We start from the raw sequence: 57,671 nt of genomic DNA on the forward strand, positions 1-57,671 counted from the left end.
TCGCCGCCACATTTGCCTTCACCGCACTTACCTTCTGCCGCATCAAGCTGGTATCCGCTTACTAGCTGTTGAAATTCAAATGGGTTTGCTTGTGCATCTGCAGAGGCAAAACTTGCAGAGCCAACAACTACTGCACCTAAGGTTAACGCGATTGAGTTTTTCTTTACTGTATTCATTGTATGACTCTCTTATATAAGTGTGTATTAAGATAACGCAAACTAATTATTGTCAATTATGCGTTGCTTGTATAATTAAATAGACCCGCTATCAAATAAAAACTTTCATTTATTTTCATTTTTTTTACTTTTAAATTTATACAAACAAATATGGGCAGTAATTTAAGTTTTATCAAACCATACTTTGCAGGTACACTACGCACCCGTTTTTTCAATAAAAATACTCTATGAAACTTGTTTTAGCGCCTATGGAAGGTGTTGTTGATTTTAAAATGCGCCAACTTCTTACCAATATTGGTGGCTTTGACCTATGCGTAACAGAATTTGTTAGAGTAATTGATAAATGTTTACCGGCTAAAGTGTTTCATCGCTATTGCCCTGAGCTCAATAATAACGGTTTAACCAAAGCCGGTACTCCTGTGCGCGTACAGTTATTAGGGCAAGTGGCCGACGTATTAGCAGAAAATGCGGTTAGAGCTATCGAATTAGGCTCCCACGGTATAGATCTTAATTTTGGCTGCCCTGCAAAAACGGTAAATAAAAGCCGCGGGGGCGCTGTACTGCTAAAAGACCCTGATCATATGTATAACATAATCAAAGCGGTAAGGGATGCGGTCGATAGTAAACATCAAGTAAGCGCTAAAATACGCTTGGGCTTTGATGATGATAGCAATAGCCAAGAAATTGTAGATGCAGTTGTAAGCGCAGGTGCAGATAGTATTGCAATACATGCCCGTACTAAGCGTGATGGTTATAACCCACCTGCATACTGGGAAAAAATCCCCCCGCTAATAAAAGGTAAAAACATAGCCGTGGTTGCCAACGGTGAAATTTGGCAAGTGGAAGATGCCCTACTTTGCCAATCCCGAAGCCAGTGTAGCGATTTAATGCTAGGGCGCGGTGCGCTTTCTCACCCTGATTTAGCGAAAAAAATTAAAGCTCATGTTAATAATGAACAATATAATGGCCTAGAGTGGGAACATATAATTTATCATTTGATTCACTCTGCTATTCATCAAGACCCCACACAAGATGAAAAATATTTTGCCTCTCGTACTAAACAATGGCTGGGTTATCTAAAACGCCAATACCCACAAGCTAATGCACTTTTTGATGAAATAAGACGTCTTAAAGTAAAAGGTGATGTAGCACAGGTTTTAAAAAAATACGCTAAGTCTCCGCAACTTGATTCAAATCATAGCGTATAAGCAGCGCAGCTCAGATAATACCGGTATAACGAAACGCTAAATGAAGGTTATACCAATATGCTTTATCAGCAACAGCTGCACAGTGAAATAGCACACGTTAAATCAGTAATATTAGCGATGCTGAGCCAATCTGCACACCCTGCCCATCTTAAGCTACGTGACGTTATATTAACTAGCCAGCATAACGAATGGCTTGACACTGCCACCTACCACTTAGGTCCTGAATATCAAACTTTAGTTAATAGGCTGACAGAATTAGAAGCGGCAATAAGCCAAATTGATATTGGTCAATACGGCTATTGCTGCGATTGTGAAGAAGCAATTTCTGAGCAGTTACTTAAACAAGACCCTGCAACACAACGTTGTGAAATGTGCGCTAAGCGCACATAAGCGCTTAAAGTGTTAATAGTTGCTCGGCAAAACTAAAAGCGTGGCCAGGGTAAAGCACACTATCTTCAACTAAATACTGCGCATCGCGCTGTGAAATAGCTAATCGTTTTACTAAGTTCACTTTTGCCTGAGATAAAGTCCATGCATGGTAATGTATGCCCACATCGGTTTCCATTAGCGCAAGCATTAGCCTTTTATCTTCTGGGCTTAGCTGGCTATTTTTAGCCATAGCGGGCAACAGCATGTAATCAGTTTGCCAATCAATCCCTTTTACTTTTGGCGCCTTGCTTAAGTATTGGCTAATAAACGAAGTACTATGATGCTCGTTATAGCTCAAATTAGGCGCAGTATGCGAGTCAATTTGAAGATGCTGATTAATAGTATCAACCCATTGCAAAGGCGACTTAACTGCCCCACTGAAGTAATTTAGTTTACTTTGATACCATTCACTGCCATTAGCAAGTCCACGTAAGCCAATGCTTCCCCTTGGTTTGTATTGGGCCAAGTAATCATTAAACTCTGCAATCTGGGCTTTTAAATCGTTTACGCTAGATTGTTTTAATAATGACGTTTGTAAGTAACCCTGCAGGAGGTTTAATTCAACCTTGTTTAATCTCAAATTGCTTTGCAGCGCACTATCTAATTGATCTTGAGTGTACTTAAGCCACTCAATTACCTCGTTAGCCATAGTACTTTGCATTTGCGCTGATAAAAAGTTATCTAACACATTGACCTGTGCAGGCCAGCTGAAAAAGCGCTCAGGAAAACGCTCAGCAATAATTAAGTAATTTAGCTGCTGTGTTTGCGCGTTTGAAAGAGTCATTGTTTGTAGGCGCTGATACATCTGATGACGAAGCGATAAATACGCTGAGGAAAAAGGCAGTACTTGTTCAGTGGATACACTTGCAGTGCCCACAGGCTTTAGCGCCGTATTTAAACTTTTAATACTCTGCTGCGCAGCATCATAAGATTCAAAAGGCGGTGGTTGTTTTGAACAAGCAACCAAAAACAGACTAAATAGGACAGACAAAAGATGCGTTTTATTCATTATAAATTCCAATAAAAAAAGCCCCAAAGGGGCTTTTTATATAATTGCTAAAACAAATTAAAGTTAAATTTTAACACCGTTGCGAGCGGCTTTATCTTTAATAAATGTAGACCAACCTTTAGCAAACTTACGTGTGCGTGGGTCGTCCATTGCTTTAGTAATAGCAGCATAAGCTTGCTTGTATTTAGCTTGGTAGTAGTACGCTTCAGCTAAGTCTGAATAAATGGTGCCTTTTTTGTCAGAGCCAAGCTCTAACGCTTTGTTCAAACGAACAACAGCAGCACTAAAGTTCTCAGATTGTAAAAGTAACGATCCTGCTTTGCGGTAAAGCTCTGCATCGTCGTCAAATTTAGCAGCTTCTTCGTAGTACTTAGCAGCTTTTTCGATGTCTTTAGAACGGTGGTAGTTACTAGCAATTGCGTTAACATTTTGCTTAGTACGCTTAACTTTGTCTTCTTTAATCGCATTTTCAAGGGTTTTAGCCGCTTTAAATGGAATTTCGTTTAAAGAATAAAAGTTAGAAAGTACTTTGTAATCTACTTCCGCTTCAAAATAGCCATTTTTGAATGCTACTTCCATGGTCGCTAGACCTTTAGAGTAGTCTTCGGTTTGTAGGTAGTATTTACCTAAACTAACCCAGGCTTTTTTGTCATCTGGCCAAACTCGTACAATCTCTTCACCAATTTTCACCATGTTGGCGTAATCTTTAAGTTCAAAGTAAGAACCTAATTTTAATTGGTAAGGGGCCTTGTTAGGCTCCTTTTGTAAAGAGATTGCCTTGTCGGCAGGTTTAAAAACATCACGAAACTGACCTAACTGATAGTTAGCTTGCGCAATACGAGTATAAACTTTAGGGTCTTCTTCGCCGGTGAAGTCCATCCAAGCTGTATAAGCTTTTTTGGCTTCTTGGAACTTTTCAGTACCTGCGTATAAATCACCTAATAGCTTTAAAGTTTGCTCGTGATCTGCGAAGTTTAAAATATCAGGGGCAACAGCTTGTCTAGAGTATTTAATCGCTTCATCGTACTTCTCTTTTTGCGCGTACATGCTACCTAAGTAACGATTTACAGTCGCTTTATCGAAGTCGTTAGATGCGTCAATCTCTTTTAACAAAGCAATTGCTTCATCAATTTTGTCTTCATTGTACAAGTCAAACGCTTTAATTACCTTTTTACCAGTACGCTCGCCCATGATTTTAGTCTTGGCTTTTTTACGCTCTTCAATTTTAGCGTAATCCGGCGCTGCTAATACAGGTGCAGTTATAGCTGCACCTGACACAGACATAAGAATTGCAAGAGCAGTTACTTTAGATAAATTTCTCATTACTCGCCTCCTTAGCCTTGGTTAAGTTTAAAGTCTAGTTGAACTTGTAAACCAACTTGTTTTTGTGGTTTACCGTCAATAATTTTAGGACGGTATTTCCACTTGCGTAAGGCACGTTTAGCTTCACGGTCAAAGATACGTTTTGGTTCTGCGTCAATAACTTGAACGTCAGTCACGCCACCTAACTCATCAATTGTGAACGAAAGTTGTACCCAACCTTCTTTACCATCACGCGCTGCTTGCGTTGGATATTTTGGTTCAATACGAACGATAGGTGTCGCATCACCATCTCGTCCAAATGCACCTGGACCACTTAGTCCACCAGCCGAACTTCCTACATCAATGCTACCCATGTTAAATGACATAGCACCAGGATTAGGATTGTTATTCTCCGGCTGTGGCGGCTGCGGTTTAGGCGGCTGCTTTGGCGGTGGCGGAGGCGGAGGCGGAACACGCTTCCTCTCCTGCACCTTAGATTCAGGCGGATTCGTCATTATTTCGACTATGATCTGCTCTTTTTGTTCAGTATTACGGTCAGCCCCACCAGAGATGAGGTAAGCCATGAAGTAGAACAAGCCGAAAGTAACTGCCCCACCTGCAATCAGTGAAAACAGAAAACGAATCATTACTGATCTCCAGCTATTGAAATTCTCAGGTTGTCACCTGTCGCTTTGATCTGGTCCATAACTTTAACCACTACGCCGTGCTTTGCTTCTTTATCAGCTTGCAAAATCACAACATCAGTAGGTTGTTCTGCTAATAAACTTTCGATTTTTGCTGAAACACGTTCAACATCAACTTGCTGTTTATCAATCCAGATAGCACCATCACTGCGAATAGCAACAAAAATGTTAGCATTTTTTTGCTTCGTAGCTTGGGCCGCTTTAGGTTTATTGACCTCGATACCAGCCTCTTTAACGAACGATGTAGTTACGATAAAGAAAATAAGCATGATAAATACGATGTCAAGCATTGGCGTCATATCTACCGCTGCTTCTTCTTCTTCACGAAAACGTTGTTTACGTGCCATATTTAATTCTCTCTCTAGTGATGAGGCATGCTATCTACAAGTTTGGCTTTCACCATTCTCGCTCTTGCCTCAAGGCGTGAGCTAAAGAAAACTCCAGATAGTGCCGCAACCATTCCAGCCATTGTTGGGATTGTTGCCATTGAAATACCTGATGCCATTAAACGTGCATTACCAGTACCTTGGGTTGCCATGGTTTCGAAAACCGCGATCATACCCGTTACAGTTCCAAGTAAGCCTATTAAAGGACAAACAGCTACTAATGTTTTAATCAACAACATACGCTGATCTAATTTTTCAGACGCTTCAGAAATCCATGCTTCACGGATTCTGTGTGCGTACCAAGACGTAGTGTCTTGGCGGGCATCCCACTTCGCTACAATATCCTTCGTTAAACGAGGAAATTCAGCAAGTAGGAACCAATAGCGCTCAATCATTAAAACCCACATAAGAAAGAGTGCTATCGCGACCACGTATAATACCTGGCCGCCTGTGCCAACAAAATCCCTGATAGATTCCCATATCTCCATCAGGACTAGCATTAGGCTTTCTCCTTCTCCGCGTGAGTAGCAACGATACCTGCGCTTTGCTCATCAAGGATATGTAATACTGACTTACTACGACCTGCAACAATTGAATGAAGTAGGATAAGTGGTAGTGCAGCAATTAGACCTAGCGCTGTAGTTACAAGAGCTAGAGAGATGTTACCAGCCATGATCTTCGGATCGCCCGTACCGAACAATGTGATTGTTTGGAACGTTAAGATCATACCGATTACTGTACCTAGTAGACCAAGTAACGGTGCGATTGCAGCAAGAATCTTGATGATGTTAATACCAGCTTCAACACGTGGCGTTTCACGTAAGATAGCTTCATCAAGTTTAAGCTCAAGGTTTTCAACGTCTTGGCTCTTGTTGTCATGGTACACTTTAAGAATACGACCCAGTGGGTTGTTTGTATTCGGTGTAGACAAGTTTTTAAGCTGAGACTTGATCTTAGAAGTAGTAAGCGCTAAGTCAACGAAACGTACTAAGAAGATTAGTAGACCAACAGCTAATAAAACTGTGATGATGTAACCAACTTCAGCACCTTGCTCGTAGTATTCCATAAGCGTTTTCTTCTGCGTGTTGATACGTAAGATTGCACCACGAGTCGGGTCAATGTATACGCCAGCGTAGTTGTCAGAAGAAGTACCTTCAAGAGCAGAGATACCATCTAAAATGTAGCTATCAGGTTGTTTACCTAAAGGCTGAATAGATTTTGTCTCTGGCGAGTAGATTAAGTAACCTTCGTCAGTAACTAAGTTAAAGTTACCAATACGTGTTACTTGCTTAACTGTAGAGTTGCCGTCAAGACCTGACACTTCAGTTTCAAAAGTAGAAACTTTTGCTGACTCAGTCATTTCTGTTTGAAGTGCAATCCAAAGTTCTTCAAGTTCACGAACTGTTGGAAGCTCTTTAGCAGCTGCTAATGAACGAAGTACTTCTGCACGGCCTGGCTTTTCAGCACTTACTAGTGAAGCTTCGATAGAACCGATAGCGTCTTGCGCTGCACGACGTACAACACCAAACATTTCACCAAGAGTACCTTGTGCGTTTTGAAGCGCTTGCTCTTTTTCAGCTAATGTATTTTCGTTTTGTGCATATTGCTTAGCTAAGCTGTCACCGCGTGCTTTTTCAGACGCTAATTGGCTTTTTGCTTTGTTAAGTAATGCTTGCTTGTCAGCACGTTCTGATAAGAACTCTTGCTCACGTTGCTTATTGATTTTACCTTCAGAGATACGTTCTTGCTTTACTTGCTCAAGAATTTTATCTAAAGCATCAGTATTTGCATGTGCATTAAGCGCGGTACCTGCAGAAACAGATAGTACTGCTGCAACAGCAAAACCTTTAAATAGTTTCTTCATTATTCGATTACTCCGCGCCAAAGATTGGTAGTTTAACAAGTTCTAGTGTCGCTTGCTTACGCGCCATACGAATCACTTCTTTAACTGGTTTTAGGTATTCTTCACCTAATTCTTTCCACTCTTTAGTGTTGTTGTCCCACACCCAAGCGTGTTTTAAGTCAAAAGATTGTGCTACGTAAGTGATACGACCTAAACGACCGATATCAACGTTAATGTTTTTACCATCAACTTCTAAAGTACCTTGAGAAGCAGTTACAGCCGAGCTGTAAGCAGTTTCAACTGTGTATGCTTCAAGAACTTGGCGGAATTTCTCAGACGTCGTTACAGACGCAGAAGCCATGATTTCACGAAGTCTTTCTACACGAGCAAGACGAGAATCAAGATTGAACGGAACGTCCGCTTTGATGAATTGCTCAAGCGTATCGATCATGCGATACATCAAAGGCACAACGTTTTGTTTAGTGTTGTCGATAGTAGCGATTTGACGGTCAAACGATTCGATTGACGCATTTTGGTCAGCGACCAAACGTGCTACGTGATCGTTGTACACTTTCATAAGTTCAGTCTCATCAACAATACTACGGTACTCAGCGATTAGCTCTTGAGTTTGACCGTATACGTTGTCAATTTTAGTTTGAGACTTAACAGCAGCCTTTTGAATTTGCTGACCTGCTTTTTGCACGTCATTCAAAGGATCTGCAATCACATTGCTGCTTGCAAATGCAAAAGCGCCAACCAACGCAGATGCTACAAGACTCTTTCTGATTTTAACAGACATAGTTCCCAACCAATTAAGTAATGTTACTTTTATAATTTAATTATCAACCTTATTAAGGATGACAACCCTGATATCTTTTAATAGATATCAACCCTCCAATAATGCTAAATGCAATACGCCCTGTCAACTTGATGTTAGCTATTCTAAGTAAATAAATACCTTGAAAAAGCTAAAACTAAAGTATTACAAAAAATACTGTTAACATAAATGCAACCAGCATTAAGCCATTTTAGCATTATATAGCCCCTTTAAAATTAAACACTAGTTAAAAATTAGACACTTACATGAAACAAAAATGCAACATCTAAACAAAACTGAATTACACCTTAAAAAAAAACAAAAATAATAAAAATGTGACAATTTGATGAACTAGATTTGGTTAAATTAGGCTAAAAACACATCTTAACTTACAAATCCTGCGCTTCATCGTATAAAAATACAACAATTCGAAAGTGGTTTTGAGATGATGTATAAATATTACTGCATTTAAGTTAATGGCTTTAACTTTGCTAAGGCCAAGTTAAGCCTTATTAATGCCAGTAAAACACTCAGTTAATTACACGGTTTTTTAATACACACTATGCGTGTGGTAAATGTATTGTTTAACCTTGGTGAAAGTATGCAGATTATGAGCTGTTAGTGTATTGAAGCGGCGTTGCTATTAAATAGGGTTTTTAACTATTTAAATGGCAAATATGTTAAACGTGTTTGAAGCTATAGCGAGAAGTAAATTTTAACGTTTGACTGTATTAGAGAGTGAACAAGCAATATTAGAGAGTATAAAAACAATGAGGAAGATTTTGAGGAATTATGGTGAAACAGAAAACTGCTTCACCAAGATGAACTAAGGTTCACATAATTAAAATTATGCTACTTCTACGTTCTCAGCTTCAGGGCCTTTTTGACCTTGTTTGATGCTGAAAGTCACTGCTTGACCTTCGCTAAGAGTGCGAAAACCAGAACCAGTGATTGCGCTGAAATGTACAAACACGTCAGGACCATTTTCTTGTTCAATGAAACCAAAGCCTTTAGCTTCGTTGAAAAATTTTACTTTACCAGTAACCGACATACTAAATTTTCCTGTAAGTCAATAATTAAAATTCAGCCATATTATTATGGCTATATCCTCCCTGAGTCAGTGCCCAAAATTCTGGAGGTATAGTACAGGAACAAGTTTTAACCTAACCGGTAACCTTAAACGCAGCACAATATCCGTAAATTCAATACGCAAAAACTCAAAGCAAGTTAAGGTTAACACATTAATTTTTTTTTGGCTCTATTAATTAAGATTTATTTACTCAGAACAAAAATAAATAAAGCATTATATGTAAGCGGTTATTTTTAAAGCTAAAATTGAACAAAAAACGGCAACTTTGTTGCTCCTAATTGTAACAAATCATGTATAACGGCTTAGCTTTACAAATAAAGCCCCTCGTAAAGAGCGTTAAATCTCAGGTAAAGATTGAATTTCAAGCGAATAAAAAGCCGTACAGCAAGCTATACGGCTTTAATACAATGCTAATTTAATGCACTTTACTTAACCTGCCAGTCAATAGTAGCTTCTGCTTTAATAGGCACAACTTGTGAGTCACCAAGTGTGTAACTTGCGGGAACTTGCCAAGGGCTTTTCTCTAGGGTAATTGTATCGGTGTTACGGGCAAGTCCGTAAAAGTCAGGCCCAAAATGGCTTGCAAAGCCCTCTAGTTTGTCCAGTGCGCCTGCTTCTTCAAAGGCTTCGGCGTAAAGTTCAATCGCAGCATGTGCTGTATAGGCGCCAGCACAACCGCATGCCGCTTCCTTTTTATCTTTATAATGTGGTGCTGAGTCAGTCCCTAAAAAGAACTTTTTATTTCCACTTATAGCTGCCGCCATTAATGCTTGTTGGTGAATATTGCGCTTTAAAATAGGTAAACAGTAATAATGCGGGCGTATGCCACCAGCTAACATGTGGTTACGGTTGTACAATAAGTGATGCGCGGTAATGGTTGCCGCCACATTTTGCGGTGCGGCTGTCACAAAATCAACAGCGTCTTTTGTCGTAATGTGTTCAAGCACTATTTTCAGATTTGGAAAATCAGCGACAACATCGCCTAAAATCGTCTCTAAAAATACTTTTTCACGGTCAAAAATATCTATTGACGAATCAGTCACCTCACCATGCACTAATAACAGCATGCCCACGTCTTGCATCGCTTCAAATACAGGGTAAATATTCTTTACTGATGTAACCCCTGAATCTGAGTTAGTGGTTGCCCCTGCTGGGTACAACTTGGCAGCAACAATTTTACCCGTTGCTTTGGCTTTTTTAATTTCTTCAGGTGTGGTTTTATCGGTTAGGTAAAGCACCATTAAGGGTTCAAAGTTGCCCTGCGGCCCCGCTGCCATAATTCGCTCTCGATAAGCTAGCGCTAAATCAGTGCTCGTTGCTGGCGGTACAAGGTTTGGCATTATGATGGCGCGGCCCATGTAGCGGCTAATATCGCGTACTGTATCTTTAAGTTGCTCACCATCACGTAAATGGACATGCCAATCATCAGGACGAGTTATGGTTAATGTGTTTTTTGAATCGGTATTAATGCTCATTACTTTTTTCCACGGCTGAATTTATCCGATCATAGGCATATGGAAAGACCTAGTAAAGTGTTATCTAAACTATTCCCCTCTATGAGTGCTGCAAAATACTATTGGGTTTAAGTTTAACGACGATTACACTCGTTTAAGCGTTTTATTTTGAACATGCTTTAAATTTGGGTTAACTTATCAGTGCTAATACAAATAAAAAGAATAAAATTACCCTATGTCGAATCATATCGATACCTATAAAGCGCTCGAAGTTAAAACTGAACAACTGAGCATAATAAATCAGTTTTCCTCAAGCTTATTACAGCTCGATACCCTAGAAGAGTTATTTGAGTATGTAACCACTCAAGTAGTAAACCGCCTTGGGTTTGTTGATTGTGTTATTTACCTAGCTGATGAAACACGTTTACAGCTAAATCAAGTCGCTTCTATGGGCATAACCCACGCCAGAGACGAATACCAAGCAGAGCGTAAAATTATTGGCTTTAACGAAGGTATAACCGGTTATGTCGCCCGTACAGGCACAGCTATTATTATTGGCGATGTTACGCAAGACCCTCGCTACATTGCTGATGAACGCCCTGCTCAATCAGAGTTATGTGTGCCACTTATATACAAGGATCATGTTTTAGGGGTTATTGATTGTGAACATCCAATAAAAAACTACTTCACAAACGCCCATCTAGAAATATTAACCACGGTTGCGCATTTATTAAGTGCTAAGCTAAACCAAGTAAACACGGTCAATAGCTTAACGCACACAGTAAAACAGTTAAATGATGCGCAAAAGCTTGAAAACAGCTTACTGCAAATCGCTAATTTAACGTATAAAGCCAGTAACCTAGATACCTTTTTTGAAGCTCTTCACAGCATAATAAATAGCTTACTTCCTGCAGATAACTTTTTTATTGCCCTTTACGATAAGCAAGTAGACATACTCGATTTGGTTTACATCGTTGAAGAAGGCATTCAAACGCACGCACACAAAAAAATATCAAAAGAGCAATTAAAAGATACAGCTTCGTATTACTTACTAAAATCAGACCGTGTACTGCTATTAAATCAAAACGATTATCAGCAACATATAAATAACGGCGACTTTAAACTTGTTGGCCGTCTTTCTGAATCCTGGCTAGGTGTGCCTTTTAAAGCAAATGATAGAATAAGCGGTGTAATTGTTGTTCAAAGTTACGATAAAAAGCTGCATTACAACGAACACGACAGCGCCCTTTTAACCTACGTAAGTAGGCAAATTAGTATGGCCATAGATAGGCAGCTTGCAAGGCAAGAGCTTGAACACAAAGCATTGCATGATGAGCTAACAGGCCTCGCTAATCGCTCGTTACTTATTGAGCGTATTAAACATGCAATTTTGCGTTTATCGCGTGTTAAAAAAGGCACGAGCCATGCCTTGCTTTATTTAGATTTTGATCGATTTAAAAGTATCAATGATTCGCTTGGCCATGAGGTTGGCGATCACTTTTTAATTAAAATTTGTGAGCTAATAAAAGGCACCGTCAGAAACACCGATACGTTTGCACGCCTGGGTGGCGACGAATTTGCTATTTTTATGGAAAACATCACGCACAGAAACCAGGTTAGCGAAGCGTTAAAACGAATAAACACAGCCCTTGCTAAGCCACTTAATGTGGATAGTCATTTATTGCAAGCATCAACCAGCATTGGCATCGCCTTTAGTGAAAGCAGCGACGATAAAGCCTATTTGCTATTACAGCAAGCCGATGCCGCTATGTACGAAGCTAAATCAAGCGGGCGTGGCCAAGTTAAGTTTTTTAATAACACCATGCGTAAAAAGCTCAAAACACATGCCGATATAGAAAACGACTTACAACACGGCATTGAACACAACGAATTTGAGCTTTATTTTCAACCTATTTTTACTATAGCGACAAGCGAAGTTGTCGGCTTTGAGGCATTAGTGAGATGGCACCATCCTAAAAAAGGGTTTGTGCCACCAAATGAGTTTATTCCGATAGCCGAAACCACCGGGCAAATTATTAACCTCGATTTGCACTTGCTTGACCTCGCTGCACAACATATTGCGCACTGGCACACATTAGGGCATCGCTTTTTAAAAGTAACGGTCAATGTGTCATCGCGTCATTTTGCCAGCCTCGACTTTGTTGCCCAAGTTCACGCATTATATAATAAATACCAACTGCCTTTAGGGTCGTTGTGTTTAGAAATCACTGAATCAGGGCTTATTGCTAACCTTGATTTAGCAACTCAAATAATAGAAGGGCTTGCCCCACTTAAAGTGAAGTTATGCTTGGATGACTTTGGTACTGGATACTCAGCACTTGGTTACTTACACCAATTACCTATTCATATTTTAAAAATAGATAAAAGCTTTATCGATCACCTCAACAAAACCAATAACCCGTTAGTAGAGGCCATTCTCTCATTAGCGCAATCACTAAACTTTGAAGTTGTGGCTGAGGGAATCGAAACGCAAGAGCAACTAAATATTTTACAAGCCACTCAATGTAATTACGGGCAAGGCTTTTTAAAGTCAAAACCGGTTACAGCACAACACGCCATTAAGCTTATCCACAAACCCCTGTAGTAGCTGTTATCCAAAGGCTTACTTTTTCACAACCAAAAAGGTGTAAAAAGTAAGCCCCGTAATACCCATTCGTTTATTTAAGCGCTCAGTTTTAAAGCAATAAAAACATATTATTACTGTTTAAGCTTTAGCCCATTAAAAACAGACCTGTTATTACGCGTTGTGATAATTCCTTATCCCTCTTAAAAACCAGTGCCATTTATTAAGCTGCCCTGCCCATAACGCTGCTTTAAACAGCCGCTGTATAACCCAACAAAACAACTTGAGCTAAACTCATGCCAAACTCATCAAACCAGTAGCAACCAAAGTACCCACATTAGTTAATTTAACTTTAAGGGATTATTTTAGTAATTAATAGATTATTTTAGCCATCTAGACGTTGAAACGTTTTTTGTAAAGGCGTAGTATGTAGTCAATCTGAGCCAAACTCACTTTTCCCTTGAGAATTATTAAAGATGATTGATATAAAACACCTTAAAACTATTGCGACATTAAAAGACACCGGATCGTTAGTTAATACAGCCCGCGAATTATTTTTAACGCAATCAGCTTTATCTCATCAAATTAAAGACTTAGAAAACAAATTAGACTGCCAATTATTTGAAAGAAAAACGCAGCCTGTGCGCTTTACGCCACAAGGAATGCTATTACTCGAACTTGCCAACGAAGTTTTACCTAAAGTAGAAGCCACTAAGTGCCGTTTAAAAGAAAGCCTTAATCAACCTATTTCTCAACTGCGCTTAAGTGTTGAATGCCATGCGTGTTTTCATTGGCTGCTGCCTACTATTAAAGAATTTAATAATTTTTGGCCAGACATTAAAATTGACTACGAACGCGGCTTTAGCTACGACGCTATACCAGATTTACTCAACGATGAGCTCGACTTAGTATTGACCTCAGATATACGCGATCCTGATAAACTTGAATACGCTCACTTATTTGATTTTAAATTAAAGCTTATCGTCGCCCCTGATCACGACCTAGCTAAAAAAGCATATGTAACGGCGCTTGATTTAAAAAACGAAACCATTATTTCGTATCCTATTCCGCGCGAGCGACAAGATATATTTAAACACTTTATTCAAAATGCCCGCTTTGACGGCACCTTAAAAAATGTAGACCAAGGCTTATTAATTTTTCAGCTAGTGAGTGCAGGAATGGGTGTAGCAGCGCTGCCTGACTGGTTGGTAACACCTTACGAAAGCCAAGGTTTAATTAAATCTATCCCGCTTGGGGCACTAGGCCTAACCCGCCCTATGTACCTAGCAATGAAAAAAGACATGAAAGACAACCCCGTTTATCGCCATTTTTTAAATACCTGTAAGCAAAATAACGGTCGATAAATCACAAACGAATAAGTAACATAAGGCCTATTGTGTTTTATGTTGCTTGTTATGTTTGAATTAAAAAAATTATTAGGTGGCTTAATTATGCCGCTACCGCTATTTGGTTTACTTGCGTTTGTAATGCTAGTTTTGGCATTTCGTGCACGTAAGTCTGCTTTAGTGATCGCAAGCTTGAGTCTATTGGCGCTTTTAGTGTTAAGTACGCCATTTGCTGTGCATCAACTGATTAAAAACAATGAGCCCGCATCATTGGCATTTAATGCACTAACACACCCAACCCTTGATAAAATTGTTGTACTGGGTTGCGACATAAACCCTAACCCCGCTTTAAGCGCTAACAATCAGCTAGGAAACTGTGCGCTTACTCGCTTGGTAGAAGGGGTTAAGCTTGCAAAAAAATACCCTAATGCAACGCTTATCGTATCTGGCGGCGGCTATGGCAAAGTAACCAATAGCGCGTTAATGAGCCAAACAGCAATAAATTTAGGGGTGAGTAAAAACCGCATAAAACAAAACCCACAGGCAATGGATACAGCCGCAGAAGCCAAACTCCTCGCGCCTAAGCTCGTTGATTTTAAGGTTGCACTGGTTACGTCTGTGCTACACATGCCGCGCTCAATAAACTTGTTTAATGCCCAAGGCATTGAGGTAATTCCTGCCGCTACGGATTATCACAATTTTGCGGCTTTACCTTTGTATAAACAATTTATACCAAATGCTGAGGCATTACGTGTAGTAACGCAATATGCCCATGAAGTGATTGGGAATGCGTGGGTAAGTATGCGCCGCTGGATAAACCCAGAGGCGCTGTAGAGTATATATAAATTTATACTGGGTTATCTATATCTATAAAGCTCACATCAAAACCATGTTCTTTGGCAAGTAGCTCACCAAGGGCTTTAATTCCGTAACGCTCGGTTGCATGATGCCCTGCTGCAAAAAAGTCTATATTTTGCTCTCGCGAGCTGTGAATAGTTTGCTCTGAGGCTTCACCCGTTAGGTATGCATCAATCCCCTGCTCTGCTGCTAAATCGATATAACCTTGCCCGCCTCCTGTACACAGGGCAATGGTGTTAATTTTTTCATCGCGTACAACACTACTTAAAGGTTCGCGGTTTAAAACTTTGGCTATTTTATTTGCAAACTCGCTACCTGTAAGTGGAGTTTTTAACCGTCCTTTCATAGCAACGCTATTAGTAACGGGTTCAAGCCCTGTCTCTATTTCAATATCAAGCAAATTAGCAAGCTGGGCGTTGTTACCTATAACAGGGTGAATATCAAGCGGTAAATGATAGGCAAATAAATTAATATCGTGCGCTAACAAAGCCCCAATACGGCGTTTTTTCATGCCTGTAATAGGTTGCGATTCACCTTTCCAAAAATAACCATGGTGAACCAAAACAACATCGGCTTTTTTTTCTATCGCTGCATCAATGAGTGCTTGGCTTGCAGTCACCCCCGTAACAATCGTTCTGATTTCATTTTTACCTTCGACTTGCAGCCCATTAGGACAAAAATCTTTAATTGTGTGAGGCTTTAAAATGTCGTTTAACAGTTGGTTAAATTCTCTACGTTGCATACTTATTACCTTACTCAGCACTGAATTTTGTGCAAATTTTGGCGTTTATGGGGCTAAAATGGAAGGAAAATCGCAAAAAATTGAAAAACAGTTGGAAAATAGGTATAAATACGGCTTCTTTATCTGTGTTCACAACGTATAGGGTCTCTGATGAGCAAACTAGACAAAACAGAAGTTTTATCTGCCTTTGAAGCTGCATATGAAGCTGCCAATGGTAAAAAACCTGAAATTACTACAAAACCTGGCTGGTACAGCATCGATGGTGGCAAAAACTTACGCCTAGCTGATGTAGCAGAGCTAACGAAAGAATTAAGCTCTGGCAAATCGCCTGCACAAGCTGAGCAAAAAGCGCCTGCGAAAAAAACTAAAACTAAAGCTGCTGCGCCTGTTAAAGCACAAAAAACAGCGCCGTTTACTGTTGTAACACAAAGCGAAGACGGCTACACAGCTGAAGAGCTTTGGATTGTTGAGCTTGCAAGTAAAGATCACGACTGTCGCTTACCGCGCGGTGTTGTTTAAACAACATGTGATTAATAAAAAAGCCGCGTTAAGCGGTTTTTTTGTGCCTGTTTATCACCTTCTATCAATTCGCTTTATTAAATAATTTATTTTTAGCTAAAAAAAAGCGGCTAATAGCCGCTTTTTAAACGTGTATTACAATTATAGCTTTTCAAAATAAAGTGGTTTTCGCTGCTTTTTACCCACTTCGTTCATTGTGCTTGCATCAAATAAGCGCCCATTGATCATGGTGTAATCGACTTTATCTGAATCGCGAATATTTTTCAGCGGATCGCCATCAATAACAATTAAATCGGCAAGCTTACCTACTTCTAGCGAGCCTATATTTTTATCAAGCCCCAAGTATTTAGCAGGGTCAAGCGTAGAGGCTCTAATTGCTTCAAGTGAACTCATACCGCCTTGAGCAAACATCCACATTTCCCAATGTGCACCTAAGCCCTCGCGTTGTCCGTGAGCACCTAAATTTACCAGTACACCTAAATCTTGCAGCTCTTTAGCAACACGGGCGTTATTAAAGTGGTTATAGTGATGATCGGGCGCTTTTACTCGGCGCATAGCACGTGGCAACAGCTGATTTTTAGGCACAAACTTACTTAAACGCGGGTGATTCCACACGTCCGTTTTATCGTACCAGTAGTTTTCTCCCCAAATTCCGCCATAGGCGACAACAAGCGTTGGGGTATAACCAACATCACTTTGCGACCATAATTGCTTTATATCATCGTAAATATGCTCAACCGGAATTGAGTGTTCAATGCCCGTATGCCCATCAACAACCATACTTAAGTTATGTTGTAGCAGTGAGCCGCCCTCTGGCACAACCATCATCTCAAGCTCACGCCCTGCTTCAATAACTTGTTGGCGCTGCTCACGGCGTGGCTGGTTATACGATTTAACACTAAACGCCCCAACCTTTTTAAGACGCTCTAAATGAAATTTAGCATCATCTAGCGAATCAATATGCGAGGTGTAACCAGGCATATTTGCTCCATATAAAATGGTGCCGGTAGAAAAAATACGTGGCCCGACAATCATGCCGGCTTTTTGCATTTCACTGGCGGTAAATATTTCAGAGGTATCGTTTGATGGATCATGAATTGTTGTGACACCTAACGCTAAACCAGCATAGTTTTTCCAGTTTTGCTGAGGAATAATTTCATCGCTGGCTTGTGAGCCATGGGCATGCGCATCAACAATCCCAGGCATAATTGTTTTACCTGCTACATCGATAATTTCAGCCCCTTTGGGGATCGTTACCTCATCAGCACTACCAATCGCTTTTATGCGTTTACCGTCTGTGATGATGACACCATTTTCAATGACTTGCTCACCCTTCATGGTAATAATGTTGGCGCCCTTTAGCGCAATCATGCCCCTTGGTGCGGCCATTTTTTTACTAAAGCTAATATTCTCACCGCTTTTTACTTTAAAGTCGGCATCATCGGCTTTATCAATAGCAAACATACCATCAAGGCTTGCATGGTATAGCTCGGGCCCTAAGCTCCAGTAGAGAGTGTTACTTTGAGCACTCCAACTTATATTTTCACCCGCACGCACAGACAACTGCTCAATAGGAAACTGGTTATCTTTAGGGCTTATTGTGATAGGTGCGCCGCTTTCTACCAGCGGGGTAACAAATACTTTAAAGCGCTCAGCAAACGCTAAGTATTTACCATCTGGTGAGACTCGAAATTCAGTCGCATGCTCTGATTCGTAAAGTTTACGAACGTTTTTAGTTTCAAGCTCCACAACACTTAAGGTAGGCTTAGGCCAAGGGCTCATGATAAATACACGGTCATTGGCGCTACCAAACTGAGGTTGATAACCACTTTTTGAAATAAGCTCGCTCTCTCCCCCTTTTGCGCTTACTTTATAAATACCTGGGTTAAGTGACCACTTAGGATTTAAAATACTTCCGCCGGTGGCTTTACGATAAACGATTGTTTTGCCGTCAGGACTAAAAGTAGGCTCAACGTATTTACCCGGCTCACGGGTTATCGCCTCGCCGCGCCCGCTTCGAGCAGAGACAACGCGCACAGTACCTTGCTTAGTATCACTCCACGTGGTGTAAACAATCTTTTTACCATCGCGGGAGTACTGCGGGAACAGCTCATAATGATCAGTTTGTTTGGTTAAGCGCTTAATTTTACCAGAGTCTAAATCGCGTTTATAAATATAACCTAATGCTTCAAAAATCGCAGTTTCACCATCGGGGCTAACCTGCACGTTGCGCAACATTTTTACATCAAACTCATCGGTATCTAAATTTTGAGTAAAGCGTACCGCGGTTTGTATTTTTTTACTGGTGTTTACTTTAAAGGGAACACGCGCAACAGCTTTATCATCAACAGCAATTTTATGTATTGAACCGGAAGCCCAAAACACCAGTTCTTCGTTATCTGGGGTCCACGCAATTGTCGGATACACACCATGAATAGCCCAGGTTTCTTGCATATCGCGTTCAAGCTTGTCATAAAGCTTGGTGTGCTCGCCACTGGTTAGGTCGTATAAGTACAAGCTTGTTTGAAAGTCATCACGTCTTATATAGGCAAGCTTTTTACCATCAGGTGAAGGTGTGGGTCTTATTGCACCGCCCATGCCTTGTATTATGGTTTCTATTTCGCCTGTTTCTCTATCGTAGCGCTTAATTTTATAAATACCGGCAACAGAATCTTTAGAATAGTGAAAGGTTTTACCTGGTGTCGCGTCATGAGAAAAATAAACATAGCGGCCATCTGGTGAGAACATTGGCTCACCTAAGTCTTTTTGGTCGTTCTCACGTTTAGTAAGCTGAACACCTTTACCACCCGCTTTGTGGTAAAGCCATACTTCTCCAGCCCCTAGTGAGCGACTAGCGGTAAAGTGTTTGCGTGCGACAAGGTAATCGCCATCAGGGCTCCATGCGGGGCTGTTTAAAAGTCTAAAGGTCTCGTCAGTCACAGCGTGTTGATTGCTACCATCAACATCCATAACCCAAATATTATCACCACCGCCTTGATCTGAGGTAAACGCAATGTGTTTACCATCGGGGCTAAAGCGAGGCTGCATTTGCCAAGCAATATCTGAGGTGAGTTTAGTTGCTTCACCTCCGCTTATAGGCATAGTGTAAATGTCGCCAAGTAAGTCAAACACCAGCGTGTTGCCATCAGGACTAACATCAATGTTCATCCATGTGCCTTGCTCTGTGCTAATGGTGGCATCTATAAACTCACCTTTTGGTGAGTCTACCTGCCACTTTTCTTGCTCTTCGTTTGCGTGCGGCTGACCTATTGCAAGGGCGACTGATAAAGCCAGTGCAGTGTGAAGCATTTTTTTCATGCATTTCTCGCTTGTTATTATTGCAGTTAAACTCTCTAACACGATTGCAACAAAAACAGCGCTAACTTGCCAGCGTTATCAGACCAAGTACCAAAAATTAATGCCAGACTATGGGGTCAAATTGGTAGTAATCCACCAGCATTCTATAAATTTCAGGGTCATATTGCCTAAGCTGCGCCGGCTTTTCTAAAAAGGTCTCTGTGAGTACTGCAAAAAACTCAGCCTCATTGGTTGCCCCATAACTATGAATAACGTGAGGCATGTTATAAGCAACATGACTTTTTAACTGCACAAAGGCACGGCTAAACACTCGAGCCCATTCTTTATAAGCATTGGGGGTTTTTAATAATGGAGTGCCAGTGGTTTTTCCGGTTTCTTGGTCTAACTGATGGGCAAATTCATGAAACACTAAATTATGGCCATCGCTTGGTAAACGGTTGCCTTCAAGTACATCGTGCCAACTTAGCACTAACGTGCCACCAGGCCACGACTCACCTAAGCGTACCGCGTTGTGGTAACTAACCAGCCCAGCACTATCTCGTGTAGATTGCGGCGCATAATACGCACTGGGGTAGAGTAAAATTTCTTTCACGTTTTTATAAAGTGGCCACGGTTTATTAAGCACTAACACACAGGCATCGGCAGCAACTATCAGCTTCATGGCGGGGGTTAGCTTTAGTCCGTCTCGGCCTAAAAAGCGCTTTTCATTTAAAAACCATATTATGTGGCGCTCAAGCTTGGCTCTGTCGTTATCCGTCATCTTTTTATAGATAGGCATGCAACGAAGGAGTATTTCTTTTTGTTGAGAGTTTAAAACCGCGTTTTTATATTTTTTATTCCAAAGCCAGTTTTGTAGTGCCTGCCAGCGCCAATAAATTACAACAAAAATAGCCAAAGCAAAAATGAGTAGCCCGTTTATCATGGGGACATCCAAAATAAGTTAGTCTCTTATTAATATGTGCGCATGCACTCATTTTCAATCAGATAATTTCTGTGCAATTTCGTCCGCTATTTTTAGCTTTGTATAATGCTTGATCTGCCCGCGATAAAAGACGGTCGTAATCACCGACGTTGGTTGAGTCAGACAAGCCAAAACTGGCTGTTACACTTAACCCCTCACCAATGGCCGAAAAGTCATGCTGTGCAATGCTCTCGCGCAGCGCTTCGCATATGATTTTTGCTTCGCCGGCGGTTTTATCTGCAAAAACAATTGTAAACTCTTCACCGCCCCACCGTGCTATATGCTGGTTTTCTTGGCAGCCATTTTTAAGCAGCTCTGCAATAGTACAAATCACTTTGTCACCAATAATATGCGACCAGTTATCGTTAATCCGCTTAAAGTGATCAATATCCAGTATAGCTATGGCTAGCGGCCGGTTTTGCTGTTTGTAAGTGGCAAAGTTATGGGCAAGCCAGCTATCAAAAGCACGCCTGTTAGGCATGTCGGTAAGTTGGTCGTGCGTTGCTTGGTACGCAAACGCATTGGCTTGCGTCTGTAGGTCTTGGGTTTGTTTTTCTACGCGATTAGTCAGCTCTATTTCTATTTTTTTGTAGTGGTATAAACGGTATTTGTATATAGCAAAAATAACCATTAAAAATAATACAAATACTGCAAACTTAAATTGCGGTTTTTGCCAAAAAAATGACTGAATTACAATATTTACAGCTTGCTGATTATCTTGCCACTGTGCGTTAGGGTAACTTGCTCGTACCATAAAGGTATATTCCCCAGGCGGTAAGTTAGTGTACTCAGCACCGGTCATATGTTGGCGATTAACCCATTTATCGTTAAAGCCCTTTAATTGGGTTTGAAAGTTTAATCGCTGCGGCATAATAAAGCTCAGCCCTGCATAATGAAACGATAAACGCGATACCCCCGGTGGCAAAAATACCGACTCTCCTTCAAGCGGAAGCGCAATAGGCTTACCATCTACAAAAATATTTTCAATAATGGTCGGCAGCGCAATTTGCGTTGATGCTTGTAAGCGCGCTGGTTTTACGGTACTCACCCCCTTTGCGGTTGCAAACCAAATACTCCCATCGTTATGCGTTACAGCCGAAGGGGTTGAGCCTCCGTTGGCCTGCGCACTTAACATACCATCGCCTTCATCATACAGTTGATAGTTAAGCACGGGTGCTTTAGCGCTCGCGGGAGCGTCGAGGATTTGCTGTATATGATTTTTATCTATTTGAATAATCCCGCGGTTGCTCGAGAGCCAAAATGAGCCATTGTGCGGCACCACTTGAAATAGTTTATCGATAGGTAAACCTTGTTCTAAGCCAAGCATTGCCATTTTTCCGCTTGTTAGCTCATAGCGCACTAAGCCTCTATCTGTGGCCATCCAGGTATAGGTATCATCAATATAAAACCCAAACGCATATTGCGCAGAAAACTCACGAGGGAATTCAACCGTTGTAAATTGCTCACTAACAATATCAAATACCACCACCCCATTGCCGGTGCCTACCCAAATATTACCTGCGTTATCTTCACTAAGTGCAAGTACAAACCCACTTGGTAAGTCTTTTTTATTTGTAAATTGATCTAAGCTGCCATCTTCATTGATGCGCGTCAGCCCCATAGCAGAGCCTATCCACAAACGGTTTTTAGAATCAAATAATAAAGCCCTTACTTCGTTACTTCCAAGTCCAGTGCTACGATTAATAAACGGCGTAAAGGTATTATTAACTATTTTTAAAACACCTGAGGTATACGTACCTGCCCACACACTACCATCGGGTGCTTCGTGTAAACTGAGCACAGAATAAGGACTGCTTTGTTTAGAGCCTGAAACCAAGGTAGCGCGATTATTTTTTATTATATTTAAGCCAGAGCTTCCCCCCACCCATAAACTGCCATCGGAGTGAGAAAGCACTGTGCGGGTATAATCCCCCGCTAAACCTCTTTTTTGGGTCCACGATGAAAACGGCGACTCACGCAGACGAAACAACCCGGCGTTAGTGCCAATCCAAATACTGTTTTCTCTATCTTGTAACAAAGATAAAATACGGTTGGCGGGTAATCCGTTATTGGCATCTAACTGCTCTACGCCATCAGGAGATAACCTAAACACCCCTTTATTAATTGTGCCAAACCATAAATCTCCATGGTTATCTTCTAATAAGCTAGAAATAGATTCATTGCTAAGCTTTTCATGTATCGGCTGAAACTGCGCATTGGTTTTTATCCACGCGCCTTTTTCGCTTCCTACAATAAGCGAGCCACCACGGGTAATTAATAAGTTATATACAGGTGCATTTGGTAAACCAAAGTGTGGTGTCATTAAGGTCGGTATTTTGTTGTGTATTTTATAAAGGCCTGCACTGGTTGCTGCCCAAATAACCCCATCGTGATCTTCTATAACCCGATAAGCACTTACATTTTTAATAATTGCAAGGTCGGTATCGCTGTTATGTTCACGATAAAACACGCCGTCGTTTTCAAGGGCTAACCATAGGCTTTGATCAGCACTTTCAATTAAATGATTAACCATGGTTGATGCTGATCGCTTGGTATCCCACTGCCTATGTTGATATAAGCTAATTCCTCCGCGCGACCCCGCTATGTATAACCCACCACTATTTGTGGGAGTGAGTGCCCTTAAACCCGAGTCGGGTAAGTTATTAATATGAGCTCGGGTTAATATTGTAAACTCTTGGCCATTAAAACGTGCCAAACCTTCCCATGTAGCAACCCATAAGTAGCCATCTTGGGTTTGCGTAACGCTATTAATACTGTTGTGTGGCAATCCAGAGCGGGTATTCCATGTTTCAGAAAAATAATCACTTAACGGTAAGCGGGTTTGCTCTTGGGCTTCACATAAAAACATGACGAAAAAAGAACATATAATGCTTAATTGTCTCATCATCAACTGCCTTAGTTATTCTTTTACTTGTGTGTAAGCGTTTTATCGTTATTTAAAAGGAGTAGGAAAGAATTTACTTGGCACTGAGCACACTAAAATTGTGCGCTCCAACAAAGCGTTAAAATCCCTATACGCATTGGGTGAATACACTAGGGTCTGTTTAAGCGCTAAAAGCGCATTAATAAAACTAAACAATAGCGTAAACAACTAATAATACGTGCTAAAAAGCACCTTAAATAAGTCGCTAAAACTTAATGTCGTAAACGTATCAGCTAATCGTTACAAATTAACTTATATCGCCTATCTAACTAAAAATACTACCATAGCAAATAAATACATTGCATTAACTAAATTCAATTAATCTTTACAAAAGTCGTCAATATTGTTTTGTAATACGTTTATAAACGCTGCGACGTGTAAACCGTCCATTAGCGAATGATGCACATCAATCGAAAACGGCATCAGGCCCGTGGTTTTATCGTAATGACCAAACACAAATTTAGGAATACCTAAACTTTTTCCTTCACTAAAGGCATGCGAAAAACTACTAAAATTAAGCCAAGGTAAAACCGATATATGTATCAAATCGGCCTGCCCTTCGGTTTGATTAAACGCCTGAGAAAATAACGGTTGAGATTTAGCATTGGCGCTTATAGCAGTGGCGTGCTGAGCAAATTCTTCAAGGCAAGGCGAATAATTAAAGTAACTAAATATAAACGAATCATCGCTAGCAAGCTCTACCACACTGGCTCTTACTTGCTTTAATCGCCATGGACGGTCATTAATAATTCTTAGCATAATCGGGTTATAAGCGTGGCAAGCTTTTAATGTGGCATGCACATAAGCTTGAAAAAAAGACAGTTTATTTTGTTTACAATATTCAAATAAAGGCTTGGCGTTAAGTGTTACGCACACATTAAAATATGGCTGGGTAAAGTTTTTAAATAATTCGAAGTGTTGTTGGCGAGGCCATGTATCAAGGTCGATGGGCTCCATTAAGGCGTTTGTATCAGTCATAATATCCATAAGCTTGTCGTTAACGATTAGGCCGCATTGCCTTGAGGGTCTTGGCCACAAAAATTACCACGCCACAGAGTATAAACAAAAAAGGCGTACCACTGTACGCCTTAGTTTAAATAAACGGGGTAAATTTACAGGCCGTTTTGAATTATCTCTTGCGCTAACTCATCGGCAATCAAGTGCGTTGATTTTTGCTCTTTTTCACTACGGGTGAATATTTCGGTTAAGGTATCAAAAATACCTTCGACATGTTTATTAGACGCCGCCTCACTGTAGCCCTGTGGCGCAGTTTCGTAATACACATTAATAATGCCACCAGCGTTAATAACGTAATCGGGTGCATACAAAATACCTTTTTCACGAAGTACTTCACCGTGACGAGACTGCGCTAGCTGATTATTAGCACACCCAGCAATAATGGTTGCCTTAATACGTGCAATGGTTTCATCATTAATGGTGGCACCTAATGCACAAGGTGCGTATACATCAACATCAAGGTCGTAAATTTCATCAATACCCACTGCCGTAGCACCAAAGTCATTTACTACGCGCTCTACAGCATCTTGATTGATATCTGTTACAAATAATTTTGCACCAGCTTGGGCTAAATGCTTACATAAACCATAGGCGACTGCACCTAAACCTTGTACCGCCACTTTAATGCCCGCAAAATCTTGATGCCCACGTTGGTGCTGTAATGCCGCTTTAATTCCTAAAAACGTACCGTAAGCTGTAAAAGGTGACGGATTACCGCTTTTTCCTTCCAAGCCCAGCACATAATTCGTTTCTTTATTCATTAATGCAACGTCATCACATGTAATGTTTACATCTTCGGCAGAATAGTAACGGCCATTTAATCGCTCTAATTGGCGACCAAAAGCTCGAAATAACTGCTCTGACTTAATCTCTTTTGCATTGCCAATTATAACTGATTTACCACCACCAAACGGTAGGCGAGCAACCGCATTTTTATAGGTCATCCCTTTAGAGAGACGTAAAACATCGTAAACGGCATCTTCATCGTTGGCATAGTCCCACATTCTACAACCACCAACAGCAGGGCCAAGGTTAGTATTATGTACGGCAATAATTGCTTTTAAACCTGACGCTTCGTCAGAACAAAAAACCACTTGTTCGTGGTTATCAAATTCAGCTTGATTAAACACAGCCACTGTAATTACTCCAAAATAGTTTACCCGTGAGAGGGATGAGCGCTGGAAATTGACGAAACTTTACCACTTCATTTTTAAGGGTGCCACATAATGAGAAGTTAAACCCGTAAAAAGCCAGCCTTGTGAATTAATAAATCTAAATAACAACAAAATACGGATATAAAATTCAACAAAAGGCATATAAATTAAATTTAAAGCTAACAACACCGTTAAAAAGCGCCTTCACATTTACGTGAACGTAAAGGTAACACCAAGTGTAAACCTTGTATTACACAGTTCCCCTCCCAGCAAAGTCGCACAGTGTATAGGTTTATGAAGAAAAAAGCAGATTTACCACAACTGGTCTGAGGTGTTTATTTGAAGGGGCAATTTGCGCTTTTTTAATATTTCATAAAACAAACACAAAAAAAAGCGAGCCTAAGCTCGCTTTGTAATTAGATTACGTAAACCTTTATTTAAGCTTACCGTCTAGCTCTTCAATTTTAGCTTTCCAAATTGCAGGGCCTTGCGTGTGTGCGTTAGCACCTTCGCTGTCTACGGCAACCGTAACTGGCATATCTTCTACTTCAAATTCGTAGATTGCTTCCATACCTAAATCTTCAAAGGCAACCACGCGTGCTTTTTTAATTGCTTTAGATACTAAGTATGCCGCGCCACCTACAGCCATTAAATAAACCGATTTATGCTCTTTAATCGACTCAACTGTAGCAGGACCACGCTCAGCTTTACCTATCATGCCTACAATGCCGGTTTTTTCTAGCATCATATCGGTAAATTTATCCATACGTGTTGCAGTTGTAGGGCCTGCAGGGCCTACAGCTTCATCACCTACAGCATCAACTGGGCCAACGTAATAAATAAACTTATTATCAAAATCAACGCCCTCAGGTAAACCTTCACCTGAATTGATCATATCTTGTAAGCGTTTATGAGCAGCATCACGGCCTGTTAAAATAGTGCCTGAGAGTAAAACAGTTTCTCCCATTTTCCACTCGCGGGTGTCTTCTTTAGTTAACGTATCTAAATTAACACGGCGAGTTCCTTCACCTACTTCAAACGTCACTTCTGGCCAGTCTTCTAGCTTAGGCGCTTTTAAATCTGCAGGGCCTGAGCCGTCTAGTGTAAAGTGTACGTGGCGCGTAGCTGCACAGTTAGGGATCATCACAACAGGTTTTGATGCCGCATGCGTAGGCGCTGTTTTTACTTTAATATCAACAACCGTTGTTAAACCACCTAAACCTTGCGCGCCAATACCTAGCTTGTTAGCACGTTCAAAAATTTCTAAACGCAGTTTTTCTTCCGTTGTTTCTGCACCGCGCTCCATAAGCTCATGAATATCAACCGGGTCCATTAACGACTCTTTTGCCATTACCGCTGCTTTTTCGGCGGTTCCACCAATGCCTATACCTAGCATGCCTGGCGGGCACCAACCAGCGCCCATTGTCGGTAGCGTTTTTTCTACCCATGCAGCTACATCGTCAGATGGGTTTAGCATAACCATTTTACTTTTGTTCTCTGAGCCGCCGCCTTTCGCTGCAACCATTACTTCTACTTCGCCGCCCGCCACTAAATCGATGTGTACAACTGAAGGGGTATTATCTTTAGTGTTTTTACGTGTGCCAGCAGGGTCAGCTACAATAGAAGCTCGTAGTGGGTTATCTGGATTTAAATATGCGCGACGTGTGCCTTCATCAACCATTTGTTGTACGGTTAAATCTGTTTTATCCCACTTAACATCCATCCCTACTTTTACAAAACAGGTAATAATACCCGTGTCTTGACATAGTGGACGCTTGCCTTCAGCCGACATACGCGAGTTAATTAAAATTTGCGCGATTGCATCTTTTGCAGCCTTGCTTTGTTCTTTGTTGTAGGCTTTTTCTAGCGCTTGAACAAAATCAAGGGGATGATAAAAAGAGATATATTGCAACGCATCTTCAATGCTATCAATAAAGTCTTGCTGACGGATTGTACTCATAGTGGTTCCTTAAGTTAGCGTTACGCTTAAGCGTAATCTATACCAAACCGGTGACGGTGGTTTGCACTGTTTTAATTACAACGTAGATTTGATACTAAACGCTGCCAAAAAAATTTGACTTATGATACCCTCCCAGCCCGTTTCGAGCCAGTTCTTAAAGGGGCAGTAAATGCTAAACAATGAAAAAAATTGTGTAAAATTAGCCATAACACAAAACTGCATTGATGTTTTCGCGCATTTTGCGCATTTACCCTATGCCGTATTACTAGACTCAGCCAATAGCGAGCACATAAATAGTCGCTTTGATATTATTGCGATAGAGCCTCATGCTATTTTAGAAGTAAACAACAATCAAAGCGTATTTAATCAGCAGCTTGACTCGCGTAGCCCCTTTACAATAATGAACGATGAGCTAAGTAAACTTAGTGCGCAAAAAGCCGCTAATAACCTGCCTTTTAACGGCGGTTGGCTTGGTTATTTTGGCTACGATTTAGGGCGTATTATTGAGCACATGCCACGCACGGCAAAACACGATATAACGTTGCCACAAATGGCCATTGGCCTTTATTTAGATGCGCTTATATTTGATAAACACCAGCAAAGCTGGTTTTATGTTTCTCAACCTGAGGTGAACCGTTTAGCGCTTTACCAGCAATATTTAGCAAACGATATAGTACCAGCACAGTTTTCGCTCACCAGCGATTGGCGCTCAAATATGAGTGAGCATGAATACGCTGACAAATTTGCGAAAATACAAGATTATTTAAAAAGTGGTGATTGCTATCAAATCAACCTAGCCCAGCGCTTTAGTGCCGGTTTTAAAGGCGACCCTTTCCAAGCCTATAAAGTATTGCGTGAGGCTAATAAAGCGCCATTTTCTAGCTTTATTAACCACCCACGTGGCGCCATTTTATCAATATCGCCAGAGCGCTTTATTGCAGTTCACGACAATATAGTTGAAACAAAACCCATCAAGGGCACTTTGCCACGCATGGCCGATGCAATCGCCGACCAACAGCAAGCCAGAGCCCTTGAAAACTCAACCAAAGACCGCGCAGAAAACGTAATGATTGTTGATTTACTGCGTAACGATTTAGGTAAGGTTGCAAAACCTGGCTCTGTAAAGGTGCCCTCACTTTTTGCTATTGAGAGCTTTCCGGCAGTGCATCACTTAGTGAGTACCGTAACGGCAGAACTGGATGAGAGCAAAACGTGTGTTGATCAACTTGAAGCAGCATTTCCCGGAGGGTCAATCACCGGCGCGCCTAAAATTAGAGCTATGGAGATAATTGAAGAGCTAGAGCCTCATAGGCGTAGTATTTACTGTGGCTCTATAGGGTATATAAGCGCCTGCGGTAATATGGACACCAGTATTACAATCCGCACATTGGTTTGTCATAACGAACACATTTATTGCTGGGCCGGTGGTGGTATTGTCGCTGATTCTAAAGTCGAATTGGAATACCAAGAAACATACGATAAAGTGAATAAAATACTTCCTTTATTAAAACAGTAGAACGCTTTGAATAGTGAACATATTATGGCGCGGTTTCAGCTAAGCCCTACTGCCGCGCCAAATCAAATAAAAGATACCCGTAAAAAGCGTGCCAGTGCGGTTATGCTGCCTATTATTGATGTTGATAACCACGCGCATATTTTATTGTGCAAACGCCCTACTTATTTACATCATCACCCTGGGGAAATTTGTTTACCCGGCGGTAAATTTGAGCAAAGCGATAAACACCTGCGCACCACAGCGCTTCGAGAACTACACGAAGAGCTTAATATAGCGCCAAGTAATGTTAAAGTGCTCGGGCAGCTGCCACAATACTCGACCCTAACTGGCTTTAGCATTAGCCCATTTGTGGGTTTACTTGATGAACACACAGTATGGGAGAACGATTATAATGAAGTGCAAGCTAGCTTTTTACTGTCGCTTACCCAGCTTTCAAACGAGGCAAATTGGCAACCCATTCCTTTTCAACGTTTTGGCAAAACCATCACCTTGCAAGGGTTTAGTACACCGCACGGGTTACTGTGGGGAGCAACGGCTAGCATTATAAAAAACTTTACAAAACAGCTTGCCCTACCAGTTTAAAACTTACTGCCAAATAGTTACATAATATAGAATTAACGTTATGATACTCGACCGTTCAAAGAACAGCTTTCGGGCTGAGTAAATAAAGTAGAGACCCATAGTATGATCAGTGCATTTGATATGTTTAGCATTGGTATTGGCCCATCGTCGTCACATACCGTTGGCCCAATGCGTGCCTCGCGCTTATTTGTTAATGACCTACAAGAGCAACAACTTTTAACCTCTGTTACCGATATAAAGGTAGAGCTTTATGGCTCACTGGGTCAAACCGGCGTAGGCCATGGTTCTGGTAAAGCCGTTATATTAGGGCTTGCCGGCTACGACCCAGAAACAATAGATGCCGATTTAGTTGACGATATCCTTGCCACCATTGAAAAAGAGCAAGTGATATACCTCAACCAAACCCATAAAGCGAACTTTCCTAAGCAAGGGGCTATTGTTTTTCATCGCCGCAAAACCTTACCTAAGCACTCTAATGCCATGGAAATTATTGCCTCAAACAATGGCGAAAAAGTATATAGCAAAGTTTACTACTCTATTGGCGGCGGCTTTATTGTTACCGATGAAGAATTTGAAAACGAAAAACAAGCAGCCCTTGATATACGCGAGCAAAACCCGGCTCCTTACCCGTTCGAAAGTGCAAAAGATTTACTAGAGCTGTGTAAAGAATCAGGCTTTAGTGTATCTACTTTAATGATGCATAACGAAAAAACGCTGCGCAAAGAAGACGATATTAAAGACGAGTTGTTTAATATTTGGCAAGTAATGAAAGCCTGTATTGAACGTGGCATGCGCACCGAGGGAATTTTACCAGGTGGTTTAAAAGTTAAACGCCGTGCACCTAGTTTGTATTTAAAGCTAAATGTAGAAGTGAGTAATGACCCACTCAGAGCAATGGATTGGGTGGATTTATTTGCCTTAGCTGTAAATGAAGAAAATGCCGCGGGTGGGCGCGTAGTCACGGCGCCAACAAATGGTGCTGCGGGTATATTGCCGGCCGTTTTAATGTACTACCACACATTTATTAAAGAAGTAGACCGCGACATAGCCACACGCTATTTATTAACCGCAGCGGCGATTGGTATTTTATACAAAAAAAATGCCTCTATTTCGGGCGCAGAAGTAGGCTGCCAAGGTGAAGTAGGTGTTGCCTGTTCAATGGCTGCCGGCGCACTCACCGAAATTGTTGGTGGTAATGTAGTACATGTTGAAAACGCCGCCGAAATAGGCATGGAACATAATTTAGGCCTAACCTGCGACCCTGTAGGCGGATTGGTACAAGTACCGTGTATTGAGCGCAATGCCATGGGCGCCATTAAAGCAATTAATGCCTCTCGCCTAGCAATACGTGGCAGTGGCGAGCAAAAGGTGTCGCTTGATAAAGTGATTAAAACCATGCTCGATACCGGTAACGACATGAAAACCAAATATAAAGAAACCGCACGCGGTGGATTAGCGGTAAACATTATTGAATGTTAAGCGTATAAAAACAAAAAACCGCGTATTTTAGCAATACGCGGTTTTTTAGTATTTATATACTTAAAGTCTTACTATTTTACCGGCAGTTCTATGTCGGCAAATAACGCATCAACATCATCTTGATTACGTAATAAGCTGGCTCGCTCTACTCGCTCTTTAGTTAAATGCGGGGCAAAACGCTCAATAAAGTCATACATATAAGTACGTAAAAAACTGCCCTTTCTAAAGCCAATTTTAGTTGTGCTAGCTTCAAATAAATGGCTGGCATCAATACACACTAAATCTGTGTCACTTAATTGATCAACGGCCATTGAAGCGACTACACCTACACCTAGCCCTAACCTTACATAAGTTTTAATTACATCGGCATCGGTTGCAGTAAACACAATGTGCGGCTCAAGCCCGTGCGCGTTAAATGCTTTATCAAGCTCAGAGCGACCAGTAAACCCAAATACATACGTAATAAGCGGATACTGCGCTATATCAGCAACGGTTAAATTGTCGGCCTTTTGTGCTAGTGGATGATCTTTTGCCACCACAATGCTGCGGTTCCAATGATAGCAAGGCAGCATAACTAAATCTGAGTATAAATGAAGTGCTTCAGTTGCAATGGCAAAGTCTGCGTCACCGCGCGCTGCCGCATCAGAAATCTGTTGTGGTGTACCTTGATGCATATGCAGCGAAACAGCTGGGTATTTTTTCATAAAGCCCTGAATAACACTTGGCAAAGCATAACGAGCTTGAGTATGTGTAGTGGCTATATTTAGTTTACCCTGATCAGGCAGCGTGTGCTCATTAGCAACCGCTTTTATACCTTCGACTTTAGATAAAATTTCGCGAGAAATGTTAATTATTTCTTCGCCGGCACCTGTAACATGCGTTAAATGCTTACCACTGCGGCCAAAAATTTGTACACCTAGCTCATCTTCAAGCATGCGCACTTGTTTAGATATACCAGGCTGTGAGGTAAATAAACTCTCAGCAGTTGCTGATACGTTTAGCTTATGGTTTTGAACTTCTACGATGTATCTAAGTTGTTGTAATTTCATGGTTGCAGTTTTTAACGTTATTATTAAGCTTATATGATGGTAATACTAAGCAAAACCAAGTTTAATTTAGCTAAAACTTGGCAAAGTAAGCACGTATACTTTCATTATTTAAGCATTAAGGCTAGCATAATAAACCCGCTGCAGATAGCGATGTTTATTCAGGTTCAACTTATAATACATTATTCTTATATCTAATTTTTAACATATTTTTAAGTTAATCAGCGCAAAGCTACCCTCAAAGCATATATTTGATGTAATATAAAAAAATAGATTATGAATCCGAGAATTAAGCCATGATCGTTTCGATTATAATTGTGCTTATAGTGGCACTGATAGTGATTGCACTGTGGGTAAGCGCTGTACAGCAGCATAAAGAAAAGCAAGAAATTGAACGTCGCAAAGAATTAACAAAACAAAAAGCGATAATTGAAGAAACCGAAGAAGCACTTATGAATAGCGCTAATATTCCGCTTTCTGAAAACATTATACGCGTTTTACAACGTAGATGTTACGAAGCACTAAACGCTATGGTGAACCATTCACCTAATTCTAAAGCATTAAAAAGCAGAATGAACGAAGCTAAAGAAAAGCTAAGTGGTGCAGTACAAGGTAATAGCAGCGACAATTTATCGTTACCAAGTAACGATAAGCAGTTAGTCTCGTTAATTCAGGGCATAAAAAAGCTTAGAGTTATTATGCGCTCTGAGCACAGTAAAGGCCGTGTAGATAGCCAAGTATTTGCAGCTGAAGATAAACGCCTAGAAAAGTTACAACTCAGAATTAACATAGAAAGCCAAATTAAACGCGGTTTATCTGCTCGCTCAGCGAGCATGGTGGGCTCTGCTAGGCAATATTTTGAAAAAGCCTATGCCACACTTAGTGCCGTTACCTATTCTGATGAATACGTAAACGCAAAACGCCAAGAAGTTGAAGCCTATTTAGAAGAAATAAGCACCGAACTAAAAGCATCAAATGCCACTGCCCTGAAGAAAAAAGCAGAAGCAGAGCAAGATGACTTAGACGTATTATTTGCACCTAAAAAGAAATGGTAATTTTAAATACCCAAAAGAAAGCCCATACATAAGGTATGGGCTTTTTTGTATCTGTTAAGCTATTTTTACCAATGGGTAAATACTAACGTATTTTGAGGCACTACTTAGCGCTAACTACGTTATAAACGCTCATTTACCACAATATAGATACGCAAGGTATAACAACGCAGCGGCATGAGCGATAGCCACTAAATAATAAATGTTTACCCACCCTCAAACTAAGGCTCTTAGCTAAAAGAATGGGTATTAACTATTACGATAAAAATGCAAACTTGATAATAAATAACGCTGTTAATATCCACACGCTAATACTAACCTGATCGCGTTTACCACACAGTACTTTAACCGCAGTATACGATATAAAACCAAGAGCAATACCGTGCGCAATAGAGAATGTAAGCGGCGTCATAAGTAGTACCACACTTACCGGAATTGCATCGCTCATGTCATCCCAGTTTACAAACTTAAGGTTTTGCAGCATTAATACCGCAACGTATAAAATAGCACCCGCTGTTGCATAAGCCGGCACCATTTGCGCAAGCGGCGCAAAAAACATCATTAGTAAAAAGCATATACCCACAACAACAGCTGTTAAGCCAGTACGCCCACCAACCGATACACCGGCTACAGACTCAATATAAGAAGTAGTGGTAGAAGTACCTAACATTGCACCCGCAATAGTAGCTGTACTATCTGCACTTAAAGCACGCCCTAAACGTGGCATATTGCCTTTTTCATCGGCTAAGCCTGCTTTTTGAGTTACCGCAACTAACGTGCCTGATGTATCAAATAAATCAACAAACAAAAACGCAAAAATTACACTCAGCATAGAAAGCTCAAAGGCCGCTGCAAAATCAAGTTGCATGAAGGTAGGTAAAATAGACGGTGGCATTGACATTACGCCGTGGTACTCAACTAAGTCGAGGCTTAACGCAATGCCCGTTACTAGCAAAATGCTAATAAGTACGCCGCTTTTTATATCACGATAAAGCAAAGCAGCAATGACAAAAAAGCTTAAAATAGCTAATAAAGGACCTGCCGAAGTAATATCGCCAAGCTGTACTAATGTAGCTGGGCTTGAAACAATAATGCCTGCATTTTTAAGCGCAATTAACGCTAAAAACGCACCAATACCAGTGGCAATAGCCTGCTTTAAAACCAAAGGAATAGCATTAATTATCCACTCTCTGACCTTAAACAAACTTAATATTAAAAATATACAACCAGACATAAATACCGCACCTAATGCAGCTTGCCAGCTATAACCCATGCCCAGTACAACACCGTAAGTAAAAAATGCGTTTAAACCCATGCCCGGCGCAAGTGCTAAAGGGTAATTAGCCCACAATCCCATAATAAAACAGCCAATAGCAGCCGCAATACAGGTAGCAACAAATGCAGCACCTTGATCCATGCCTGCTTCCGCAAGCATTGCAGGGTTTACAAATACAATGTAAACCATAGTAATGAAAGTAGTGATTCCAGCAATGCTTTCGCGTCGCACATTGGAGTTATTTTCGCGGAGTTTAAATAGAGCTTCGAGCATAATAGACTTGTGATAGTAAAAAGTGACGTAATTTTACCATAAAATTAAGTATAAACAGGACATTTTACCTTGCGATATACTAAACTGTTGGCGTAGAAACTATAAAAAAGAAAATATATGAATAAGACTCAGCCTAGCGGACAAGACTTAGAGCAGCAATTAAACAATATTTTAGATTTTGTAACACAGCCTACAAACCACAGCGCTGAAAACAATAGTGATGTCAGTGAGCAAACAACACTTAACAAAGCCCTGTATTATTTAAAGCATAACCAAGCACCGTTGGCAGCTAAGTGGATGCGCCTTGCCGCAATGGCCGGAAATCATCGCGCCCAGTTTTATTTAGGGTTATTTTTTGTCAAAGGCCAAGGCGTACCAAAAAGCGTATTTCACGCAGCAGCATGGTTAAGTTTAGCCAGCAGCCAAGGCTACGAACCGGCAACCGCTGCTTTAAATGATTTAAGAAAATATATCGACACCAAACGTCTTAAAGACGCTCAATGCTATGCAGCCAGTTTGTATGAGCAAATCCACCAAATTCAGTTTGCCCACTTAATTCCAAAAAATGACTAACTACTGTATAGCTAACAGCTAAGTACTGTAAAACACACTAAAATAACTGTATAGCCATCCATCAAGTACTGTATAGCGCTGCTACACTTTATACAGTACTGCAAACACCCTCAGCTTTCACTTGCACAGCACAAACTGTAACCAACTGTTTTTAAAACATTATTTTCATTGTTTATTTTTTAAAACCATTAACTGTATAAAAAATAACAAAAAACGCTTGCACACAACAACTGTATAAACTACTGTATACACGTACTGTATATAAACCCAGTGAGTGAGACCTATGCTACAGCCAATTACCGTAAGAACCGTTAAAAGCTACCAACAACATGATGAAAGTGAGTCGGTAAACTTAATTAAAGTAGAAGATGAAATTTCTGCTACGTTTGAGATGCTAAAAGTGTTGCACCAATACAATAGCTCTAACGCGTGGACCTTACTGATTGCGCCCGACCATGTGCCTAGTAAAGCCTTGCTAGATAGCTGCTCTATAGATACCAGCAAACTGCTTGTAATAAGACAAAAGCATTTAGTAAATTTAGAGTATGTACTTAATTCAGCACTTCATAATGGGAACTTTGCAGCCATTATTACGTGGACAGATATAGTAAGTGAGCAGCAGCTTGTTAATTTATCGCTTAATTTAAACAAAAGAAGCGCTAAGCTATTTTGCTTTACTAAAAAAACCAGCACTACAGCAATATCACTTACTCAATAAGCTTGGTAAAATGCATTTTTAATTTATGTTAATTAGTATTTTATGAGTGTAACTAGTACTAGCGCTTGCTTATGCAACAGTCAGCTTAATTATGGCGACTGTTGCCAGCCTTATCATCTTGATATAAAAACCCCAGCAACACCTGAGCAACTAATGCGTTCGCGCTTTAGTGCTTATGCATTAAAAAATGCATCTTATGTATTTAAAACTTACGCCAAAGAAAAACAAGCACAAAACCCAGTAAATGAAATTGCTGACTTTGCCAATAGCTGCCGCTTTGTAAAATTAGTTGTGCGCGATACGCAGCAAAGTGATGAGCGAGGTTATGTTGCCTTTAACGCGTATTATTTTTACCAAAACTTATATTGTGAATTAGATGAGAAATCAGACTTTATAAAAGAGGACGGTGAATGGCGTTATTTAGAGGGTATTATTAATCCGGTCGCCGATATAAAAGTTGCCAGAAACGACCCCTGCCCATGTGCAAGCGGTAAAAAATATAAAAAGTGTCACAGTGTATAAAATAAGCTAAACACTTAGCATAAAATAGCTTTTTATTTAAGCGCTACTCTATACCACTAAACATGTTAATAACTGCCATAAACAAAAATGGACCATCTAGGTCCATTTTCTACAATATTGCTATTGGTTATTCATCATCATCTAGATCGAACGATTCACGCTGCGCAGGTCTAGCTAAAATCTCAACATAGAATGAAGTAAGCGCCTGCTTTTCGATTTCGCTGATCTTGTTGTTAATTTCAGCTACGTGAACAACTTCGGCATCATCGGCACTTGTGCCAAACTTACAGTCAAACGCCCAGTAATCAGCTTCAACAGGTAGCGTTTTATTGCGCTCTCTTTTCAAATATTTTTTCACTTCATGCTTTGCAGCATCAACCATACGAGGGTATTTGATTTTCTCATGATTTAGCGTGAATGTTTTCTTCATTACGTTCCTAATTACCTTGATTTAATGATAATGGCACTCAAGTCATACCATTTGCAGCCATTATAGCAATTGCATTTAATTTGTGGATGCTTTTTTTAAACAAAAAAAGAATTGTTCTATTTTATTGCATAACCGGTTATTAAATATAAGGTGTTTTAGGCTTTTAAAACGCACAAGTGTTAAATTATTTTTATGCGTTAGCAACAAGCAATAGCTTATGTATAGCCTCATTAGTTAAATCGTCATAAAATGCTGCGGCGTCCATTTGTGGACTTGCAAGCGCGGTGTGCGTGTCATTTAAGCGCCTGCGTACTGATAGTTCACAATTATCGATTACTGTTAAAGGAATATGTAACTTGTCATCTCTAATCGCTAGTGGCTCAGGGTTTAAGCAGTGGCTTAATTTTATTGCTTTCATACCTGCTTGCTCGCCTTGTTGAACAATCATCGACGCGTGCTCTTGCCCTATGGTCATATCAAATTTTTCGGGAGCTAATAATTGCTTTGGTCCAGCACCAAAGCGCTCCCTTAACTGTTCTTCGTCTACATAAGCACTATGCGTTTCACTTTTTGGCAAGTGAAATTGACTAAAATCCAGCGCATCGTGCGATAGCATCGCTAATAAAAGTGAAAATTCGCCTCTGCGATTTTCATGCACACTTTTATTTAGCCTAGTCTTTAGTTGACTCTCTGTGATTAACAAATCATCGATTTGCATAGTCTTTAGCCGATTATGATAACTGGTAGATATTTATCGGCTTTATTTCAAATTTCTTTAGCTTTTTTCTTTACTTAAATACGCAGTTTGCTATTATCAGCGCCGTTGCATTGGAGGGGTTCCCGAGCGGCCAAAGGGATCAGACTGTAAATCTGACGGCTCAGCCTTCGCTGGTTCGAATCCAGCTCCCTCCACCACTTTTCTTACCGCTAAGTTAAGTGGGGCCAAATGTAACAAAATAGTGTGGAGGGGTTCCCGAGCGGCCAAAGGGATCAGACTGTAAATCTGACGGCTCAGCCTTCGCTGGTTCGAATCCAGCTCCCTCCACCACTTCTTATCTTCAGTATCCTTTTCTACATCTTTTTCATCACTATTTAAAACTTCATTTTTAGACTAATTATCAAATACCCACTGTAATGTTGCCCCGTGGTTTTTAAGCCATGCTGATGCAGATTTATAATCGGGATAAAAGTTAGCTACGTGCTTCCAAAAAGCGCTGCTGTGGTTCAAATACTTTAAATGAGCCAATTCGTGCACAATAACATAATCAATTATATGATGAGGCGCCCCAACAAGGTTAAGGCTAAAGGTTAGCTCTCGCCGAGAATTACAACTCCCCCACTTACGTTTATAACTTCCAATCGTCAATTTAGTCGGTAATGCTTCTGACATCTGTTGGCAATAATAAGCTAAACGCATTTCAATGTAGCTTGTTAGCGTTTCTTCAAGGGCAAGGCAAAGTAACTGCTTGCGTTTTTCAGGCTGTTTTTTTACTCGATTAGAAGTGTAAATAGTAAATACGCTATCGGATTGCTGAACATGCGAGCGTGTCCCTTTTGCAAAAGTAATGGTATATGGCTTAGCAAAAACCATTATTTGCTGGTTTTTAAACGGGTGTTGTTGAGTATCAATGGCGTTAAGTTGTTTATGTAATTGCGCAGTTACCCACTCATTTTTACTAAACAGCCATTGTTCTATTTGTAGTTTTGGCACGTGTGTAGGCGCATAAACAGTAACTAATTTTTGGCTAACTTTTATTGCCACTGTTTTACGCCTTGCACTGCGTTTTAGCTGATACTCAAACAAGGTGTGTGCTCTAAATATAATTAAAAGCGTATTATAAAGCCTTATTTAATCAATGCAGTTATTTAGCGATAAATAAATGGGCTCAGTGTTTATTATTATTTTTATTTACGCAAAATCTCGTCTTATTAATAAAGTACGCTACGCATGTTAATACTTTAATGCTAAAAAGTAACCTCGCTGATTTATAATATAAATTATTAGATTAACAGTTTATTTATATAATAAATCTATTAAACTAGTTCAATAAAGATACTAATTTGAGCCACTATGCTGTCTGCATTTTTTATAACCGACCACGATCCGAGCCTCATTATCAACGGTGCATATAACCCTATACTGGTTAGTTTATCGGTCATTACCGCTATTTTTGCTGCCTTTTTTACGATCTGGTTGGTTGATGTAGCAAAGCAAACGCAATTCGAAAGCTATAAACGCTTAGCCAATGTGACCGGTGCCACTGTTTTATCGGCCGGTATTTGGAGTATGCATTTTATAGGTATGTTGGCCTTTTCGTTATGCACAGAAATACACTACGACCCAATCATTACCGTTTTGTCTTTTTTACCGGCGTTTATTGCATGTCAGTACGCTTTTTCGATTTTAGTAAAATCGCAAGGGTCATACAAACACCTTATTATTTGCTCTATTTTACTAGGCTCAGGCATTGGTACAATGCACTACAGCGGCATGGCAGCAATGGAGCTGGCCCCGTTACTACGTTACGATGCAATCATATTTGCTTTATCAATTGTGGTCGCTGTTGGTTTATCGTTCATAGCACTTTTTACGCGTTATCATTTAACGCGTTTGCTACCTAATTTATCACAACTGCAAGCGCGCTCTATTACCGCTGTTATTTTAGGCTCAGCGGTGGCTGGTATGCACTATATGGGTATGGCTGCTACCCGCTTTGTTGCAACCTCTCCGCTTTTACCCGATTACGAAGAGTCAACCACTGAGCTTGCTTTTGTGGCTATTGCCGTAGCTACCGCGACCGTTGCTATAACCTGTGTCATTGCAGTTATAAATGGCATGGTTAGATACCGCTTACTGCTTGAGGAAAAATCGGCGGATGAATCTCGACTAAATGCTATTTTAGGCACTGCTATTGATGGCATTGTGACTATAGATCACACCGGCATTATTTTGAGCTTTAACGAAGCTGCCAGCAAAATTTTTGGTTGGCGAGAAAACGAAGTTCAAGGTCATAATGTAAAAATGCTGATGGCCGATGAAATCGCTCGCCACCATGATGGCTATTTGTCTCACGCCAAAAATGTAGATCTAGGTAAAGTAATTGGTATAAATAGGGATGTGTCTGCCAAACACAAAGATGGCCACCTTTTTCCTATTCGCTTAGGTATAGGGGAAGTTAATCAGCCAGGCCATATGCCGTTATATGTTGGCTTTATCACCGATTTAACCGAACAACGCGCTATGCAGCAAAGTCTTATTGAAAAAGAGCAAAAGTACCGCTCTTTAATGGATAATATGCCTGGCGCTGCTTTTCGCTGTAAGTACGACGAAAACTGGAGCATGTTATTTATCAGCCCAACAGTGGCTGAACTAACAGGGTACACGCCAGAAGAGTTCACAGAAAGCTGCATAGAACTTAACGATCTTATTTTGAAAACAGATCAGCCAACGGTAAACGAAGCCGTAGCGCAAGCCATGACCTCAAGTTTAAAGTACTCGGTAGAGTATCGTATTCGCCACCGTAACGGCAAAGTTGCCTGGGTATTAGATAAAGGCAGTATTACCTGTGATAAAGATAATAACCCGCAGTGGATAGATGGGGTATTGGTTGATATTACAGAACAAAAAGAATACGAAGACAAACTTGAGCAGGCAAAATTGCAAGCTGAAGAAGCAGCGCACGCTAAGCAATCTTTTATGGCTAATATGAGCCATGAGATCCGCACGCCGATGAATTCTATTATCGGTTTTAGCGACCTACTGATGGACACTCCGCTAAACCAAGAACAGCAAAAGCACTTGGTTACAGTTAATAATGCGGCGCGTTCATTATTAAGGTTACTTAACGAAGTGCTTGATACCGCAAAACTTGAGCGCGGAAAGCTAACTATTGAACCCGTTCACTTTAGTTTAAAACAAGTACTCGATAGCATTATTTCGACATTTTGGCTTGAAGCAAAAAAGAAAGACTTGCGTTTAAAGTTGAACATTAAAGATTCTGTTGCCACAACTTACTATGGCGACCCAGATAGGTTAAGGCAAATTTTAACTAACCTCATCGGTAACGCCATTAAATTTACCGAGCAAGGTTCGGTTGAGCTCACTGTAAGTACTACGCAAACTGATCAGCTCTTTTTTGAAGTGCAAGATACCGGCATAGGTATTGCCAAAGACCGTGTTAAAGCTATATTTCAGCCGTTTGTTCAGGCCGATGGCACCACTACTCGTCGCTTTGGCGGTACAGGCCTGGGAACAACCATTAGTAAACAATTAGTAGAGCTAATGGGCGGCACTATAAACCTAGTCAGTGAAGAAAACAAAGGTAGCTGCTTTTACTTCTCTTTACCGCTTAAACAAGGCGATGCAGAAAAAATAGACCATTTCGATGGCCTGCACACTCAATTACCATCGCTAAGGGTACTTGTGGTGGATGATATTGAGCAAAACACCGAGCTGCTTTCGTTATTACTTTCTAAAGATCAACATTTGGTAAGCAAAGCAAGCAACGGTTTAGAGGCTATTGCAATATTCGAGAAACAAGATTTTGATGTCATCTTAATGGATATTCATATGCCTGAGTGTGATGGCATAGAAGCAACCACAAAAATTAGAGCCATAGAAAAGCAAAGGCAGCTTAAATTTACCCCCATTATTGCGTTAACGGCAAGCGTCCTACAGCAAGATAAACTCACAGCTAAACGTGCCGGCATGAACGGCTTTGCTAATAAGCCGATAGATATAAATCAGCTTAACCAAGAGATTGCGCAGGTGCTTGGCTTAGGTATTGCTAAAGATATGGTTATTAGCCAATCAGACCCTGAGGCTAAACACATCGACTTTGAAAAAGGTGTGATGCTTTGGGGTAATAAATGCAAACAGTTAACCGAAATTGCCAAATTTATAAATGACAGCAATAAACGATTTGATATTTTATTTAACAGTAAGTTATCTGAGATTAAAAACGCCAATAGTCTGATACATACCCTTAAAGGGGTCGCCGGTAATTTAGGCCTAACAACATTAATGACTTTATTAGCCAATTTAGAGCGTGAGCAAACTTCTGAGCAATCTACAGCGTTAGTAACACAAATAAAAGACGAGTTAGTGACAATAACGCAATTGATATCAGGCGATGAGTGCGCACAAATCACGCCTGCTGAGAGTGAAAATACTGAGCAAAAAAGCACGCTAAACGCGGCTGAATTAAAGTCACTGTGTGAAACGCTGCACCATGAAGCGCAAAGCGCCGAGCTCAACGATGTTTTGCTTGCGCAGCTTGAAAATAACGCCCCTGCACACCTACAAACTCAAGTAAATGAGGTTGTAAACGCATTTGATGAATTTGACTTTGATCAGGCGCAACACGTGCTAGACGGTCTAATTAAAGAGTTTACCCAAGAATGAGAATATTGAATGGATTTTAGCAACGACAAACCACGTATATTAATCGTTGACGATGAACCTGCTAACTTAAAAGTCATGCGAGAAGTATTAGGTAATCAATACCGTATGTCTTTTGCTAAATCGGGCGCTGCAGCACTTGCGCTACTAGAAAAAGAACAGCCTAAACTTATATTACTCGATATCATGATGCCCGATATGAATGGCTTTGAGGTGTGCGAAATACTTAAAAGCACACCTGCGCTTTCGCATATCCCAATTATTTTTGTAACGGCTTTGGGCGATGAAAGCGATGAGTTTAAAGGCTTTGAACTTGGCGCTGTTGATTACATTACTAAACCTATTAGCCCCGCGATTGTGCGCGCACGTGTTAAAACGCATTTATCGCTTGTACAAGCCGAGCAATTAAAGCAAGCCCATGTTGATTTAGTACATCGGTTAGGCCGCGCTGCAGAGTACAAAGACACAGACACTGGCGAGCACATTGCTAGGATGAGCCAATACAGTAAATTATTAGCATTAGAATTTGGCATGGGTGAGCAACAAGCAGAGCTACTTCGCCAAGCAGCCCCCATGCACGATGTAGGTAAAATAGGTATTCCGGATGCTATTTTATTAAAGCCTGGGCGATTAACCCCTGACGAATTTGACCACATGAAACAGCATGCGGCTATTGGCGCGCAAATTTTAGCAAATTCCTCATCACCGCTATTACAACTTGCCTATAAACTGGCTATAGAGCACCACGAAAAGTGGGATGGCAGTGGCTACCCTAATGGTTTAAAAGGCGAACAAATATCGGTTGAAGGGCGTATTGTGGCTATTGCAGATGTATTTGATGCCCTTACCTCTAAACGCCCGTATAAAGAGGCTTGGGGTGTAGAAGAGGCGCTTGAGCATATGCAAGCACAAGCGGGTAAACACTTTGACCCCCACCTCATCAATTTATTTGTAAATAAGCTCGATGCTATAATCGCAATTAAAAACGCATATCAAGAGCAACACTAAGTATTGCGCGTGCGCGAGCCTTGTTTTACATCACCATATACCGCTTTTATGTGCGGGTAGTCATGAGAGGTTATTTCGTGGCTATTCCCACTGTTATCTTTAAAATAAAGCGAAAACGTTACACCGTGATCAGCCAGTACAGTTTTTATGTTTAAGCCATTTAAATAATCAACCCAACCAATAAACTGTGCACCGGTGGCTGCAAACGCAATACCTTTGCTTCGCCCTTGTCCTTCAAATAACGCTAAACGCGTTGTTTTTGCGCTATCTTCAAGTGTGAGTGGCCCTTTGCCATTTTCATCCCAAAAGGCAAGCTCTTCAACTACGCTAAAGCCTAGTACCTGCTTGTACCACTTTAGCGCTTCTTGGATGTTTTCAACATTAAGGTGGCAATGGTCAATGCCCGATAATAACGGAGCGCTCATATTATTGACCAATTTCTGATTTTAGCTGCTCTAAAAACGCATACATATACTCTGTGCGTCGCTCTGCCTCGGCTTTAGCTGAGGGCGTATTCATGCTCTTAGCAATATGAAGCAATTTAATAAAAAAATGATCAAGGGTATAGGTTTTATCATCTGCTTCGCGGTTAACACAAAATGGGTCATCAGGGTTATACAGTAAGCGGCTAATAGAGCCCCCTACTTTCATACAACGGCTAACGCCTATTGCACCGAGTGCGTCCATTCTATCGGCATCTTGCACGATTTGCGCTTCTACAGTTTTAACCGCTATATTGGCGCTAAAGCTATGGGCAGCGATAGCATGATGAATATCATCAAACAAACATGCGTCGTAGTTAATTGATTTTAAAAACGCAATGGCTTTATCTGCCGCCATAGTAGATGCTTTTGCTCTATCGGGGTGGTTTTTTGCCACCGCAACACAATCGTGCATCCACGCCGCTGGCAAAACAATATTCATATTGGCTTGCTCGGCGTGACATAATTGAATGGCAACACGCACTACGCGTTCAATATGCGTTATGTCGTGTGCTACATCGGCATGTATTAACGAAGTAATAAATGAGCGACATTGAGAATCAAGCTGTTGTAACTCAGGGCTTAAAGCAGTGTTGGCCACAGTGATGTTCCAAAAAACTAATTTATATGAGATTTATCCGTACTTTAACGTGCTTTACACCTCCCTTGCAAAACATTCATTGTATGTTGCCCTATGCTTGACTAAAATACAGCGCTTATTTATTACAACTGAGAAGCCTTATGTCATCTGCCGTTTACCTACAAGCTGGTCGCGAAAAATCATTAAAAAGAAAACACCCTTGGTTATTTTCAAAAGCCATCAAAAAAATTAAAGGTAAGCCAGGCCTAGGTGATACGGTCACGATTCACGACAGCGAAGGTAAATTTTTAGCCACCGCTGCTTATAGCCCTCACTCACAAATAAGAGCGCGAGTGTGGAGCTTTGATGAAAAAGAAGTAATAGACCAACACTTTTTTGAGCGTCGCTTACGCCGTGCTTTACATGCCCGCGAGCATGCAATAGCCGAAGGCGGTTTAACTGGCTTTAGGTTGTGTGCTGCTGAGTCTGACTACTTGCCAGGTGTAACCATTGATAAGTTTGATAACACCTTAGTTTGCCAATTACTAAGTGCCGGCGCTGAGCGCCATAAAGGTGAAATTGTAGGCGCGTTAATGGCTATTTTTCCTGGTGCGAATATTTATGAGCGCTCAGATGTAGACGTGCGCACCAAAGAAGGCTTAGAACCTATTAAAGGTGTACTGTGGGGCAACGAACCTTCAGAGCCGGTGGTTATTGAAGAAAATGGCTTAAAGCTTGAAGTAGACATTTTAGAAGGTCATAAAACAGGCTTTTACCTGGATCAACGTGATAGCCGCGCAGCACTTGAGCGCTTTTCAAAAGATAAAACCGTATTAAATTGCTTTAGCTACACAGGTACTTTCTCACTTTACGCACTACGTGGTGGCTGTAAACACGTCACTAATGTTGATGTATCACAACCAGCACTGGATACCGCTAAGCGTAACGTAGAGCACAATAACTTAGATTTAAATAAAGTCGATTTTGTAAAACAAGATGTGTTTAAGCTATTACGCCAATACCGTGAGGAAGGCAAACAGTTTGACACTATTGTGATGGACCCTCCAAAATTTGCAGACAACAAAGCGCAGTTAACCGGTGCGTGTCGTGGTTATAAAGATATAAACATGATTGCTATGCAAATATTAAAACCAGGCGGTACATTACTTACCTTCTCGTGCTCTGGATTAATGGAGCAAAACTTGTTTCAAAAAGTGGTAGCAGACGCTGCGCTAGATGCAGGTAAAGAGCTATTGATTATGGAGCGTTTAAATCAAGCGGCCGATCACCCTATTGCTGGCAGTTACCCTGAAGGCTTTTATTTAAAAGGCTTGATTTGTAAGGTTTACTAAAAATTATTGTTATTACCTACAAGGACGTAGGTAATAAAATCGAACGTTGTTTAACACCTGCAATAGCAAAAGCCAGCCGCTTGGTGTTTATTCAATTTAATTAAACTGAACTATTTCTAATCCTGCGGTGATGGTGCCATCCTCTTCTTTGCTAGCACGTATAACTTTAGCCGTTGCATTTAAAGAGGCAATACTTGGGTGAGTCGACTCTATATTAACCTGTAACAAAGTATCGAGCTCAAGCAAGTCATCTAAATGTAGTGATAACCCAGTGGCACTTAAATCAACACATTCTGCGGTATAATTTAGCCCAGCAACTGGCTCTATTGTTGTTAATTGCGCAGGAGTATTAACCTGCATACGTCTAAAATTGCGCTTATCTTCAGTAAACATGCATCACCTTTAAACAACCGTGTTTATTTGCTCAAATAAAGTACCCATCGAAAACGGTTTTACTACATAGGCATCACACCCTGCATCAAAGCCAGCTTGCTTTTCCGAGGGCGACTCTAAGCCCGAAACCATAACAACAGGTATATTTTTAGTCTCAGGCGTGTGCTTAAGCATCCGACATGTATCATACCCATCGAGGCCAGGCATACATACATCAAGCAAAATAATATCCGGCGGGTTAGCAATGGCCGACGCCAAACAGCTTTTACCCGAGTCAGCATAACTAACATCAAATTTTGAGGTCAGGGCAGATTTAAGCATTTCATAATTAAAATACTCGTCATCTACAACTAACAATCGCTTAATCTTATGTTCAACCGATGAGGACATAGGTATGTCGCTTCCTTCTCAACCAAAAATAAATCCTTCTATTAAGGTACTAAGCTTAATAGAAAATGCAAGTTTTATTCTATCTCTTTTATCGCATTCATAACGCGTTTTGCAGAAATAGGATATGGGGTACCTAAGGTTTGCGCAAACAGTGACACCCTAAGCTCCTGCTGCATCCAAAAAATAGCGTTTACCTGTTGCGGAATAGGTAAGCCTTTTGGAATTTTATTTACGAGCTTTTTGTACTCTTGCGCTACTTTTTCAAGTTCTAAAACACACAGTCTATCGCGGTTAGGATCAACAGGTAGTTTTTCTAAACGTTTTTGAATCGCTTTTAAATAACGAATTAGGTCGGGCATTTTATTCGCACCGTGAGCGCTCACAAACCCTTTGAAGATAAGTGACTCAAGCTGCGATTTTATATCGCCATGGGCAGTTATCATAGTTAAATCGACACGCCCTTTCATTTTTTTATGTAACGCATGAGCAATGCTTAAAACTTGTTCAACTTGGGTGGCAATTTCTACCACAGCATCGCCTAGTTCGCCCCTAATTTGCTCTTTAACTTTATCAAAAGCGTCTTCATCGCGTATATCGCCATGCTTTATTAATAAGCTGTCTACGCCGGCGGCAATACAATCGTCAATTAAGTCTGCAATTTTCCCAAACGGATTAAAGTACAAGCCCAGTTTGGCTTTATTAGGCAAGTTTTGCTGAAGGTACTTTATTGGCGACGGCACATTTAATAATACTAAACGCCGTAAACCTTGCTGGTGCGCTTGCTGGGCTTTTTCTTCACTATCAAAGAGCTCAATTGCCGCTGTGGATTTTTTATCTACCAGCGCTGGGTAAGCTTTTATTTCGTATTGGCCTTGCTTTTTAACGTACGAGGCAGGCAAAGCGCCAAAGTCCCATTGTGTTAAATCGGCTTTTTCAATGCCTTTATCGGCCACCTTTGATAGCGTATCAGTTACTTTGCCTTGCAGCTGTGCTTTTAGTTTTGCTAAATCTAGTCCGCGTGCTAGCAATTTATCGTGCTCATCACGCACCTCAAACTGCAATCTTAAATGAGGCGCCAGTGCGTTTAGATCCCACGCTTCTATATCTACTTTTACGCCTGTCATTCTTAGTAAGCGTGTAGTAAGTGCATCAAGTAAGCTGCCTTGCATAGGCTCAATGGCGGCCAGTACAGCATCAGCGTAATTGGGAGCAGGTACAAAGTTACGACGTAACGACTTAGGTAACGATTTAATTAAACCGCTTATTAGCTCATGCCTAAAGGCAGGTATGTGCCAATCAAACCCGGTTTCTTGCACTTGGTTTAAAAGTGCTACCGGTATTTGTACAGCCACCCCATCAACAGCTTGTCCTGGATCAAAATGATAGCTCAGTGGCAAAATGATATTATCTTGCTGCCATGTATCAGGGTAATCAAACTCAGTAATATTACTTGCACCGTGCTGCATAAGCTCTTCACGGGACATGTATAGGTAGCGTTTGTCTTTTTGCTTTTGGGCTTTATACCACTTAATAAAGGCTGCACGGTTGTTAATTTCTTTAGGTATTTTTTTATCGTAAAATTCAAATAACGTTTGCTCATCAACCAAAATATCGCGACGTCGCGATTTATGCTCAAGTACCTGAATATCTTCTATTAGCTCGCGGTTGTACGCCAAAAATTGCTCATTTAAGCCAAGCTCTTGCTCTACAAGGGCGGTGCGTACAAACAGCTCACGACTAACTTTAGGGTCTATATTGCTATACACACAGCGGCGTTTATTAACCACCAATAAGCCGTACAAGGTTTGTTGCTCGAACGCGATAACAGCGCCTGGTTTTTTCTCCCAATGCGGCTCAGAATAGCTTCGTTTTACTAAATGCTGTGCAAGGGGCTCTACCCAATTAATATCTATTTTGGCATTAATACGTGCGTATAGTTTACTGGTCTCTACCAGCTCTGCCGACATAATCCATTTGGGGCTCTTTTTAAATAATCCAGAACCCGGAAAAATATGAAACTGGCTATTACGAGCGCCTTTATATACTTGCTTTTCGTCTTTAAAGCCTATGTGACTTAACATGCCGCTCAGTAACGCTTTGTGTATTAGCTCTGAGTCAGCCACTTGCGTGGTGGCTTTAATTTTCATTTCGTTGCACACAGTGCTTATTTGATAAACAATGTCTTGCCACTCACGAATACGCATATAAGCTAAAAAGTCTTTTTGGCACAACTTTCTAAACTGGCTATTTGTCAGCTCACTTTGCTGCTCTTCTAGGTAATTCCAAAGATTTAAAAAAGCAATAAAATCCGAGTCAGGGTCATCAAAGCGACTGTGTTTTTCGTTCGCTGCGGCGCGTTTTTCTTGCGGGCGCTCTCGGGGGTCTTGAATCGACAGCGCTGCCACAATAATAATAACTTCTCGTAGTGCACCGAGCTTATTAGCCGTCAACACCATTTTAGCTAAACGCGGGTCGACCGGTAAGCGGCTAAGCTCACGCCCTGATTGCGTTAAACTCGTTTGATGGCGCTTTTTACTCGGCTTAATCGCCTGAAGTTCTTCAAGTAGGGTTAAACCATCGTTAATATTGCGACTATCTGGCGCTTGTACAAACGGAAACTCGCTCATATCGCCAAGCCCTAATGCCAACATTTGCAAAATAACAGAGGCTAAATTAGTGCGCAGTATTTCTGGGTCTGTAAATTCTGGGCGAGATATAAAGTCATCTTGCGAGTATAAACGTATACAAATACCCGCTTCAACACGGCCACAGCGTCCCATACGCTGGTTCGCACTTGCCTGAGAAATTGGCTCAATAGGTAAACGCTGTACTTTAGTACGATAGCTGTAACGGCTAATACGCGCTGTACCTGGGTCTATTACATAACGAATACCCGGCACCGTTAATGAGGTTTCGGCCACGTTGGTTGATAAAATAATATGGCGGCGCGAATGCGGGGCAAATATACGATTTTGCTCTGCGTTAGATAAGCGCGAGTAAAGTGGTAATACGTCGGTGTGTTTTAAATTACGTTTAGAGAGCGCCTCTGCAGTATCGCGTATTTCGCGCTCGCCATTTAAAAATATGAGAATGTCCCCGGGCCCTTCAGCGCACAGCTCATCTACCGCATCAAAAATACCTTGCAGTTGGTCGCCTTCGGCTTCCATAGCGTCTTTATTTATATCGCTTATAGGGTTATAGCGCACCTCAACGGGGAATGTACGTCCCGACACTTCAATAATTGGCGCATCATCAAAGTGCTTTGAAAAACGTTCAGGATCAATGGTCGCCGAGGTAATAATAACTTTTAAGTCGGGGCGCTTTGGCAGTAAGTTTTTTAAATACCCTAAAATAAAATCGATATTTAAGCTGCGCTCATGGGCTTCATCAATAATGATGGTGTCGTACTGATTTAAAAAGCGGTCTTGTTGTATTTCGGCGAGCAAAATACCGTCGGTCATCAGTTTTACATACGTATTATTAGAAACCTGATCGCTAAAACGTATTTTAAAACCGATTTGTTGGCCAAGCTCACATTTCATTTCCTCAGCAATGCGGTTAGCTACACTGCGCGCGGCTAAACGTCGTGGCTGGGTATGGCCAATAAAGCCATCAACCCCACGGCCAAGCTCTAAACACATTTTTGGTATTTGCGTGGTTTTACCTGAGCCTGTTTCACCGGCAATAATCACCACTTGATTATTCGCAATGGCGTCTTTAATGACGTCCTTTTTTTGACTTACCGGTAATTGCTCAGGGTACGTTACAGCGGGCAGCTCAGCTAAACGTTTTTCACGTAGCTGCTGGCTGCGGGTAATATCAGCCGCTATTTTTTCAAGGGCATTGGCCTGCTTAGTCTCATCTTGTATTTTTTTTACGCCATGTAAGCGTTTTTTAAATATAAACTGATCTTTTTTTAAGCACGTTTTAAGCTCGCCAAACAACTGACCTAGGTTTACCACCCGCACACCTTATAAATTTAATAAATGAGGGCTAATAGTATCAAAATAAACGCGCAGCGTTAATCCTACAATCCCTATAAGGCTTATATATCACGCTATTGGTTTTTAAAAATTCCCACAAAGGTTGCTTGCGTGTTCGATTTGCTTGCTCGGTACATGCCCGAGGTATTAAATGGCATACTAATATGACCTTTAGCATCCACAATAATAACCCCACCTGTACCACCTATAGGCGCAAGTACTTGGTTAATAACCTCATCCCCAGCTTGTTCAATGGTTTTATTTTGATATTTAACGCGTGCACAAATATCACTGGCAACACTGTAGCGAATAAAATACTCGCCGTGACCGGTGGCCGATACCGCACACGAATCGTTTTCAGCAAATGTACCCGCGCCAATAACAGGGGAATCGCCAATGCGGCCAAAGCGTTTTGCGGTCATGCCACCTGTAGATGTACCTGCGGCTAAATTGCCGTTTTTATCAAGTGCCACTGCGCCTACGGTGCCCATTTTATAACTTGTTGGCAGGGCTTTATGCGCAGCTTGGTAGTTTTTGCTGGTTGCTTTTTCTAATTTTTGCTTTGCTTTTAAAAGTGCTTCATAACGGTGCTTAGTATCAAATATATTATTTTCTATCAGCGCAACGCCCTGCTCTTTGGCAAATTCTTCAGCGCCTTGACCACTAAGCATTACGTGTACTGAGTTATCCATTACTAAGCGGGCTAATTGAATTGGGCTTTCTATGTGCTTTACGCCAGCGACCGCACCCGCTTGACGGTTTCGCCCATCCATTATTGAGGCATCAAGCTCATGGCTGCCATCATAGGTGTACACTGCACCACGCCCAGCATTAAAGTAAGGCGACTGCTCTAATACTTCAATAGCAGTGGTGATTGCATCTAAACTTTCGCCGCCCTTTTCAAGTACGGTGTAACCCGCTTCAACAGCTTCGGCTAGTTTTGCTCGGTAGGCTTTTTCTTGCTCTGGGGTAAATTTTGCTTTTTCAATTGTGCCTGCTCCACCATGAATCGCTATAGCAAACGGGGCTTGTTCACTTAATGCTTGCGTGCTTAGTGTTAAGCAGCCGCTGGCTAAAACTGACAATAAGAATGTTTTTTTCATAGTGCGCTCTTTTTTAAATTTAGTATTGAATTTACTTTGAATGGTTACACGTATTTTTTCAACTAATATCAACGGCATTAAGTTAGCGCTTTATTTAAGCAGCTAATAAACAGCCTAATAACAAAGCGAAATACGGGGGCGTTATTTCCCTTCATCATCCCTACTTTTTAACCCAATTGGCATAGAGTAAGATTAATGGCACAAAAAAAGCGCCATCAGGCGCTTTTTACTAAACGTGTATGTAATTACGCGTCTTGCTTAGCTTTTAAACGTGCTAAACGTGCTACTTGGTGAGTAGATGTTAAGAACGAATAAATAGGTGCTAAGTAACCGCGCTTACGAAGCTCTAAAAATTCTTCATCGCTAAGCGAGTTAAGTTTTTTCTCATCGATAAGGTAAATACCGTTGATGTCTTTTTTCTCGCCTTTAATGTCTACAGTTAGCGTTTGCGCTACTAGTAGCTCTTTATCAGCTAAGTATTTAGTGAATGCCTCTGTTACTTGAGAAAACTCAATGAAAGACACTAAAGACTCTTTACGACGCTTTAAGTAGTCTGTTTCTTCACCATTTTCAAATAATGCGTTGCCTTCTTCTTCACCTACAAGCGAGCTTGCTTCGTCAATCACAATACCGTACTGTTCTTGCTCAGGGTGCTTTACTAGACCTAATGGGTAACGCGTTGATGCCATAGGAGCAAAAGCTGCTGTCCATTTACCATCTTCTACAAACAGGTTTTCGCCAGGCTCTAGGCCAAACATTGCAACTGCTTGGAAAGTACCGCTTTCGTTGTTTTTAACAAAAGACATTGGGAATTCATTTGCTACGCGTGCAAACTCATGTGCAACTACTGGCACTAAATGTTGAGTTTTCATAAATTCAACGTTGATGCCGTTTTGAATTTTAGTGTTGGCATGCTTTTCGTTGTGTAAAGGCTGTACTTGTTGCTCCGCCATGTTACTGCTCCGTTTATTTTTAATATATATGTTTCATTGTTAATGCCTTTAGGCTAATGCTTTTGAACGAAAAAAGGAAGGGAAAGTTTTATGACAACCGTCATGAAAAAATAAAGTTTAACTAAATCTGGGCGTTGCTAAAAAACAGACAATAAAAACGCAACTAATACGCTCAAAAACAGTACAAATAACGGGTAGTTTTAATACAGCACCATAAAAACCATTAACATTGGTTAACAGTTTGACGGTATTTTTTGAATAGGTTTAGCATGTTATTTAGCCAAATAAAAAGGCAGCTTAATTAAGCTGCCTTTTTAAACTGTAAATAAGCGGCTAAATTAAGGCGCCCAATACACTTCAATATTTATGCTTGGGTGGTTTATCACAGCGCGAAGTGGCATATCGTTTACATCGCCACCCGCTTTAGCTTGCTTGTATACCGCTAGCTTTTCTTCACCACTGATCAGGAGTTTAACCACTTTAGAGTTTGCTATTGCATTTAAAGTCAGTGTCATGCGCTCTGTAATGCTGCCTGTCACGTCACTTTCTATTGCATTAATAGCGCACACAGTTTGCTGTGTTGTTAAACCATGCTCAAGACCCTGCGCATGTGGGAACAAAGACGCTGTATGGCCATCTGGACCCATGCCTAAAATTGTTACATCATACGGTGCTTTTAAAGCGCCATAAGCGGCCTCACAGACTTGTGTACCTTGCTCGGCCGTTGCTGCATCGTTTTTCATGGTAATAAAATTAGCGGCACTGCCGTAATTTTGTAACAAGGTGCTTTTTATAAACGCTTCATTACTTTTTTCGTGGCTTGGCTCAACCCAGCGCTCATCAACCATGGCTACATCTATATTTTGCCAATCTAAATCAAGCGTTGATAAGTGCTTGTACGCCGGCGCCGGAGACGAACCGCCCGATACCATTAGCACAGCACGGCCATCACTTTTTATGCCATCACGTAAAGATTGCTCAAGCGTGTGTGATAGCTCAGCGGTTAACTCATCTTTTGAGTCAAAAAATTTTTCAACAAGTGTTGCCATACCTTACGCCTTATCGCCTGTGTTAAACCACACGTGGTTGTTTTCAGCTAATAATTCATCAGCATCATCCGGTCCCCAGCTACCAGCACGGTAAAGTGCAGGTTTGCCTTTGGTTTGCCAGCGCTCAATAATTGGATCTATCCATTTCCACGCTTGACGAACTTCGTCACGGTGTATAAATAACGATGGGTTATTAGCTGCAGCATCAAGCATTAAGCGTTTGTACGCATCAGAATGGAAACCGTTGCTGTATGCTTGAGAAAGCTCAATATTCATCGTTACCGGCTCTAATTGCATTTCAAGATTATCAAGGCGCTTAGACATAAGCGTTAATTGAATCGTCTCTTCCGGCTGCAAACGAATAACAAGGCGGTTTGGCTCAATATTACCCACGTTTTCTTCATAAATATTGTGCGATACTTTTTTGTACTCAACCACAATTTCTGCACAACGTTTAGCCATACGCTTACCAGTACGAAGGTAAAAAGGTACCCCCGCCCAGCGCCAGTTATCAATGTGTGCACGAATAGCCACAAAGGTTTCTGTTTTACTTGAACCTTCGTTAAGCTCTTCCAAGTAACCTGGTACAATTTTACCGTTTAAATCCCCTGGTACGTATTGACCGCGAACGATATTTTCATCTACGTCACCTTCTAGTAACGGACGAAGTGCTTCTAATACTTTAAGTTTTTCAGTACGGATGCTATTTGCGTTTAGTTTATTTGGTGATTCCATTGCCACTAAGCACAATAACTGTAATAGGTGGTTTTGCACCATGTCGCGCAGTGCACCGGCTTTATCGTAAAAACCAGCACGGCTTTCAAGGCCTACCGTTTCAGATAAACTAATTTGAATATTATCAATAGATTTAGCATCCCACATGTTTTCAAACAGTGAATTTGAAAAACGCAGTGCCATTAAGTTTTGTACTGTCTCTTTACCTAAGTAGTGGTCAATACGGAAAATTTGCTCTTCGTCAAAAAACTCTGCAATTTTACCATTAATAGCCTCTGCTGATTCGCCGCAGTAACCAATTGGCTTTTCAACAACCACACGTGAAGTGGGTGTGATCAAACCTTTCGTTGATAAAATTTCACAACATGTGCCGTAAACAGCAGGCGGAAGTGATAAATAAAATACGCGAGATTTATTGCTGTCGTGCTCATCTAAAATGCCTTTAAGTACATCCCAGTTGTCGTCAGCTTCGGTTACGTTGCTTACTACAGGCACTAAGTAAGTAGAAAATGCTTTCCAATCTTTAGCGTTAAATTCGCCTTTACTTAAAAACTCTTTCAGTGCGTTGTGCGCTGTTTCTATGTAGTCAGCACGCTTACTTTCTTCACGCACTGTAGGCAGAATACGCGAGCCTTCTGGTAAGTTGCCTTCTTGATATGCTCTGTACATTGCAGGTAGCAATTTGCGTAACGCAAGATCACCACCGCCCCCAAAAATTATAATATCAAAAGGATTAAGCATAGTTACTCTCTACGTTTGTAATACCTAAAAGCGACTTCCATAAGCCGCTTGGTATGCAGGTTTAGTGCTTGAATGACAGTGGCTCTTAGTGTTAATAAAAGCCTATTGAATGTTTTACGCTATGGCGTTTTATTTATTATTTGACTGTTCGCACAATTAAATGAGTCTTAGGAGTCCTGTAAATCCTCTCACAAAAATACAGGCCCTAAGAACTCCAGCGCTACCCGTTCAAAGGTACTCGGTTTGCTTATTTACATAAGCGAATATATTACTGCGTACGGTGTTGCTTGTAGTACGCGATTAAGCCATTTGTTGAACTATCGTGGGCGTGTTTTACGCTGTCATCGGTTAGTTCGCTTTCAATTTTAGAGGCAAGGCCTTTACCAAGCTCTACACCCCATTGATCAAATGAGCAAATTTCTAAAATTATGCCTTGGCAGAAAATTTTATGTTCGTACAGCGCAATTAAGCGTCCTACTGTTTTTGCATCAACTGTATCTAGCAGTATAGATGTTGTAGGGCGATTACCCTGATGAATTTTATGATTTAGTAACTCATCAATTTGTGCTTGTGTTTTACCTTTAGCGGCTAAATCTTCAGTGACTTGCTGTGCATCTACACCGCTCATCATTGCTTCTGTTTGCGCTAAAAAGTTAGATAATAAAATATCGTGATGCTTATCTACGGCTACCTGCGGCTTAACTGAGGCAATAAAATCAGCAGGTACAATTACATTACCTTGGTGTAAACACTGATAAAACGCATGTTGGCCGTTAATACCGGTCATACCCCAAATAATAGGAACCGTTGTATAAGGTACGGTTTCGCCAGCAAAGTTTACGTGTTTACCGTTACTTTCCATCTCACCTTGTTGTAAATACGCAGGTAACATATGAAGCGCTTGGTCATACGGTAAAATAGCTTGCGACGTAAAGCCTAAAAAGCTGGTATTCCATACACTGAGTAGTGCCATTATAAGCGGAATATTTTGCTCAAATGAAGCGGTTTTAAAGTGCTCATCTACTTCAAATGCGCCTTCTAAAATAGCTTCAAACGCGTCATAACCTAGGTATAACGCAATAGGTAAGCCTATCGCACTCCAAAGTGAAAAGCGACCCCCAACCCAATCCCACATAGTGAATACGTTTTCATCGCTAATACCAAAGGCTGCGGTTTTTTCTAAGTTTGTGCTCACAGCAACAAAATGCTTAGCAATGGCGCTGTCATCTTTTGCTGTTTGTAAAAACCAATCAACGGCCGTTTTGGCGTTGGTCATGGTTTCTGACGTGGTAAATGTTTTCGATGAAATAACAAACAAGGTTGTTTCTGGGTCAATTGCTTTTAATACAGAGGCAATTTGAACACCGTCAGCATTAGATACGTAATGGACATTTAAAGTGTCATCAGCAAGTGCTTTTAGCGCTTCGGTTGCCATTTGCGGGCCTAGGTTTGAACCACCTACACCAATGCTTACCACATCTTTTACTGCTTTACCTGTGTAGCCTACCCACTGCCCACTGCGTACTTTTTCTACAAAGGTTTTAATTTTTGCTAATTCGTTATCAACCGCTTGCGTTACGTCTTCGCCGTCAACAACTAAAGGTGTATGGGCACGATTACGTAAAGCAGTATGAAGAACAGCACGCTCTTCTGTAATATTGATTTTTTCACCGCTAAACATCTTGTCGCGCCAAGAGGCAATGTCACACTCTTTAGCAAGCTCGATGAGTTGTGCAAAAATAGTTTTATCAATACGCTGCTTTGAATAATCAAACAACACACCCGGAATTTGAGTAGAGAATGCATCAAATCGTGTATCATCTTGTGCAAATAACGTTTTTAGATGGGTTTGTTTCATCTGCGCGGCACTATTTTGTAGTGCTTGCCAACTTGCTAATTGCGAACGATTAGACATGTAAATATCCTCTAAAATATTTAAATTAATGATTTAAAAACAGTTTTAGGTAAAAAGACTTCGCTAATTGCGCGTAGTGCTAGTAAAAAAGCAAGCGCTTAGTATAACGAAAAAAGTAATAAAAATGCTGTTTTTATAATTTATGATGCAGATAATAACGCAATTTTTTACTTTTGACACCGGTATCATAAAAATTTTATGAATTAATTACCCACAAATTTTAAGCATTTAATAGTTTAAACAACATTTATTAAATATTCATGAATTAGGGCCTGCTGACCTTTTAGGATTAAAATTT

At 40.8% G+C, this 57,671-nt stretch carries 48 protein-coding genes and 2 tRNA genes; 18 read left to right on the top strand and 32 right to left on the bottom strand.

The features are described from left to right. Positions 1 to 176, bottom strand: a 176-nt coding sequence (locus CWB60_RS21175) for an HvfA family oxazolone/thioamide-modified RiPP metallophore (RefSeq protein WP_502704737.1), incomplete at its 3' end; no start/stop codon positions are given. Between the two features lie 227 nt (positions 177 to 403). Here CWB60_RS21175 and CWB60_RS08375 point away from each other — a divergent pair. Beyond that, a complete protein-coding gene (locus CWB60_RS08375) occupies positions 404 to 1,384 on the top strand; it encodes a tRNA-dihydrouridine synthase (RefSeq protein WP_138579581.1) in 981 nt (326 codons plus the stop codon). 57 nt (positions 1,385 to 1,441) lie between these two features. Next, entirely contained in the window at positions 1,442 to 1,774 is a 333-nt protein-coding gene (locus CWB60_RS08380) for a TraR/DksA C4-type zinc finger protein (RefSeq protein ID WP_096739417.1), read from the top strand. A 4-nt stretch (positions 1,775 to 1,778) separates the two neighbouring features. Here CWB60_RS08380 and CWB60_RS08385 read toward each other — a convergent pair whose 3' ends face one another. The 9 genes from CWB60_RS08385 to pyrC form a co-directional block, all read right to left on the bottom strand. Further along, positions 1,779 to 2,822 (bottom strand): hypothetical protein, encoded by a 1,044-nt coding sequence (locus CWB60_RS08385; protein WP_138579579.1) that lies wholly within the window; start codon positions 2,820 to 2,822, stop codon positions 1,779 to 1,781. 63 nt (positions 2,823 to 2,885) lie between these two features. Beyond that, complete coding sequence (locus tag CWB60_RS08390; RefSeq protein ID WP_004588132.1) at positions 2,886 to 4,145, bottom strand: tetratricopeptide repeat protein; 1,260 nt, start codon at positions 4,143 to 4,145, stop codon at positions 2,886 to 2,888. Positions 4,146 to 4,156: 11 nt separating this feature from the next. Further along, positions 4,157 to 4,771, bottom strand: coding sequence for an energy transducer TonB (locus CWB60_RS08395; protein ID WP_004588133.1), 615 nt, complete (start codon positions 4,769 to 4,771; stop codon positions 4,157 to 4,159). Further along, complete coding sequence (locus CWB60_RS08400; RefSeq protein WP_004588134.1) at positions 4,771 to 5,175, bottom strand: ExbD/TolR family protein; 405 nt, start codon at positions 5,173 to 5,175, stop codon at positions 4,771 to 4,773. Before CWB60_RS08400 ends, CWB60_RS08395 begins: the two co-directional genes overlap by 1 nt. A 14-nt stretch (positions 5,176 to 5,189) precedes the next feature. Continuing rightward, positions 5,190 to 5,714 (bottom strand): MotA/TolQ/ExbB proton channel family protein, encoded by a 525-nt coding sequence (locus CWB60_RS08405; protein ID WP_004588135.1) that lies wholly within the window; start codon positions 5,712 to 5,714, stop codon positions 5,190 to 5,192. Continuing rightward, on the bottom strand, positions 5,714 to 7,078 hold the full coding sequence (locus CWB60_RS08410; RefSeq protein ID WP_004588136.1) for a MotA/TolQ/ExbB proton channel family protein: 1,365 nt from the start codon (positions 7,076 to 7,078) through the stop codon (positions 5,714 to 5,716). Before CWB60_RS08410 ends, CWB60_RS08405 begins: the two co-directional genes overlap by 1 nt. Positions 7,079 to 7,085: 7 nt before the next feature. Next, positions 7,086 to 7,856, bottom strand: a complete 771-nt coding sequence (locus tag CWB60_RS08415; protein ID WP_004588137.1) for a DUF3450 domain-containing protein — start codon at positions 7,854 to 7,856, stop codon at positions 7,086 to 7,088. A gap of 865 nt (positions 7,857 to 8,721) precedes the next feature. After that, the gene (locus CWB60_RS08420; protein WP_004588138.1) at positions 8,722 to 8,925 is read right to left on the bottom strand and encodes a cold-shock protein; all 204 of its coding nucleotides are present in this window, start codon (positions 8,923 to 8,925) and stop codon (positions 8,722 to 8,724) included. A 464-nt stretch (positions 8,926 to 9,389) separates the two neighbouring features. Further along, positions 9,390 to 10,439, bottom strand: a complete 1,050-nt coding sequence (gene pyrC, locus CWB60_RS08425; protein ID WP_096041495.1) for a dihydroorotase — start codon at positions 10,437 to 10,439, stop codon at positions 9,390 to 9,392. A 214-nt stretch (positions 10,440 to 10,653) separates the two neighbouring features. On the opposite strand from pyrC, the gene CWB60_RS08430 reads away from it, so the two are divergent. The 3 genes from CWB60_RS08430 to CWB60_RS08440 all read left to right on the top strand — a co-directional run bounded on the left by CWB60_RS08430 (position 10,654) and on the right by CWB60_RS08440 (position 15,182). Beyond that, complete coding sequence (locus CWB60_RS08430; RefSeq protein ID WP_054983093.1) at positions 10,654 to 13,023, top strand: bifunctional diguanylate cyclase/phosphodiesterase; 2,370 nt, start codon at positions 10,654 to 10,656, stop codon at positions 13,021 to 13,023. 455 nt (positions 13,024 to 13,478) lie between these two features. Then, a complete protein-coding gene (locus CWB60_RS08435) occupies positions 13,479 to 14,366 on the top strand; it encodes a LysR substrate-binding domain-containing protein (RefSeq protein WP_004588141.1) in 888 nt (295 codons plus the stop codon). A 51-nt stretch (positions 14,367 to 14,417) separates the two neighbouring features. Beyond that, positions 14,418 to 15,182, top strand: a complete 765-nt coding sequence (locus CWB60_RS08440; protein WP_249318370.1) for a YdcF family protein — start codon at positions 14,418 to 14,420, stop codon at positions 15,180 to 15,182. A gap of 13 nt (positions 15,183 to 15,195) precedes the next feature. On the opposite strand, the gene CWB60_RS08445 is transcribed toward CWB60_RS08440, so the two are convergent. After that, a complete protein-coding gene (locus CWB60_RS08445) occupies positions 15,196 to 15,948 on the bottom strand; it encodes a Nif3-like dinuclear metal center hexameric protein (protein ID WP_138579575.1) in 753 nt (250 codons plus the stop codon). 150 nt (positions 15,949 to 16,098) lie between these two features. Here CWB60_RS08445 and CWB60_RS08450 point away from each other — a divergent pair, with 150 nt between their 5' ends. Next, positions 16,099 to 16,467, top strand: a complete 369-nt coding sequence (locus CWB60_RS08450) for a hypothetical protein (RefSeq protein WP_004588144.1) — start codon at positions 16,099 to 16,101, stop codon at positions 16,465 to 16,467. Between the two features lie 141 nt (positions 16,468 to 16,608). Here CWB60_RS08450 and CWB60_RS08455 read toward each other — a convergent pair whose 3' ends face one another. The 6 genes from CWB60_RS08455 to CWB60_RS08480 form a co-directional block, all read right to left on the bottom strand. After that, entirely contained in the window at positions 16,609 to 19,785 is a 3,177-nt protein-coding gene (locus tag CWB60_RS08455; protein ID WP_138579573.1) for an amidohydrolase family protein, read from the bottom strand. A gap of 97 nt (positions 19,786 to 19,882) precedes the next feature. After that, complete coding sequence (locus CWB60_RS08460; RefSeq protein ID WP_138579571.1) at positions 19,883 to 20,707, bottom strand: M90 family metallopeptidase; 825 nt, start codon at positions 20,705 to 20,707, stop codon at positions 19,883 to 19,885. A gap of 58 nt (positions 20,708 to 20,765) precedes the next feature. Then, complete coding sequence (locus CWB60_RS08465; protein ID WP_349304174.1) at positions 20,766 to 23,654, bottom strand: ligand-binding sensor domain-containing diguanylate cyclase; 2,889 nt, start codon at positions 23,652 to 23,654, stop codon at positions 20,766 to 20,768. 354 nt (positions 23,655 to 24,008) lie between these two features. After that, complete coding sequence (locus CWB60_RS08470) at positions 24,009 to 24,647, bottom strand: chloramphenicol acetyltransferase (protein ID WP_128581605.1); 639 nt, start codon at positions 24,645 to 24,647, stop codon at positions 24,009 to 24,011. Between the two features lie 155 nt (positions 24,648 to 24,802). Further along, positions 24,803 to 25,843 carry a Glu/Leu/Phe/Val family dehydrogenase gene (locus CWB60_RS08475; RefSeq protein ID WP_024033350.1) on the bottom strand — a complete coding sequence of 347 codons (1,041 nt, stop codon included), beginning with the start codon at positions 25,841 to 25,843 and terminating at the stop codon, positions 24,803 to 24,805. A 451-nt stretch (positions 25,844 to 26,294) separates the two neighbouring features. Continuing rightward, positions 26,295 to 27,821, bottom strand: a complete 1,527-nt coding sequence (locus tag CWB60_RS08480) for a fumarate hydratase (RefSeq protein ID WP_004589406.1) — start codon at positions 27,819 to 27,821, stop codon at positions 26,295 to 26,297. Between the two features lie 169 nt (positions 27,822 to 27,990). Between CWB60_RS08480 and pabB the strand changes: the two genes are divergently transcribed. The 3 genes from pabB to CWB60_RS08495 all read left to right on the top strand — a co-directional run bounded on the left by pabB (position 27,991) and on the right by CWB60_RS08495 (position 31,398). Beyond that, positions 27,991 to 29,337: an aminodeoxychorismate synthase component I gene (gene pabB / locus CWB60_RS08485; protein ID WP_138579568.1), complete on the top strand. Its 1,347-nt coding sequence runs from the start codon at positions 27,991 to 27,993 to the stop codon at positions 29,335 to 29,337. 6 nt (positions 29,338 to 29,343) lie between these two features. After that, the gene (locus CWB60_RS08490) at positions 29,344 to 29,919 is read left to right on the top strand and encodes an NUDIX hydrolase (RefSeq protein WP_039972509.1); all 576 of its coding nucleotides are present in this window, start codon (positions 29,344 to 29,346) and stop codon (positions 29,917 to 29,919) included. Positions 29,920 to 30,021: 102 nt separating this feature from the next. Then, complete coding sequence (locus CWB60_RS08495) at positions 30,022 to 31,398, top strand: L-serine ammonia-lyase (protein ID WP_004589403.1); 1,377 nt, start codon at positions 30,022 to 30,024, stop codon at positions 31,396 to 31,398. Positions 31,399 to 31,469: 71 nt separating this feature from the next. Here the strand turns inward: CWB60_RS08495 and cysB are convergent, their stop codons facing one another. Continuing rightward, positions 31,470 to 32,447, bottom strand: a complete 978-nt coding sequence (gene cysB, locus CWB60_RS08500; RefSeq protein ID WP_004589402.1) for an HTH-type transcriptional regulator CysB — start codon at positions 32,445 to 32,447, stop codon at positions 31,470 to 31,472. Between the two features lie 293 nt (positions 32,448 to 32,740). On the opposite strand from cysB, the gene CWB60_RS08505 reads away from it, so the two are divergent. After that, positions 32,741 to 33,499 (top strand): hypothetical protein, encoded by a 759-nt coding sequence (locus CWB60_RS08505; protein ID WP_024032356.1) that lies wholly within the window; start codon positions 32,741 to 32,743, stop codon positions 33,497 to 33,499. A 253-nt stretch (positions 33,500 to 33,752) separates the two neighbouring features. On the opposite strand, the gene CWB60_RS08510 is transcribed toward CWB60_RS08505, so the two are convergent. After that, the gene (locus CWB60_RS08510) at positions 33,753 to 35,045 is read right to left on the bottom strand and encodes an NCS2 family permease (protein WP_004589400.1); all 1,293 of its coding nucleotides are present in this window, start codon (positions 35,043 to 35,045) and stop codon (positions 33,753 to 33,755) included. A 117-nt stretch (positions 35,046 to 35,162) separates the two neighbouring features. On the opposite strand from CWB60_RS08510, the gene CWB60_RS08515 reads away from it, so the two are divergent. The 3 genes from CWB60_RS08515 (at position 35,163) to CWB60_RS08525 (ending at position 36,858) form a co-directional block, all read left to right on the top strand. Then, positions 35,163 to 35,618 carry a tetratricopeptide repeat protein gene (locus CWB60_RS08515; RefSeq protein WP_024032355.1) on the top strand — a complete coding sequence of 152 codons (456 nt, stop codon included), beginning with the start codon at positions 35,163 to 35,165 and terminating at the stop codon, positions 35,616 to 35,618. Positions 35,619 to 35,901: 283 nt separating this feature from the next. Next, positions 35,902 to 36,336 carry a SulA-like leucine-rich domain-containing protein gene (locus CWB60_RS08520; RefSeq protein WP_024032354.1) on the top strand — a complete coding sequence of 145 codons (435 nt, stop codon included), beginning with the start codon at positions 35,902 to 35,904 and terminating at the stop codon, positions 36,334 to 36,336. A 42-nt stretch (positions 36,337 to 36,378) separates the two neighbouring features. Further along, positions 36,379 to 36,858: a YchJ family protein gene (locus CWB60_RS08525; protein ID WP_029774254.1), complete on the top strand. Its 480-nt coding sequence runs from the start codon at positions 36,379 to 36,381 to the stop codon at positions 36,856 to 36,858. 127 nt (positions 36,859 to 36,985) lie between these two features. Here the strand turns inward: CWB60_RS08525 and CWB60_RS08530 are convergent, their stop codons facing one another. Then, positions 36,986 to 37,288 carry a DUF6172 family protein gene (locus tag CWB60_RS08530; RefSeq protein WP_004589192.1) on the bottom strand — a complete coding sequence of 101 codons (303 nt, stop codon included), beginning with the start codon at positions 37,286 to 37,288 and terminating at the stop codon, positions 36,986 to 36,988. 190 nt (positions 37,289 to 37,478) lie between these two features. Beyond that, entirely contained in the window at positions 37,479 to 38,006 is a 528-nt protein-coding gene (locus CWB60_RS08535; RefSeq protein WP_138579566.1) for a VC2046/SO_2500 family protein, read from the bottom strand. Positions 38,007 to 38,118: 112 nt separating this feature from the next. Between CWB60_RS08535 and CWB60_RS08540 the strand changes: the two genes are divergently transcribed. Together CWB60_RS08540 and CWB60_RS08545 are read left to right on the top strand one after the other, a co-directional pair. Continuing rightward, positions 38,119 to 38,203, top strand: a tRNA-Tyr gene (locus tag CWB60_RS08540). Between the two features lie 48 nt (positions 38,204 to 38,251). Then, positions 38,252 to 38,336 (top strand) — tRNA-Tyr (locus tag CWB60_RS08545). Positions 38,337 to 38,399: 63 nt separating this feature from the next. Here the strand turns inward: CWB60_RS08545 and CWB60_RS08550 are convergent. Beyond that, positions 38,400 to 39,050, bottom strand: a complete 651-nt coding sequence (locus tag CWB60_RS08550) for a M48 family metallopeptidase (protein WP_096042550.1) — start codon at positions 39,048 to 39,050, stop codon at positions 38,400 to 38,402. A 309-nt stretch (positions 39,051 to 39,359) separates the two neighbouring features. Here CWB60_RS08550 and CWB60_RS08555 point away from each other — a divergent pair, with 309 nt between their 5' ends. Together CWB60_RS08555 and CWB60_RS08560 are read left to right on the top strand one after the other, a co-directional pair. Continuing rightward, the gene (locus tag CWB60_RS08555) at positions 39,360 to 42,692 is read left to right on the top strand and encodes an MHYT domain-containing protein (protein WP_138579564.1); all 3,333 of its coding nucleotides are present in this window, start codon (positions 39,360 to 39,362) and stop codon (positions 42,690 to 42,692) included. A 9-nt stretch (positions 42,693 to 42,701) separates the two neighbouring features. After that, positions 42,702 to 43,697 carry a response regulator gene (locus tag CWB60_RS08560; protein WP_138579562.1) on the top strand — a complete coding sequence of 332 codons (996 nt, stop codon included), beginning with the start codon at positions 42,702 to 42,704 and terminating at the stop codon, positions 43,695 to 43,697. Here the strand turns inward: CWB60_RS08560 and CWB60_RS08565 are convergent. Together CWB60_RS08565 and CWB60_RS08570 are read right to left on the bottom strand one after the other, a co-directional pair. Further along, a complete protein-coding gene (locus tag CWB60_RS08565; protein WP_064386669.1) occupies positions 43,694 to 44,122 on the bottom strand; it encodes a VOC family protein in 429 nt (142 codons plus the stop codon). The two genes, CWB60_RS08560 and CWB60_RS08565, sit on opposite strands and share 4 nt — an antisense overlap. Position 44,123: 1 nt before the next feature. After that, positions 44,124 to 44,780, bottom strand: coding sequence for an HD domain-containing protein (locus tag CWB60_RS08570; RefSeq protein ID WP_004589186.1), 657 nt, complete (start codon positions 44,778 to 44,780; stop codon positions 44,124 to 44,126). Between the two features lie 140 nt (positions 44,781 to 44,920). Between CWB60_RS08570 and CWB60_RS08575 the strand changes: the two genes are divergently transcribed. After that, positions 44,921 to 46,111 carry a class I SAM-dependent methyltransferase gene (locus tag CWB60_RS08575; protein ID WP_054983075.1) on the top strand — a complete coding sequence of 397 codons (1,191 nt, stop codon included), beginning with the start codon at positions 44,921 to 44,923 and terminating at the stop codon, positions 46,109 to 46,111. A 96-nt stretch (positions 46,112 to 46,207) separates the two neighbouring features. Here CWB60_RS08575 and CWB60_RS08580 read toward each other — a convergent pair whose 3' ends face one another. The 8 genes from CWB60_RS08580 to pgi all read right to left on the bottom strand — a co-directional run bounded on the left by CWB60_RS08580 (position 46,208) and on the right by pgi (position 57,373). Further along, positions 46,208 to 46,504 (bottom strand): PilZ domain-containing protein, encoded by a 297-nt coding sequence (locus CWB60_RS08580; RefSeq protein WP_138579560.1) that lies wholly within the window; start codon positions 46,502 to 46,504, stop codon positions 46,208 to 46,210. 9 nt (positions 46,505 to 46,513) lie between these two features. Then, complete coding sequence (locus CWB60_RS08585) at positions 46,514 to 46,894, bottom strand: response regulator (RefSeq protein WP_024034218.1); 381 nt, start codon at positions 46,892 to 46,894, stop codon at positions 46,514 to 46,516. Positions 46,895 to 46,968: 74 nt separating this feature from the next. Beyond that, positions 46,969 to 50,856 (bottom strand): ATP-dependent RNA helicase HrpA, encoded by a 3,888-nt coding sequence (gene hrpA / locus CWB60_RS08590; RefSeq protein WP_138579558.1) that lies wholly within the window; start codon positions 50,854 to 50,856, stop codon positions 46,969 to 46,971. A gap of 95 nt (positions 50,857 to 50,951) precedes the next feature. Next, entirely contained in the window at positions 50,952 to 51,980 is a 1,029-nt protein-coding gene (locus tag CWB60_RS08595; RefSeq protein WP_138579556.1) for an isoaspartyl peptidase/L-asparaginase family protein, read from the bottom strand. Between the two features lie 245 nt (positions 51,981 to 52,225). After that, complete coding sequence (locus tag CWB60_RS08600) at positions 52,226 to 52,933, bottom strand: SapC family protein (protein ID WP_138579554.1); 708 nt, start codon at positions 52,931 to 52,933, stop codon at positions 52,226 to 52,228. A gap of 338 nt (positions 52,934 to 53,271) precedes the next feature. Further along, positions 53,272 to 53,982 (bottom strand): 6-phosphogluconolactonase, encoded by a 711-nt coding sequence (pgl, locus tag CWB60_RS08605; protein ID WP_138579809.1) that lies wholly within the window; start codon positions 53,980 to 53,982, stop codon positions 53,272 to 53,274. A 3-nt stretch (positions 53,983 to 53,985) separates the two neighbouring features. Beyond that, positions 53,986 to 55,458, bottom strand: a complete 1,473-nt coding sequence (gene zwf / locus CWB60_RS08610) for a glucose-6-phosphate dehydrogenase (protein WP_004589178.1) — start codon at positions 55,456 to 55,458, stop codon at positions 53,986 to 53,988. A 268-nt stretch (positions 55,459 to 55,726) separates the two neighbouring features. Beyond that, positions 55,727 to 57,373, bottom strand: coding sequence for a glucose-6-phosphate isomerase (pgi, locus tag CWB60_RS08615; RefSeq protein WP_138579810.1), 1,647 nt, complete (start codon positions 57,371 to 57,373; stop codon positions 55,727 to 55,729). Positions 57,374 to 57,671 lie beyond the last annotated feature (298 nt).

It is taken from the genome of Pseudoalteromonas sp. S327 (assembly GCF_005886415.1).
GTDB classification, from domain to species: domain Bacteria; phylum Pseudomonadota; class Gammaproteobacteria; order Enterobacterales; family Alteromonadaceae; genus Pseudoalteromonas; species Pseudoalteromonas atlantica.

Excerpts from the sequence above, each read along its gene's own strand:
- CWB60_RS08480 (WP_004589406.1), bottom strand. The coding sequence starts at position 27,821 with ATGAGTACAATCCGTCAGCAAGACTTTATTGATAGCATTGAAGATGCG.
- CWB60_RS08525 (WP_029774254.1), top strand. The coding sequence starts at position 36,379 with ATGAGTGTAACTAGTACTAGCGCTTGCTTATGCAACAGTCAGCTTAAT.
- CWB60_RS08495 (WP_004589403.1), top strand. The coding sequence starts at position 30,022 with ATGATCAGTGCATTTGATATGTTTAGCATTGGTATTGGCCCATCGTCG.
- CWB60_RS08565 (WP_064386669.1), bottom strand. The coding sequence starts at position 44,122 with ATGAGCGCTCCGTTATTATCGGGCATTGACCATTGCCACCTTAATGTT.
- pgi (WP_138579810.1), bottom strand. The coding sequence starts at position 57,373 with ATGTCTAATCGTTCGCAATTAGCAAGTTGGCAAGCACTACAAAATAGT.
- CWB60_RS08595 (WP_138579556.1), bottom strand. The coding sequence starts at position 51,980 with ATGAAAAAAACATTCTTATTGTCAGTTTTAGCCAGCGGCTGCTTAACA.
- CWB60_RS08585 (WP_024034218.1), bottom strand. The coding sequence starts at position 46,894 with ATGTCCTCATCGGTTGAACATAAGATTAAGCGATTGTTAGTTGTAGAT.
- cysB (WP_004589402.1), bottom strand. The coding sequence starts at position 32,447 with ATGAAATTACAACAACTTAGATACATCGTAGAAGTTCAAAACCATAAG.
- CWB60_RS08395 (WP_004588133.1), bottom strand. The coding sequence starts at position 4,771 with ATGATTCGTTTTCTGTTTTCACTGATTGCAGGTGGGGCAGTTACTTTC.
- CWB60_RS08580 (WP_138579560.1), bottom strand. The coding sequence starts at position 46,504 with ATGTTTACTGAAGATAAGCGCAATTTTAGACGTATGCAGGTTAATACT.
- CWB60_RS08390 (WP_004588132.1), bottom strand. The coding sequence starts at position 4,145 with ATGAGAAATTTATCTAAAGTAACTGCTCTTGCAATTCTTATGTCTGTG.
- CWB60_RS08455 (WP_138579573.1), bottom strand. The coding sequence starts at position 19,785 with ATGAAAAAAATGCTTCACACTGCACTGGCTTTATCAGTCGCCCTTGCA.
- CWB60_RS08470 (WP_128581605.1), bottom strand. The coding sequence starts at position 24,647 with ATGGAGCCCATCGACCTTGATACATGGCCTCGCCAACAACACTTCGAA.
- CWB60_RS08465 (WP_349304174.1), bottom strand. The coding sequence starts at position 23,654 with ATGATGAGACAATTAAGCATTATATGTTCTTTTTTCGTCATGTTTTTA.
- CWB60_RS08415 (WP_004588137.1), bottom strand. The coding sequence starts at position 7,856 with ATGTCTGTTAAAATCAGAAAGAGTCTTGTAGCATCTGCGTTGGTTGGC.
- CWB60_RS08530 (WP_004589192.1), bottom strand. The coding sequence starts at position 37,288 with ATGAAGAAAACATTCACGCTAAATCATGAGAAAATCAAATACCCTCGT.
- CWB60_RS08410 (WP_004588136.1), bottom strand. The coding sequence starts at position 7,078 with ATGAAGAAACTATTTAAAGGTTTTGCTGTTGCAGCAGTACTATCTGTT.
- CWB60_RS08420 (WP_004588138.1), bottom strand. The coding sequence starts at position 8,925 with ATGTCGGTTACTGGTAAAGTAAAATTTTTCAACGAAGCTAAAGGCTTT.
- CWB60_RS08515 (WP_024032355.1), top strand. The coding sequence starts at position 35,163 with ATGAATAAGACTCAGCCTAGCGGACAAGACTTAGAGCAGCAATTAAAC.
- CWB60_RS08600 (WP_138579554.1), bottom strand. The coding sequence starts at position 52,933 with ATGGCGGAGCAACAAGTACAGCCTTTACACAACGAAAAGCATGCCAAC.
- pgl (WP_138579809.1), bottom strand. The coding sequence starts at position 53,982 with ATGGCAACACTTGTTGAAAAATTTTTTGACTCAAAAGATGAGTTAACC.
- pyrC (WP_096041495.1), bottom strand. The coding sequence starts at position 10,439 with ATGAGCATTAATACCGATTCAAAAAACACATTAACCATAACTCGTCCT.
- CWB60_RS08400 (WP_004588134.1), bottom strand. The coding sequence starts at position 5,175 with ATGGCACGTAAACAACGTTTTCGTGAAGAAGAAGAAGCAGCGGTAGAT.
- CWB60_RS08405 (WP_004588135.1), bottom strand. The coding sequence starts at position 5,714 with ATGCTAGTCCTGATGGAGATATGGGAATCTATCAGGGATTTTGTTGGC.
- CWB60_RS08510 (WP_004589400.1), bottom strand. The coding sequence starts at position 35,045 with ATGCTCGAAGCTCTATTTAAACTCCGCGAAAATAACTCCAATGTGCGA.
- CWB60_RS08375 (WP_138579581.1), top strand. The coding sequence starts at position 404 with ATGAAACTTGTTTTAGCGCCTATGGAAGGTGTTGTTGATTTTAAAATG.
- CWB60_RS08380 (WP_096739417.1), top strand. The coding sequence starts at position 1,442 with ATGCTTTATCAGCAACAGCTGCACAGTGAAATAGCACACGTTAAATCA.
- CWB60_RS08430 (WP_054983093.1), top strand. The coding sequence starts at position 10,654 with ATGTCGAATCATATCGATACCTATAAAGCGCTCGAAGTTAAAACTGAA.
- CWB60_RS08505 (WP_024032356.1), top strand. The coding sequence starts at position 32,741 with ATGATCGTTTCGATTATAATTGTGCTTATAGTGGCACTGATAGTGATT.
- CWB60_RS08385 (WP_138579579.1), bottom strand. The coding sequence starts at position 2,822 with ATGAATAAAACGCATCTTTTGTCTGTCCTATTTAGTCTGTTTTTGGTT.
- CWB60_RS08445 (WP_138579575.1), bottom strand. The coding sequence starts at position 15,948 with ATGCAACGTAGAGAATTTAACCAACTGTTAAACGACATTTTAAAGCCT.
- CWB60_RS08520 (WP_024032354.1), top strand. The coding sequence starts at position 35,902 with ATGCTACAGCCAATTACCGTAAGAACCGTTAAAAGCTACCAACAACAT.
- CWB60_RS08535 (WP_138579566.1), bottom strand. The coding sequence starts at position 38,006 with ATGCAAATCGATGATTTGTTAATCACAGAGAGTCAACTAAAGACTAGG.
- CWB60_RS08555 (WP_138579564.1), top strand. The coding sequence starts at position 39,360 with ATGCTGTCTGCATTTTTTATAACCGACCACGATCCGAGCCTCATTATC.
- CWB60_RS08450 (WP_004588144.1), top strand. The coding sequence starts at position 16,099 with ATGAGCAAACTAGACAAAACAGAAGTTTTATCTGCCTTTGAAGCTGCA.
- CWB60_RS08460 (WP_138579571.1), bottom strand. The coding sequence starts at position 20,707 with ATGATAAACGGGCTACTCATTTTTGCTTTGGCTATTTTTGTTGTAATT.
- CWB60_RS08575 (WP_054983075.1), top strand. The coding sequence starts at position 44,921 with ATGTCATCTGCCGTTTACCTACAAGCTGGTCGCGAAAAATCATTAAAA.
- CWB60_RS08440 (WP_249318370.1), top strand. The coding sequence starts at position 14,418 with ATGTTTGAATTAAAAAAATTATTAGGTGGCTTAATTATGCCGCTACCG.
- zwf (WP_004589178.1), bottom strand. The coding sequence starts at position 55,458 with ATGCTTAATCCTTTTGATATTATAATTTTTGGGGGCGGTGGTGATCTT.
- CWB60_RS08560 (WP_138579562.1), top strand. The coding sequence starts at position 42,702 with ATGGATTTTAGCAACGACAAACCACGTATATTAATCGTTGACGATGAA.
- CWB60_RS08435 (WP_004588141.1), top strand. The coding sequence starts at position 13,479 with ATGATTGATATAAAACACCTTAAAACTATTGCGACATTAAAAGACACC.
- pabB (WP_138579568.1), top strand. The coding sequence starts at position 27,991 with ATGCTAAACAATGAAAAAAATTGTGTAAAATTAGCCATAACACAAAAC.